At 63.7% G+C, this 50366-nt stretch carries 44 protein-coding genes and 3 pseudogenes; 25 read left to right on the forward strand and 22 right to left on the reverse strand.

Annotation, left to right across the window (positions count from 1 at the left end; genetic code table 11):
* Positions 1 to 196: pseudogene (locus HMPREF2698_RS00625) on the reverse strand (HNH endonuclease); the annotation flags it as partial.
* Positions 197 to 529: 333 nt separating this feature from the next.
* On the opposite strand from HMPREF2698_RS00625, the gene HMPREF2698_RS00630 reads away from it, so the two are divergent.
* A complete protein-coding gene (locus HMPREF2698_RS00630) occupies positions 530 to 1897 on the forward strand; it encodes a M20 metallopeptidase family protein (protein WP_070561433.1) in 1368 nt (455 codons plus the stop codon).
* Here HMPREF2698_RS00630 and HMPREF2698_RS00635 read toward each other — a convergent pair.
* Genes HMPREF2698_RS00635 through HMPREF2698_RS00645 form a run of 3 tightly spaced genes read right to left on the reverse strand, consistent with a single transcriptional unit; the run spans position 1833 to position 3807 of the window.
* Entirely contained in the window at positions 1833 to 2603 is a 771-nt protein-coding gene (locus HMPREF2698_RS00635) for a PrsW family glutamic-type intramembrane protease (protein WP_070561435.1), read from the reverse strand. The two genes, HMPREF2698_RS00630 and HMPREF2698_RS00635, sit on opposite strands and share 65 nt — an antisense overlap.
* The gene (locus HMPREF2698_RS00640; protein ID WP_070561437.1) at positions 2600 to 3022 is read right to left on the reverse strand and encodes a hypothetical protein; all 423 of its coding nucleotides are present in this window, start codon (positions 3020 to 3022) and stop codon (positions 2600 to 2602) included. The genes HMPREF2698_RS00635 and HMPREF2698_RS00640 overlap by 4 nt, the downstream gene beginning before the upstream one ends.
* Positions 3019 to 3807, reverse strand: coding sequence for a PrsW family glutamic-type intramembrane protease (locus HMPREF2698_RS00645; protein WP_083303753.1), 789 nt, complete (start codon positions 3805 to 3807; stop codon positions 3019 to 3021). Before HMPREF2698_RS00645 ends, HMPREF2698_RS00640 begins: the two co-directional genes overlap by 4 nt.
* A gap of 87 nt (positions 3808 to 3894) precedes the next feature.
* Between HMPREF2698_RS00645 and HMPREF2698_RS00650 the strand changes: the two genes are divergently transcribed.
* Complete coding sequence (locus tag HMPREF2698_RS00650; protein WP_227486269.1) at positions 3895 to 5064, forward strand: sensor histidine kinase; 1170 nt, start codon at positions 3895 to 3897, stop codon at positions 5062 to 5064.
* Complete coding sequence (locus HMPREF2698_RS00655; protein ID WP_246819408.1) at positions 5064 to 5978, forward strand: response regulator; 915 nt, start codon at positions 5064 to 5066, stop codon at positions 5976 to 5978. The genes HMPREF2698_RS00650 and HMPREF2698_RS00655 overlap by 1 nt, the downstream gene beginning before the upstream one ends.
* Positions 5979 to 6089: 111 nt before the next feature.
* Here HMPREF2698_RS00655 and HMPREF2698_RS00665 read toward each other — a convergent pair.
* The 11 genes and pseudogenes from HMPREF2698_RS00665 to HMPREF2698_RS00715 form a co-directional block, all read right to left on the reverse strand.
* A pseudogene (locus HMPREF2698_RS00665) lies at positions 6090 to 7870 on the reverse strand (BCCT family transporter).
* A gap of 240 nt (positions 7871 to 8110) precedes the next feature.
* Positions 8111 to 9748, reverse strand: coding sequence for an FUSC family protein (locus HMPREF2698_RS00670; protein ID WP_070561443.1), 1638 nt, complete (start codon positions 9746 to 9748; stop codon positions 8111 to 8113).
* A complete protein-coding gene (locus HMPREF2698_RS00675) occupies positions 9720 to 10940 on the reverse strand; it encodes an ABC transporter ATP-binding protein (RefSeq protein ID WP_070561444.1) in 1221 nt (406 codons plus the stop codon). Before HMPREF2698_RS00675 ends, HMPREF2698_RS00670 begins: the two co-directional genes overlap by 29 nt.
* Entirely contained in the window at positions 10924 to 11682 is a 759-nt protein-coding gene (locus HMPREF2698_RS00680; protein ID WP_070561448.1) for an ABC transporter permease, read from the reverse strand. The genes HMPREF2698_RS00675 and HMPREF2698_RS00680 overlap by 17 nt, the downstream gene beginning before the upstream one ends.
* Positions 11679 to 12584 carry an ABC transporter permease gene (locus HMPREF2698_RS00685; protein ID WP_070561450.1) on the reverse strand — a complete coding sequence of 302 codons (906 nt, stop codon included), beginning with the start codon at positions 12582 to 12584 and terminating at the stop codon, positions 11679 to 11681. Before HMPREF2698_RS00685 ends, HMPREF2698_RS00680 begins: the two co-directional genes overlap by 4 nt.
* On the reverse strand, positions 12581 to 13999 hold the full coding sequence (locus HMPREF2698_RS00690) for an ABC transporter substrate-binding protein (RefSeq protein ID WP_070561452.1): 1419 nt from the start codon (positions 13997 to 13999) through the stop codon (positions 12581 to 12583). The genes HMPREF2698_RS00685 and HMPREF2698_RS00690 overlap by 4 nt, the downstream gene beginning before the upstream one ends.
* Complete coding sequence (locus tag HMPREF2698_RS00695; RefSeq protein WP_070561454.1) at positions 13996 to 14751, reverse strand: GntR family transcriptional regulator; 756 nt, start codon at positions 14749 to 14751, stop codon at positions 13996 to 13998. The genes HMPREF2698_RS00690 and HMPREF2698_RS00695 overlap by 4 nt, the downstream gene beginning before the upstream one ends.
* 77 nt (positions 14752 to 14828) lie before the next feature.
* The gene (locus tag HMPREF2698_RS00700; RefSeq protein ID WP_070561456.1) at positions 14829 to 15809 is read right to left on the reverse strand and encodes an LLM class flavin-dependent oxidoreductase; all 981 of its coding nucleotides are present in this window, start codon (positions 15807 to 15809) and stop codon (positions 14829 to 14831) included.
* A 3-nt stretch (positions 15810 to 15812) separates the two neighbouring features.
* On the reverse strand, positions 15813 to 17153 hold the full coding sequence (brnQ, locus tag HMPREF2698_RS00705; protein WP_070561458.1) for a branched-chain amino acid transport system II carrier protein: 1341 nt from the start codon (positions 17151 to 17153) through the stop codon (positions 15813 to 15815).
* Positions 17154 to 17191: 38 nt separating this feature from the next.
* A complete protein-coding gene (locus HMPREF2698_RS00710; protein ID WP_070561460.1) occupies positions 17192 to 18289 on the reverse strand; it encodes a MalY/PatB family protein in 1098 nt (365 codons plus the stop codon).
* 10 nt (positions 18290 to 18299) lie between these two features.
* Positions 18300 to 20132: an ABC transporter ATP-binding protein gene (locus HMPREF2698_RS00715; protein WP_070561462.1), complete on the reverse strand. Its 1833-nt coding sequence runs from the start codon at positions 20130 to 20132 to the stop codon at positions 18300 to 18302.
* Positions 20133 to 20222: 90 nt separating this feature from the next.
* On the opposite strand from HMPREF2698_RS00715, the gene HMPREF2698_RS00720 reads away from it, so the two are divergent.
* Both HMPREF2698_RS00720 and idi read left to right on the forward strand, forming a co-directional pair.
* Positions 20223 to 20759: a hypothetical protein gene (locus tag HMPREF2698_RS00720; protein WP_070519571.1), complete on the forward strand. Its 537-nt coding sequence runs from the start codon at positions 20223 to 20225 to the stop codon at positions 20757 to 20759.
* The gene (gene idi / locus HMPREF2698_RS00725; RefSeq protein ID WP_070519572.1) at positions 20756 to 21280 is read left to right on the forward strand and encodes an isopentenyl-diphosphate Delta-isomerase; all 525 of its coding nucleotides are present in this window, start codon (positions 20756 to 20758) and stop codon (positions 21278 to 21280) included. Before HMPREF2698_RS00720 ends, idi begins: the two co-directional genes overlap by 4 nt.
* On the opposite strand, the gene HMPREF2698_RS00730 is transcribed toward idi, so the two are convergent.
* Entirely contained in the window at positions 21277 to 22548 is a 1272-nt protein-coding gene (locus tag HMPREF2698_RS00730; protein ID WP_070561464.1) for a carboxylesterase family protein, read from the reverse strand. The two genes, idi and HMPREF2698_RS00730, sit on opposite strands and share 4 nt — an antisense overlap.
* 23 nt (positions 22549 to 22571) lie before the next feature.
* Here HMPREF2698_RS00730 and HMPREF2698_RS13355 point away from each other — a divergent pair, with 23 nt between their 5' ends.
* Both HMPREF2698_RS13355 and HMPREF2698_RS13360 read left to right on the forward strand, forming a co-directional pair.
* Entirely contained in the window at positions 22572 to 22730 is a 159-nt protein-coding gene (locus tag HMPREF2698_RS13355) for a hypothetical protein (RefSeq protein WP_168164014.1), read from the forward strand.
* Entirely contained in the window at positions 22723 to 22878 is a 156-nt protein-coding gene (locus HMPREF2698_RS13360; RefSeq protein ID WP_167595632.1) for a hypothetical protein, read from the forward strand. The genes HMPREF2698_RS13355 and HMPREF2698_RS13360 overlap by 8 nt, the downstream gene beginning before the upstream one ends.
* A 63-nt stretch (positions 22879 to 22941) precedes the next feature.
* Here the strand turns inward: HMPREF2698_RS13360 and malQ are convergent.
* Positions 22942 to 25040: pseudogene (gene malQ / locus HMPREF2698_RS00735) on the reverse strand (4-alpha-glucanotransferase).
* Positions 25041 to 25133: 93 nt separating this feature from the next.
* Between malQ and HMPREF2698_RS00740 the strand changes: the two are divergent.
* Together HMPREF2698_RS00740 and HMPREF2698_RS00745 are read left to right on the forward strand one after the other, a co-directional pair.
* Positions 25134 to 26975, forward strand: coding sequence for an AMP-dependent synthetase/ligase (locus tag HMPREF2698_RS00740; RefSeq protein ID WP_070530199.1), 1842 nt, complete (start codon positions 25134 to 25136; stop codon positions 26973 to 26975).
* A 125-nt stretch (positions 26976 to 27100) separates the two neighbouring features.
* Positions 27101 to 27781, forward strand: coding sequence for a hypothetical protein (locus HMPREF2698_RS00745; RefSeq protein WP_070519581.1), 681 nt, complete (start codon positions 27101 to 27103; stop codon positions 27779 to 27781).
* Between the two features lie 181 nt (positions 27782 to 27962).
* Here HMPREF2698_RS00745 and HMPREF2698_RS00750 read toward each other — a convergent pair whose 3' ends face one another.
* Complete coding sequence (locus HMPREF2698_RS00750) at positions 27963 to 29030, reverse strand: CNNM domain-containing protein (protein ID WP_070561466.1); 1068 nt, start codon at positions 29028 to 29030, stop codon at positions 27963 to 27965.
* Positions 29030 to 30403 (reverse strand): hemolysin family protein, encoded by a 1374-nt coding sequence (locus HMPREF2698_RS00755; RefSeq protein WP_070561468.1) that lies wholly within the window; start codon positions 30401 to 30403, stop codon positions 29030 to 29032. Before HMPREF2698_RS00755 ends, HMPREF2698_RS00750 begins: the two co-directional genes overlap by 1 nt.
* Positions 30404 to 30546: 143 nt before the next feature.
* Between HMPREF2698_RS00755 and hemW the strand changes: the two genes are divergently transcribed.
* The 11 genes from hemW to HMPREF2698_RS00810 all read left to right on the forward strand — a co-directional run bounded on the left by hemW (position 30547) and on the right by HMPREF2698_RS00810 (position 41941).
* Complete coding sequence (gene hemW / locus HMPREF2698_RS00760; RefSeq protein ID WP_070561470.1) at positions 30547 to 31695, forward strand: radical SAM family heme chaperone HemW; 1149 nt, start codon at positions 30547 to 30549, stop codon at positions 31693 to 31695.
* A 424-nt stretch (positions 31696 to 32119) separates the two neighbouring features.
* Entirely contained in the window at positions 32120 to 33292 is a 1173-nt protein-coding gene (locus HMPREF2698_RS00765; RefSeq protein ID WP_070561500.1) for an ATP-binding protein, read from the forward strand.
* A gap of 10 nt (positions 33293 to 33302) precedes the next feature.
* The gene (gene hrcA / locus HMPREF2698_RS00770; RefSeq protein ID WP_070561472.1) at positions 33303 to 34337 is read left to right on the forward strand and encodes a heat-inducible transcriptional repressor HrcA; all 1035 of its coding nucleotides are present in this window, start codon (positions 33303 to 33305) and stop codon (positions 34335 to 34337) included.
* A gap of 54 nt (positions 34338 to 34391) precedes the next feature.
* Complete coding sequence (gene dnaJ, locus HMPREF2698_RS00775; protein WP_070561474.1) at positions 34392 to 35534, forward strand: molecular chaperone DnaJ; 1143 nt, start codon at positions 34392 to 34394, stop codon at positions 35532 to 35534.
* Positions 35534 to 36274, forward strand: a complete 741-nt coding sequence (locus tag HMPREF2698_RS00780; protein ID WP_070561476.1) for a 16S rRNA (uracil(1498)-N(3))-methyltransferase — start codon at positions 35534 to 35536, stop codon at positions 36272 to 36274. The genes dnaJ and HMPREF2698_RS00780 overlap by 1 nt, the downstream gene beginning before the upstream one ends.
* A gap of 10 nt (positions 36275 to 36284) precedes the next feature.
* Positions 36285 to 37250: a PhoH family protein gene (locus HMPREF2698_RS00785; protein ID WP_070561478.1), complete on the forward strand. Its 966-nt coding sequence runs from the start codon at positions 36285 to 36287 to the stop codon at positions 37248 to 37250.
* Complete coding sequence (gene ybeY, locus HMPREF2698_RS00790) at positions 37247 to 37822, forward strand: rRNA maturation RNase YbeY (protein WP_070530222.1); 576 nt, start codon at positions 37247 to 37249, stop codon at positions 37820 to 37822. Before HMPREF2698_RS00785 ends, ybeY begins: the two co-directional genes overlap by 4 nt.
* Positions 37823 to 37872: 50 nt before the next feature.
* Positions 37873 to 38721, forward strand: coding sequence for a pyridoxal kinase PdxY (gene pdxY / locus HMPREF2698_RS00795; RefSeq protein ID WP_070561480.1), 849 nt, complete (start codon positions 37873 to 37875; stop codon positions 38719 to 38721).
* 743 nt (positions 38722 to 39464) lie between these two features.
* Positions 39465 to 40460 carry a GTPase Era gene (gene era, locus HMPREF2698_RS00800; RefSeq protein WP_070561482.1) on the forward strand — a complete coding sequence of 332 codons (996 nt, stop codon included), beginning with the start codon at positions 39465 to 39467 and terminating at the stop codon, positions 40458 to 40460.
* 1 nt (position 40461) lies between these two features.
* Entirely contained in the window at positions 40462 to 41178 is a 717-nt protein-coding gene (gene recO, locus HMPREF2698_RS00805) for a DNA repair protein RecO (protein ID WP_070561484.1), read from the forward strand.
* A gap of 10 nt (positions 41179 to 41188) precedes the next feature.
* Positions 41189 to 41941 carry an isoprenyl transferase gene (locus HMPREF2698_RS00810; RefSeq protein WP_070561486.1) on the forward strand — a complete coding sequence of 251 codons (753 nt, stop codon included), beginning with the start codon at positions 41189 to 41191 and terminating at the stop codon, positions 41939 to 41941.
* Between the two features lie 8 nt (positions 41942 to 41949).
* Here HMPREF2698_RS00810 and HMPREF2698_RS00815 read toward each other — a convergent pair whose 3' ends face one another.
* Together HMPREF2698_RS00815 and HMPREF2698_RS00820 are read right to left on the reverse strand one after the other, a co-directional pair.
* Positions 41950 to 42369: a Fur family transcriptional regulator gene (locus tag HMPREF2698_RS00815; RefSeq protein ID WP_070530236.1), complete on the reverse strand. Its 420-nt coding sequence runs from the start codon at positions 42367 to 42369 to the stop codon at positions 41950 to 41952.
* A gap of 28 nt (positions 42370 to 42397) precedes the next feature.
* Complete coding sequence (locus HMPREF2698_RS00820; protein WP_070561488.1) at positions 42398 to 42697, reverse strand: ArsR/SmtB family transcription factor; 300 nt, start codon at positions 42695 to 42697, stop codon at positions 42398 to 42400.
* Positions 42698 to 42887: 190 nt separating this feature from the next.
* On the opposite strand from HMPREF2698_RS00820, the gene HMPREF2698_RS00825 reads away from it, so the two are divergent.
* From HMPREF2698_RS00825 to HMPREF2698_RS00835, 3 genes are read left to right on the forward strand one after another with little or no spacing between them, the layout of a single operon-like run.
* Positions 42888 to 44267 carry a glycine--tRNA ligase gene (locus tag HMPREF2698_RS00825; RefSeq protein WP_070530241.1) on the forward strand — a complete coding sequence of 460 codons (1380 nt, stop codon included), beginning with the start codon at positions 42888 to 42890 and terminating at the stop codon, positions 44265 to 44267.
* A complete protein-coding gene (locus HMPREF2698_RS00830; RefSeq protein ID WP_070561490.1) occupies positions 44267 to 44785 on the forward strand; it encodes a hypothetical protein in 519 nt (172 codons plus the stop codon). The genes HMPREF2698_RS00825 and HMPREF2698_RS00830 overlap by 1 nt, the downstream gene beginning before the upstream one ends.
* Positions 44785 to 45204, forward strand: a complete 420-nt coding sequence (locus HMPREF2698_RS00835; protein ID WP_070561492.1) for a hypothetical protein — start codon at positions 44785 to 44787, stop codon at positions 45202 to 45204. The genes HMPREF2698_RS00830 and HMPREF2698_RS00835 overlap by 1 nt, the downstream gene beginning before the upstream one ends.
* Before the next feature lie 985 nt (positions 45205 to 46189).
* On the opposite strand, the gene HMPREF2698_RS00840 is transcribed toward HMPREF2698_RS00835, so the two are convergent.
* Complete coding sequence (locus HMPREF2698_RS00840; RefSeq protein WP_070561494.1) at positions 46190 to 48238, reverse strand: TPM domain-containing protein; 2049 nt, start codon at positions 48236 to 48238, stop codon at positions 46190 to 46192.
* 44 nt (positions 48239 to 48282) lie between these two features.
* Here HMPREF2698_RS00840 and HMPREF2698_RS00845 point away from each other — a divergent pair, with 44 nt between their 5' ends.
* Together HMPREF2698_RS00845 and HMPREF2698_RS00850 are read left to right on the forward strand one after the other, a co-directional pair.
* Positions 48283 to 48867 (forward strand): YdcF family protein, encoded by a 585-nt coding sequence (locus HMPREF2698_RS00845; protein ID WP_070561496.1) that lies wholly within the window; start codon positions 48283 to 48285, stop codon positions 48865 to 48867.
* A gap of 11 nt (positions 48868 to 48878) precedes the next feature.
* Complete coding sequence (locus HMPREF2698_RS00850) at positions 48879 to 50153, forward strand: deoxyguanosinetriphosphate triphosphohydrolase (protein WP_070561498.1); 1275 nt, start codon at positions 48879 to 48881, stop codon at positions 50151 to 50153.
* Positions 50154 to 50366 lie beyond the last annotated feature (213 nt).

Here is a 50366-nt window from a genome sequence, read left to right on the forward strand (position 1 = left end):
GGGCTGCGGTCCGGGCTTTGCGTTGTTTGCCGCTGAAGCGGGTGGGTCCGAAGTACACCTGGTTAAGGCGTGCTAGTTCGGCAGCATCGGAAGCAGAAGCGCCGAGCGCGCGGAGCTCATCGGGTGCGCCAGGAATGTTTTCCACCAGTGCAATCCCCGAATTGCGAAGGTGGATGTAGGTTTCAATATCCCCCATGAGCACAGAGACTAAAACAGCACTGTGGGCCCCGCAACCGGAAGAAGAAACTACCTGGTTGGAGGGGTAATGGGGCTGGTACGAGAAAAGCCCCTAGATTGAGTTGGCTGGTTCGCATACCGATTGAACTCGCCATATGCTGCTGCCCAACCTTTCTCCTCTCGGTAAAGCCGGTCGAAACGAGATCCTCCTGAGACCATTTCGCACAGCCTCGCAGTAGGTTCGCTATCGGGGATAGCGGGCATGGGTAGCCCATCAGCTTGAGCCCAAACCGACCTGACAGCACAGCAGTTTCCGGTATGCTCGGCGCACATGCTCGGAAAGGATGACACCATGAAGATGGCCCCGCGCCACCGTCAGCAATTGCCACCGCTTCCGATGGTCTCGGCCAAGCTCGGAAAGCGGTTGGCCAGCCACGTGTTCGTGGAGGAAGGCCGGGAGCTGCTTCCGGAGTTGCAGGCCTTCCGCCGCGATATGCACCAGAACCCGGAGGTGGGGCTGCATCTGCCGCGCACCCAGGAGAAGGTGCTCGAAGCCCTTAAAGGCCTACCGCTGGAGATTCATCTGGGCCGTGACCTCAGCTCGGTCGTCGCGGTGCTGCGCGGCGGCAAGCGCGGCGAGCGCCCCGTGTCGGTGCTGCTTCGCGCGGATATGGACGCCCTTCCGGTGCGTGAGCAAACGGGCAGCCCGTTTGCCTCGACGAATAGCAACATGCATGCCTGTGGCCACGATCTGCACACGGCGGGGCTTATCGGTGCGGTGAAGATGCTGTGCCGCCACCGCGAGGAGCTGTTGGGCGATGTCATCTTCATGTTCCAGCCAGGCGAGGAAGGCCCGGGCGGCGCGCAGCCGATGATCGATGAGGGCGTGCTCGACGCCGCCGGCCGCCGCCCCATTGCCGCCTACGGTTTGCACGTCGGCCCGCAGGATCGGGGCACTTTCCACCACATCGCGGGCCCGATGATGGCTTCTTCTTCTAACTTGGGCATCACCGTCTACGGCAAGGGTGGGCATGGCTCGCGCCCGCACGATGCTATCGATCCCGTTGCGGCCCTCGCGGAGATCCAGATGGCGCTGCAAGTGGCGCTGACCCGGCGCTTCGATGCGAACTCGCCGATTGTCATCACGGTGACCAACCTGCGCGCGGGCGACGGCGCGGTCAACGTCATCCCGGACAAGGCGGAGCTGGGCGCGACGGTGCGCGTGCTTCGCGACGAACACATCGACGCAGTCCGCCAAATGATCATCGAGGTCTCAAGCTCCGTGGCGGCCTCCCATCGTTGTACCGCGAAGGTGGACTTCGAGGTCCTGTACTCGGCCACCAAGACCTCACCGCGCGAGGACCAGTTCGCTGCGTCGTTGTGGGCGGGTATGTTCGGCGCGGAAAACGTGCTGACCATGGACACCCCGATGATGGCCTCGGAAGACTTCGGTGCGGTGTTATCCCAGGTTCCGGGCACCTTCATGTGGTTCGGTACGGGCGATCCGCACACCCCGGAGCACATGCGCGAGTGGAACCACTCGCCGCAGGTGCGCTTCGATGATTCCGTTCTGGGAGACCAAGCCGCAGCCCTGGCGGCGGTGGCCTTTGAGCGCCTCGCCGCCGAGGACGCCCACCCCTCGCCGGCCACGAAGGCTATGCGTGCGCCGGTGCAGGGGACAGGGGCGGATGCGCAGCCGCCTTCTTCCGCAGCGCAATAGTGCCCCAGATGGTGGCTACCCATTCGGCGAGCACGATGACCATGCCGGCGAGGAGGGGCCAGATGGCGTCGTCGAGCGCAGTGCTTAACGACGGGAAGAGATTCTTCGTGGCGTGCACCGCGATGGCGATAATGAGCCAGCGCACCGGCTGCTTCTGGGATAGGCCATAGGCGCTAAGCCCAGCGAACAGCGAGTGGGAGAGCGGGTTGGACCCCAAGCGGATGACCACCGCCCCGATTGCGCCAGCGGTATCCGAATCGAGGTTGTCCGCCGTCATGCGCGCGAAGGCGGTGGCGTCCTCACCTACAGTGAAGCCGATCCCCACGGCCACGCCCACGAAGACGTAGTCGAGCCAACTGCGGGGCCGGATGACGAAGGTACAGATAAGCAGCACGCCGAGGAACTTCAGTACCTCCTCGATGAGCGGCGCATACCCCGCAGCGCCCAGCCAGTCCAGGCCCGCGCGGGCGAGGAGGTGGGACATGTTCGTGTTGAGTTCCACCGCGAGCCCGGAAACCGCGAACCCCCACACCACGCCGTGCGCAATTCCTGGGCGGCGGCGCAGGAAGAACAGCGCGAGGGGGACGAGTACGGCGGCGAAGACCACGGCGGCCAGAGCACTTGCGGGCAGGAAGGGCTCGCCCGCGTAGTGGAAGGCGGTGACGGCCAGCGCGCCGAAGGTCAGCAGGTAGTACAGGTACTTCAAGCTTCCTCCGGCTGCACGCGGTCGGCGAAGTCACTTGCCTTCGGTCCGTAGATGTGGAGGAAGGAGATGGTGTTGTTGTGCCGCTGAGACAGCGTGATGCCGTCGCCGTCCTCGACGCGGTAGAGCTCGGCAGCCTGGGTGGTGATGGGGGCGTCGGTCAGCGCGCTGGTCCCGTTGAAGGAGCGGTGCTGGCGCGGCAGGTACGTCTCGACCTCGCGGGAGGAGCTGCCTTCCTCAGAAATGATGGTCGCGCTCCCGCAGTTCCAGGTCTGCGAGGAGGCGTACGGATCCTCCGGGCACTCCAGTCCCGGGATGCCGCGCACGGGGGTGGTGTCGGGAGTGGGGTCGGGGAGGAGGGCGTCGGCAAGCGGTACTGCGGCGAGGACGCCGATGCAGGAATAAATCAGTGTGTTTCTCATGCTTTCGACCCTAAGAGCTGCGGTTTTGCGCCGGTATCCTCCGCAGGGAGGATTTTGCGGAGTTTGACAATGCTGACAATCATGGCCACCCACAGGCCGATGAGGATGAGGAAAGTGGGGAAGATGGGCCATAGGGCGTCGTCAAACGCGGTAGAGATAGACGGGCCGAAATTAGCCGTGAAGTGCACCGCCATGGCGATGAGCAACCAGCGCACCGGTTGCCGGCGGGAGAGCCCGTAAGCCGCGATTGAGGTGAAGAAGGAATGCATGAGCGGGTTCGCGATGAATCGGGCAAGGATCCCCAGAAGCGTTCCCTTGAGATCAGAATCGAGGTTCTCCAGTGTCATGTTGGCGTAGTAGATGGCGTTCTCGGTCACGCTAAAGCCCATGCCCACGGCCACGCCGACGAAGACGTAGTCCGCCCAGTGGCGGGGCCGGATGACGCAGGTGCAGATGAAGACGACGCCGAGGAATTTAAGGACTTCCTCGTTAAGCGGGGCGATTCCAGCGATGACCAGCCAGTCCGGGACCGTACGGATGAGGAGGTGGTTCATGTGCTCGTTGAGCTGGCCGGCGACAGTGGAGACCGCAATACCCCACACCACCCCGTGCGCAATGCCGGGGTGCTTGCGCAGAATCAGCAGCGTGAGACCAATGGCCACGGCCGCGTACAACACCGCGGCGAGCGCGCTGGTGGTGACGAAAGCGCCGTGGGAGAAATCATAAGCGACGTACACCAGCCCGGCGGCGGTGAGCAGTTCGTACAAAGTCTGTGTTCTTCTCATGAGGTTTAGGCTATGAACTGCGCCGGGGTGCCGGTATCCTCCGCAGGGAGGATTTTCCGGAACGCAGGGAGAACTATCGTGGCAACCATGACGAGAAAGACGCGACCACTGTGGATCACGGTGCTGCTCATTCTGCTCTGCGTGGTGGCGGATTTGGCGGCATGGATCCCCCATATCGAAAACTTCGAGGGGACGGATCAGGAAGCCCTTGTTTTGGGCTTGATGGGTCTATTTAGCTTCGCCACGTGGATTCTGCTGCCCTTCGCCCTGCACCACTCACGGCGGGAGCGCAACATCCACGAGGAGTACCCCGGCCACCCGGTGGTGCTGATTGCGGCTCTGCTCGTCCTGGTACTAGGCGGGTTTCGCCCACTGTCGCTGTCAGTGCTGGTGGTGTTGATTTCAATCATCTCGCGCGGCCGATTGCGGTGGTCCCTGGCGGGGACGGCGGTGTTCGTGGCCTCGTGTGTGACCATTATCTCTGTGCCTTACATTCGGATGAACATCTTCGATCCCTTTGGTTACGTGTTCTATGGAAGCCTCTTTCTCATCGTTGCTTGGATTACGGGCTCGGTGCGCGCGCAGCGCCGCCAGCGCGAGGTCACGCTGGTGAGCCTGGCGGAGCTCAACGAGGATCAGCTGCGCTCGCGCGAGGAGCGCGCCCGCCTGGAGGAACGCAACCGCATTGCCCGCGATATCCACGATTCCCTCTCGCACCGCCTCAGCCTCATCTCCGTGTACGCGGGTGGCCTGAGCTACCGCAAGGACGCCGACCCGGAGCGGGTCGCCGAGGCGGCAGACACCATCCAATCGGAGGCCAAGGCCGCCGTGGAGGACCTGCGTGGGGTTATCAAGGCGCTGCGCGTGGATGACCGGGTGGATCCGCGCGCGAGCATCGAGGAGCACATCGGGCGCGCTCGCGCGGCGGGGACGAAGGTGCGGTATAAGAAGGGGGACGTCGATAAGCTGAGCACACTAGCCGCCCACACACTGGGCCGCGCCGTGCAGGAGGGGCTGACCAACGCGCGCAAGTACGCGCCGGGGAAGAAGGTGACGCTCACCGTGGAGAACGAGGAGGATAAGGTGCGGGTGACCATGCAGAACAAGAAAGTGGCTGCGCAGCCAGAGTCCGGTGGCGGCAACGGTCTGCTGGGGCTGGAGGAACGCGCCCGGCTGGCGGGAGGCACCTTCACAGTGCTTGACGACGCCTCCACCTTCACCTGGGTCCTCGAACTACCGGAGGAGGCACGCGCGTAATGATTTCAGTGGTATTAGTCGATGATGAGCAGGCGCTGCGCCGCGGCATTCGGTTCATCCTGGAGGGCGCCGCAGACATCGAGGTGGTGGCCGAGGCCAGCAATGGGCGCGATGGCGTGGCCCGCGTGCTGGACCTGCAACCGGACGTCGTCCTCATGGACATCCGCATGCCCGTCATGGATGGCATCGAGGCGGCCGGGAAACTGCGCGCGAGCGCGCCGGATATCCCGGTGGTCATGCTCACCGCCTTCGATACGGATGAGTTCATCGTGGATGCGCTGCACGCCGGCGCGATGGGCTTCCTGCTCAAGACCATCGAGCCGGAGGGCCTGGTCTCGGCCGTGCGCGCTGCGGCCACGGGGCAGCAGCTGCTGAGCCCGAAGGCCCTGAAGAACCTGCTGGCGCTCAAGCACCCCGAGCCCGCGCCGACAGAACCAGAGGCGCCTGGACCCCGCCCGCTGGAGGGCTTAAGTCAGCGGGAAAACGAGGTGGCGGAGTTAGTGGCCCTGGGCCTGGACAACCAGGAAATCGCGGGGCAGCTCTACGTGTCAGTTACGACGGTGAAAACCTACATCAAGCACATCCTGGACAAGCTGGGGCGGCACCAACCGGGTGCACATCGCGATTGCGGTGTTGGAAGCGCGCTAGCGCCGGCGGATAAACGCGGAGGCGAGGCCGAGCAGCGCGATGACGATCACGATGATGGACGCCGCCGGCCAGTACTGGGGGTAGTACTTCAGCGCGTAGCCGAAGACCTGGCTGTCGTTGAACTGGCGGGCAAGTGCAATGGGCATCCACCACAACTTTGTGAGAGTGAGGACCGCGCCGAGCAGGCCAGCGATGATGCGGCGACTGCCGCGCAGAAAGAAGCTGGCTGCCACGAGGAGCATGCCGGCGATGGTGAGAGCGAATAGCAGGGGAGTTACCGCAGCGAATGGGGAGCCGTTGATGAGGAACTCGTGGTCAATTTCGTGCTGCTCGATGAGGGTATAGCCCTCAAGGACGACGTCGTCCGGGATCCCCATTTACTTCTCCTTCTGCTCAGTGTTCGGGTCGTAGCCATCGGCCCAGGTATCGGTGTCGAAGTCGTAGTCTACATTCTCGCCCTTTTCATCGGTGCGCTGGTACCAGTCCGTGTAGCGGTGCGCTGAGGAGTCGAAGTCGGAGCCGGCACCCCGGCCTTCGTCGGCGTGCTCGACGGTGAGCTCGAAGTCATCGCCGTGCTCCTCGATTCCGCGCACGACGGCGTTTTCTACCGCGGCGCGCGCGTAGGCGCGGCGGATGAACATCGGGTCGGAGCGCAGATCTTTGATGAAGGCCACCATCATGACGAGCAGCACGATGCAGAAAGGCAGCGCTGAGAGGATGGTGAGGTTCTGCAAGCCGGTGAGTACGTCCTCGCCGCCGGTCAGCAGCATGACGATGGCGATGCCCATCATGCACAGTCCCCAGAAGATGACGATGAACTTGTTGGGGGCGGGGTCGCCCTTGGAGGACATGGTGCCCATGATGACCGACGCTGAATCGGCCGAGGTGATGAAGAAGACCGCTAGGACCACGATCAGGATGAAGGGCGTGATGCTGCTCAGCGGCAGATTATCGAACATGGCGAAGAGCACCTGCTCGCCGGAGGCGGAGCCGTCAAAGTTGGGCAGGTCCTCGCGCTGGAAAGTGATGGCCGTGCCGCCGAAGATGGTGAAGGCCAAAATGAGGATGAGGGAGGGCGCGAAGACGGTGACGGCGGTGAATTCGCGCAGCGTGCGGCCACGGGAAATGCGGGCGACGAACATGCCGACGAAGGGCGTCCACGCGATTCACCATGCCCAGTAGAAGGCGGTCCAGTAGGACTGGAATTCAATCGTTTCATCACCCCAGGACAGGCCCTTGGCCATCATGGGCAAAAGCTGGTCGATGTAGGTGACGATGCCGGAGGGCACGAGGTTGAGCAAAAGCAAGGTCGGGCCGGTGAAGAAAACAAAGATGACCAGGCCGAGCGTGAGTGTGATGTTGAAGTTGGACAGGTAGCGCACGCCGCGGGAAACACCAGAGACCGCAGAGATGATGAACCCGCACCCCAGTACGGCGATGATCGCGATGAGCACAGCATTGGTCAACGGACCTGCGCCGCGGATGATGGACACTCCTTGGCCAATCTGGATGGCGGAAAGCCCCAGCGTGGCGGCGGTGCCGAAGAGTGTGGCGACGAGTGCGAGGATGTCGATAAGCTTGCCCAGCGGCCCATCGGTATCGCGGGAGCCAAACAGGGGCTTGAAAATCGAGGACACCAGCGGAACGCGGCCGCGGCGGTAGGAAGAGTAGGCGATCGCGCCGCCGACGAGGGCATAGGCCGCCCAGGGCGAGACACCCCAGTGGTAGTGCGCCTGGGCCATTGCTTGGTGGAGGGCTTCGACGCTGTTGCCGTCGACAGTGTGGGGAGGCGGGGTGATGTAGTGCGACAGCGGCTCCGAAGGACCGTAGAAGAAGATGCCAACGCCGATGCCGGCACCGAACATCATGGCCACCCAGCTGAACCAGCCGAACTCGGGTTCCTCGTCATCCGTGCCGAGCTTGATGCGGCCCAGGAAAAGGCCGCGGAGGAGGCGGCGGAGACGGACTCCGGTGAGGTGATGCCCCAGATGATGAAGGCTACGACGAACGTAGCCGTGCTGAAGAAGGTGACCTTGTCCAGCGTGAAAGCGTTGCGTTGGTCTTCTACACCGATTCCGGGAACCAAGCCCGGGTGCATGTTGTGGGGGTAGAGGCCAACGGGTGGACCGGTAGATTTTCGAGTGTTCACGTCAACCATTATCGCAGGTGCGCGAAATGACAGCGGTGTGAGCTAGGATGAAGGCACTTATTTCTGCGTCGATTGGAATGCCATGTCGCTGCCTAATTTTGATGAGAATGTCCGTGAACTGGAGGAAGCCTTTGCTCTCTTCGAGCTCGTGGAGGAACACGTCCTCGATCCGAACCTGTTGTTCACGGTGAAATAATCCGCCTCTTCTGTGCGCACGCGAGTACTCCGCGGCGGGTGCGCACTATGAGGTCATTGACGCATTTCCGCCTCCGTGATCTTCTCAATGAGCGTGTCCAGCTCCGCGCGGCTGGGCTGTGAGAGCGGGTTGACCACGCAGAAGTCGAGGAGGAAGTAACCGGCGGTTTGCAGAGCCGTGTGGCGCTGCCAGAACTGGCTGATATCGGAGTGGTTGGTGGCAAGTGATTGGATGCTTCGCCGCTCCGAGAGCAGCTCGTAGTGCAGGTCGCGGCGCTGCGCCAGCGCCTCCTCCGGGGTCTTGATAAGCAGGGAGCCGAGCAAGGCTGCCATCGCCTCGAAGCAGCGCGTTTGCAGGCGGTAGTGGTTCGTCATCTGGGCCCGCGGTTTCCACAGCCACAGGAAGAGCATCGCCACGACCACGGAGAGCCCAATCTCCGCCATGCGCGAGCCGATGGTGTGGGCCAAATGCTCCGAGGAATTGCCCATCAGTAGCGCCAGTGGGGTGGAGAAGATAACGCATAGCGCGTAGTTCTTCACCACCAGAATCTCCGCGCAGAACTGGCAGAAGGCCAACGCGAGCACCAGCCCCCAGCCGTGCGGGCTCAAGGACGCAATGAGAGCGAAGAGGCACACGCCCAAGACCGATCCCAGCATGCGCTGCACGCCGCGAATCGTCCCCGGCACCCGGTCGGGCCCCCACTGCAAGACCAGGAGCACCGACACCGCGCCCCAGTCCGGGCGGTTAAGCCCCAGCGCCAAGCCAATGAACGCGGTGACCAGGCCGCCGAGCGCGATTTTCTCCGCCGTCACCACCGCGTGGGAATTGCCCACCGCAGCGCGGTAGAAGCGGTAGCGCATCGTCGGCTTGGTGTGCGGGATGGCGGTGCGGTCAGGGTCGACGTAGGTGGGGGAATCAGAGAGCTGATCCGAGTTGCCGCCCACCTGTTTGTGGTGCGCCACGATGCGCTGTTGCGCGGCCAGCGCGCGGTGAACCAGCTCCGCCTGGGCGGGGCGGCGGATGCGGCGGCCGCGGATGATGCCGGCGTCGGCAAGCGCTTGCCAGGCGGTGGAGATAGCGGATTGCGCCTGGTGGTGGCGGGCCAAGAAATCGGTGTCCGAGTGAAGGAAGGCATCGGCGGCCTTCTCTAGCGCGGCCACCGCGCGCGTTTCCGGGCCGTGCGGATCCCTAAAGCGCGGCACCATGCCCAGCACGTAGCCTGCCGCCACGCCGGCCAGGCTCCACGCGGCCACCTCCCACGGGGAGACCCCGCGCAGCATGGTGGAACCACCGGCCACCATCACGATGAAGAAGGACCCCGGCGGTGGCAGCCGCAGCGCATTCTGCACGAACGCGCCGATGGTTGCCAGAGTCACTGTAAACACCGCAGACAGCGCCAGGCCGTGCACGCCGACGAGGGAACCGGCCGTAGCCGCCAGCGTGAGCAGTCCGCCAGCGGTGAGGATCACGCGGCGCCGCGTGCGGTAGGGGTGCCCCTCGCCGTAGATGACGGAGAAGGCACCGGCAGAAATGAGCAGCACCGCATCCGGGTGGCCCGTTAAAACAGCAATCCCGCCCGGGATGATGATCGCCAATGCCGCGCGCAGGGCACCGGGCCAACGGCGCGCGGAGGTGTTGAAGGCGGTAAAGAGCTGAAGGGCGTTAGGACGTTGCGGCAGAGGGTGTTCCATATCGGGAGAACACCTTACTCGCTTCGCCGCGCTCGACCAGCCGGCCGTCCTGCAGGACCGCCACCGTGGGGCACAAGTGGCGCACGACGTCGATGTCGTGGGAGACAAAAACCAGCGTCATGTCCTTCGTCACGCGCTGCAGCAGCTCCAGGACCTGGGCCCGAGAGGTGGCGTCCAGCGCCGAGACGGCCTCGTCCGCCAGCAGAATATCCGGCTTGCCTACCACGGCGCGCGCCAGCGAGATGCGCTGGCGCTGCCCGCCGGAGAAGTCCCGCGGATAGCGCTCGAAGCCTTCGATGCCGACCTCCCGCAGCACGGCCTCGGCCTCCTCGCGGGTCCCGCCGCCCTCGGCCACGATCTTCCAAATAGGCATGCGCGGGTTGAGCGAGCCCTTGGGGTCTTGGAAGACCATGTGCACGCGCTTGGCGACGTCCACCGTTCCCGAGGTCGGCTCCGCCAAACCGGTGAGCAGCTTGAGCAGCGTGGATTTGCCGGAGCCGGAGCCACCGACGATGCCGAGGCGTTCGCCCTCGCGGACGGTGAGGGAGACATCATCCAGTGCGGTTACCCCGCGGTAGGCCTTGGTCACGTTCTTGAGCGTGATGACGGGCTCGCCCAAGGTAGGTACGGGTGGTGGGGTGAGATCGGGCGTGGTGAGCTCACCGATGCGCACGACGCGGTCGCACACGCGCTTGACGACGTCCTGGTCATGGCTAATAAACAGCAGCGCTGTGTCCTCGTTATCCGCGGCATCCACGATGGTGGAGAGGATTTCCTCCTGGGTGAAGGGATCCAGGGCTGTGGTCGGCTCATCGCAGATGAGGAGCTTGGGGTGGCGGGCCATGGCAATCTCGATGAGCGCGCGCTGGCGCTGCCCGCCGGAGAGCTGGTGCGGGAAGCGGTTGAAGCCGGGCACCTTCATCAGCGGGTCGAGTGCGGTCATGGGTTCTTGGAAGACCATGGCCAGCGGCAGCTTGCGCAGGTTGCGGTCGCGCATGCCCAGCAGCTCCTGGCCGTTGAACTGAATGGAGCCGGTGGCCTGCAGGTGATCAGGCAAAAGCCCCATGATGGCCAGGGCGGTCAGGGACTTGCCGCTGCCGGAATCCCCGACGAGGCCGACGCGCTCGCCGGGTGCGATGGAAAAGGAGAGGGGGCCAACGGGGCCCACGCGCAGATCAGTGACGGTCAGCATGGCTTCCTAGAAGGTTGAATCCGAGGACGGTGCCGGCGATGGCCAGCCCGGGCCACAGGGCCTGGAGGGGGTGGGTGGCCAGGAGGGGCTGGGCGTCGTGAAGCATGCGGCCCCACGAGGCGGTCGGCGGGGCAGTGCCCAGGCCGAGGTAGGACAGGCCGGCTTCAGCGAGGACGGCCAGCGCAAAGTAGACGGAAGCCTGGATGGCCACGATGCCGCCGAGGTTGGGCAGTACGTGGCGCCACGCGATGAGCGCCGGCGGCACGTGCGAGATGCGGGCGGCCGCGATATAGTCCTGCGTCATGATCTGCAGCGTGCCGGAGCGCGTGACTCGGATGAAGGAGGGGATGCCGGCGATGCCGATGGCGATGGTCGCCGTGAGCGTCGAGGAGCCCCACACCGCGCCGGCGACGATGGCCAGCAAGAGCGCCGGGAAGGCGAGCAGCAGGTCGGTGGCCGCCATGATGACGCTGCCGCCGCGCATCCCGGCGATAATGCCCAGCGGTACGCCGATGAGTGCGGCGATGGCCACCGCCACGACGCCCACCAGCACGGTGACTTGAGCGCCGGCGAGGATGCGGGAGAAGGTATCGCGCCCGAAGCGGTCGGTGCCCATGAGGTGCTCCAGGCTGGGGCCGGCCAGGCGGTCGGGGGAGATGAGGTTCGGGTCATAGGGTGTCCACACCAGGGAGACCAGCGCAAGCAGGATGGTCAGGCCCACCAGGAAATAGCCGGGTTTCATCGCGCCTCCTTCAGCCGCGGGTCGATGACCCGGTAGGCCAGGTCCGTGAGCAGGTTGACGGTCAGGGTGAAGGTCACGAAGACCATGATGAGGGTCTGGACGGTGGTGAGGTCGCGGGTGGAGACGGCGTCGAGAAGCAGCGAGCCCAAGCCGGGGATGACGAAGACATTCTCGATGACCACCGCGCCCACCACCAGGGTGCTCAGCTGCACGCCGGTGACGGTGAGCACGGGCAGGGCGGCGTTGCGCAGGCCGTGGCGGATGAGCGCCCCGGTGCGGGATTCACCCAGGGAGCGGGCGGTGCGGATGTAGTCCTTGTCCATCTCCTCACGGAGGGTGGCGCGCACGTAACGGGTGAGCATCGCGCCCTGCACCAGTGCCAGCGAGATAGCCGGCAGGACCAGGTGGCTGAGGCCCTCGCGCGGCAGCTGCCAGCCATTCGCCGGCAGCCATCCCAGGTGCACGGAGAACACGGCGACGAGCAAAATACCGACGAGGAAGCTCGGCACCGCAATACCCAGCTGCGTGGCCGCGTTGAGCACGGGGAGCCTAAAGCGGGCCAGCAGGATGCCCATGGGGATAGCCCCGGCTAGTGCGAGGGCGATGGCCAGCCCGATGAGCAACAGCGTGACCTGCGCGCGGTCAACCACGAGCGGGGTGATGTCCTGCTGCGAGGACAGCGAGACGCCGAAGTTGCCGGTCAACAGCCCTTTCATCCACTCCAGGTATTGCACGAGAAGCGGGCGGTCCAGGCCCATGGCGTGGGTCAGCTCCGCCACGGATTCATCGGTGGCGTTGACGCCCAAGGCCACGCGCGCCGGGTTGCCGGGCACGGCCCGCATGAGCAGGAAGATGATGATGGAGGCGGCCCACATGGTGCCGAGGAAGCGCAGGATTCTCATTGCACACCTTTAAGCTCGATGGCATCGGTGATCTGGTTAGGCTGTAGGCCGGTCAGGCCCTCGCGGTAGAGCACGATATTGGGCATGTTCATTAAGGTCAGGGCGGGCATATCTTCCATGATCTGGTCGACCGCCCCTTTCATGTCATCCTGCTTCAACAACGTGCGGGTCTGCGGCGAATCATAGCCGATGTAATAGTCCGGGTTGCCAAAGATGGTGGGGATATCGCGCGGTTCGACGTGCGCGACGAGCGACATCTGATAATCCTTGGCCCCCATCACCTGGCTCAGCCAGACGGCTGGGAACTCGGCGGTTTCCAGCGTGACCTCGAATCCCATCTCCGTCAGCTGCGAGTAGAGGAACTCGGAGAGCGTTTGCGTATAGGGCAGGCTTGGCACGGTGAGCGTGAGCGGCGTGCCCACGGCCCCGGCCTCCTCCATCAGCGCGCGGGCGCGCGCGGGGTCGTAAGGGTAGTAGTCCTTGGCGCTAAACCACGGGTCGGTCGGCGGCACCGGAGCGCCGCCGGTGTCTTTCGCGCGGCCCTCCCAGAGGATGTCGTTGGCGGCCTGGCGGTCGATTCCATAAGCCACGGCGCGGCGCACGCGGGGATCGTCGAAAGGCGCTGCCTGGTTATTCATGGACAGCAGCACCTCGCCGTTCGTGGTGCCCACGGCGGTTTCGATGGAGTCATCGAGGGTGTCGAGCAGCTCGGGGTTCTGCACGCCCCACACGGCGTCGACTCCGCCGGAGCGCAGGGCGTTGACCGCAGTGAGGGAATCCGGGAAGTAGCGGATGGTGATGTCTTCCTTCGCCGGGGTTCCCCAGTAGTCCGGGCGGGCGCGCAGCGCGATGTACTCGTTGGGGGAGAAGCCGGCGACAGCGAAGGGGCCGGTGCCCACAGCTTCAGTGGGCGTGCGCATGGCGCCGATGACGGTACCCATGGACCACAACCAGCCGGCGGAGGGGCGGGATAGCTCGACGACGAGCGTGTGATCATCCACCGCCGTGGCGGATTCCACCACGTCCATCTGCTTCTTGAGCCCGTTGGTCCACTCCGTTTTCACCGCGTTGATGGACCACGCGGCGGTGTGCGCGGTGAAGGCCTCGCCGTTGGAGAAGGAGGCCTCGCGCAGGTGGAAGGTGTAGCGCGTGGAGTCCACCTCCCAGGACTCGGCCAGTCCCGGTTCGATGTCGCCTTGCGCGGAGATACGCACGAGGGTTTCGTAAACGTTGCTCATGAGCGCGGCCGGGATGGCGGCGCCGCCGACGGTGGTGAAATCCAGGGACGTCGCGGGCGTCGTCGTGGCCAGCGTCAGCGCGGAGGAATCAGAATCAACAAGCGCCGTGGAACCGGCGGAGCAGGCGCTGAGCGACGCCCCCAGCACCACCCCCAGCGCACCTAACCAGGCCTTCATCCTTCGGACAACTTGACCTCGAGCGGGGAGGTGGTGCCGCGCACACTCGTCATGCCAAGTGTGAGGCGGTCCCCGAGGTACAGGATTTCGGTGCACTCGACGGGATGCCCGGAGTGATCCGAGATGTCCAAGTGCAGGCGCCACAGCGGGGTGGCGGGCTCGACGTTGAGGGAGCGCGCATCCTCCTCACTGGCGGAAGCCAGCGAGAGCTCGCGGTTGACGTTGTCGAATTCCACGCCTTGCTTGCGCAGGTGATCGTGGATGGACTCATTATCGGCATCGAAGTTGAGGATGTGGCTGCCCACGTCGACTGGGAAGAACATGCGCTCGATGGCGATCGGCATGCCATTGGCGCTGCGCACGCGGTGCACAAAGATAACCGGGGAGCCGGGCTCTACCCGCAGGAACTCGGCCTCCCTTTCGGTAGCGGGGCAGCGGCCCAGCCACAGGGTGGAGGCGCCGGGCTCGAATCCGCGCTCGCGCAGCCAGTGTGTTACGGAGTAGATGGAGTCGAAGGACTCCGAGGTGAAACGGCCGAGAACGACAGAGCGGCGGCCGCGGCCGGAGGAAATGAGGCCTTCCGAGCGCAGCGCCGCGACGGCCTGGCGCACGGGACCGCGGGATGAGGAGAATTGCTCGCACAGCTCGGCCTCGCTGGGCAGAAAATCACCGGGAGAAAGCTTCTTGCTGCGGATGAGATTGCGCAGATAGTCAGCGATAATACTGTGCTGCTGTGTACCGCGAAGGGCCACGGTGATGCTCCTCTATGTAGAAAACGCTGTGATGGGTAGTGATGTGTTGAAGCGCGGATGCGCGAGGGCGCGTCCGCCTACAGCTGCCACGCTTGAGCCAGGTTAACCATGTTACCCAAGGCGGCCTCGTGGCTTGTGGATTGCAGGGAGATCATGAGTTCATCCGCCTGGGCCAGATTTTGGAATTCCGTGAGGTAGTCGCGCACGTGCTCGATACTGCCCACGGCGGAGTACTTCAGCATGCCGATGATTTGCTGGCCCTGCGGGGAATCGATGATGCGGGCAACGTCGGCGTCGCTGAGCTGCTTGCCACGACCTGCAAAGGCCTTGACGCGGCGGAAGCAGACCTTTTCAAATTCCTCGTCGGCGTCATCACCCGCGGTGACGTTGACACCCGCGATGACATAGGGCTCCGGGTGGGCTTCGGAAGGCTGGTAATTCTCGCGATAGTAGGCCGTGGCGGCCTCGAGGTGTTGCGGGGCAAAGTGCGAGGCGAAGGCATAGGGAAGCCCGTACTTGGCGGCGAGCGAGGCGCCGAACAGCGAGGATCCCAGGATGTAGATGGGGACGTTGGTGCCATGGCCGGGGATGGCCTTCACTCCGGGGATGAGGGACTTTCCGGAGAGGTAGCCCTGTAGCTCCTTGACGTCCTCGGGGAAGCGTTCGGCGGCGTGGCCATCGCGGCGCAGGGCGCGGCCTAAGGTCTGCATGTCGGTGCCGGGGGCGCGGCCCAGGCCAAGGTCGACGCGGCCGGGGTAGAGCTCGGCGAGGGTGCCGAATTGTTCGGCGATGACATAGGGCGCGTGGTTCGGCAGCATGACGCCGCCGGAGCCCAAGCGGATGCGCTCGGTCTTCGCGCCGATGTGTGCGATGAGTACTGCCGGGGAGGAGGAAGAAATGGAGGGCATGTTGTGGTGCTCGGTGTACCACATGCGCTTAAACCCCAATGCCTCCGCGCGTTGCGCCAGCTCGACCGACCTGGCCATGGACTGGGAGGGAGATTCCCCCGGGTAGATGGTGCAGAAATCGAGGACGGACAAAGCGGCGCGGGACGTCATGAGCTACTCACTTTTCTTCGACGAGCCTGTAGATACAACGTCGATGATAACGCCGATGGCAAATGCGAGGAGCGTGGGAACCACCCAGCCCAAACCAACGTCTTGGCCAGGGGCGAAATCAAGCGGCACACCGAAGGAGGTGGCGGCGGACCACAGCACGGAAACCCACAGCGCCAAGCGGAATCCCCAGTAGAAGGTGACCCACTTCTTGACCACCGGCTGCAGGAGGGTCAGCGCAATCAGCGAGATAGCCGGCGGGTACAAGAACACGATGAAGGGCACCGCGATGGCAAGCACCGTGTCAAGGCCCTGGAAAGCGAAGGCGATGGACAGCGCGGTAAACAGGCAGGCCCACAGGTGGTAGGTGGTCTTCGGCACAAGGAGGGCGAAGAACTCCGAGGTGGCGGAAATCAGGCCCACGGCGGTGGTCATGCACGCCAGGATGACGATGGCGGAGAAGACGGCCTGGCCGATGTTGCCCATGGTGAGATTGGAGGCGTCGGCAAGCAAGGCGGCGCCGGACTCATAGGAGGCACCGTTCGGCATGGTTTGGCCGATCCACGCCAGCCCCAGGTAGATGGCGGCGAGCAGGGCGCCGGCGATGACCGCGGAGAGAATGGTTCCGCGCAGCAGCTCACTGTTCTTGGAAAAACCCTTGGAGCGCAGGGAGGTCACGATGACGATGGAGAAAGCCAGGCCCGCGATGGCGTCCATGGTGTTATAGCCCTCAAAGAGGCCGGTAACGAAGGGTGCGGAGGCATACTCTTCAGTTGGGGTGCCGGGCATGCGGGGATTCGCCACGGTAGCGAGGGTGATGAGGACCGCGAGCAGGATGACCAGCGCCGGGGTGAGGAACTTGCCCAAGGTGTCGATGATGTCATTCGGGCGCCAGGCCAAAGCCAACGCGATAAGGAAGAAGACGACGTTGAAGGCGCCGTTGGCGAAGGTCCCCTCCCAGCCCAGCAGCGGGGTGATGGCGGTTTCCATGGACACCGCGCCGGTACGCGGCAGGGCGTAGAAGGCACCGATGGCCAGGTACGCAATGACGGAGAAGGCCACGCCGAAGATCTTGCCGCCGTGGTTTCCGATATCCCGCACGGACTGGCCGGAAATGGCCACCGCGACCACAGCCAAGACCGGCAGCGCCACGCCGGCGGCGAGGAAGCCCAAAGTGGCGGGCCAGAAGTTGGTGCCGGAGGAGACACCGACTTCCGGTGGGAAGATCAGGTTGCCCGCTCCAAAGAACATGGAGAAGAGCATGAGTGAGGCAACGATGATGATGCCGATGGGAGAACCCGTCTTCGAGGCGGACTGAGAGGGAGCCTGAGCGTCATTAATGGACATTTTTCTAAGAATAATGCCCATGACATGAGATGTAAACTCTAGCTGAAGGCCTTCTCTAGCCGATCCAGCGCTTCTTCGAGCAGTTCGCGGGAGGTGGCGAAGTTCAAACGCGCGTGGTGCTCGCCGCCCGTACCGAAGGTCACGCCCTCGTTGAGAGCTACCTTGGCGTGCTCGCGAACCCACGCTGCGGGCTTCGGGTCATCACCAATAGCGGTCCCGGAAAAGTCCAACCACAGCAGGTAGGTGGCCTGCGGGTGGGAAGTCTTTAGGCCCGGCACGCGCTTGGGCAGCTCCTCCACCAGCCAGTCGCGGGTCTTCTTTAAGTACGCAATCTCCTCGTCGAGGAACTCCCCGCCGTCGCGGTAGGCGGCCTCCGCCGCCAGAACGCCCAGCGTGCCGGTGCCGTCCTTGGCCACACCGGTCAGCGAATTCCAGCGCTCCACGTCCGCGGAGTTGGAGAAGATCACCTGTGCGCACTTGAGACCCGCGGTATTCCACGCCTTGGACGTGGCGGTGACGGTGATGACGCGGTCGGACAAAGCACCCAACGGGATGTGGCGGCCCTCGTAGACCAGCGGGGCATGGATCTCATCGGAGAGGATACGGGCATCATACTTATCCGCCAGTTCCACGAGCCCCCGCAGCCAGTCCTCGTCGAAGACGATGCCCAGCGGGTTATAAGGGTGGGAGAGCAGGATAGAGCCGGCGCCAGCCTTAAAGGCACGCTCGATATCGTCTAGCTCCAGCGAGGTCTCTATCTTCTCGCGCCCCGCGGTCTCCGGCAGCTCCAACAGCGGCGGGTAAGACGGAACCGGTACGGCCACCGCGCCCTCAGTAAAGTACTGCACCCCGAGCAGCAGCCCGCGCACGACGTCCCCAATCCAGAAGACGTGCTGTGGGCGCCAGCCGTAGCGCGATTCATAGAAATCCGCCAGGGCCGCGTTGAGCTCGGAGGCCTTGGGGGCTGGGGTGTAGCCGAAGGATTCGGCGTCGACAGCCTCCTGTATTGCTTCCTTCACCGCGGGGGCGGTGAGGAAGTCCGATTCAGCGATCCACAGGGGAATGATGTCCTCGTCATAGACGGTCCACTTGCGGGTGCCGCGGGCACTAAGTTCTTTCAGGCTAGGGAAATGCATGCGCCCCACCTTACTCGTCGGTGGGCTGCACAAATCCGTATTTTTTCAGCCGCTGGCGGTCGGCGGCGGAGGCGGATTGGGTCAAACGCAGCAGCTCGGCGTAGATGCCGCCGGACTGTGCCAGCTCGGCCGGAGAACCAATCTCGGAGATGCGGCCGTGGTCGAGGGTGATGATGGTGTCCACGTCCGCGATGGTGGACAGGCGGTGCGCGATGATGAGCGTGGTGCGGTCCTTCATGAGCTCGTCCAGACCGGCCTGGACGGCGCGCTCGGCCTTGGTGTCCAGCGCCGAGGTGGCCTCGTCGAGCACGAGGATGGGGGCGTCCTTCAGCATGGCGCGCGCCACGGCCACGCGCTGCTTCTGCCCGCCGGAGAGCTTGAGGCCGCGCTCACCGATGACGGTGTCATAACCATCGGGGAATTCCTCGATGAAGTCGTGCGCATTGGCGCGCTTGGCGACGTTCACGATCTCCTCCATCGTCGCCCCCGGCTTGCCATATGCGATGTTTTCCTTGATGGTGCCGGAAAAGAGATAGGACTCCTGGAAGACCACGCCGACTGAGGCGCGCAGGCGCTCGGCGGTAAGCTCCGCGGCGTCGTGTCCGAGCACCGTCAGCTTTCCCTCCGTGGGCTGGTACAGGCCCAGCAGCAGGTTGACCAAGGTGGACTTGCCGCCGCCGGATTCGCCGACAAGCGCGACCTTATGGCCCTCTTGGGCGGCGAAGGAAATATCGGCGACGACCGGCTTTTCCGACTCATAGGAGAAGGACACGTCCTCGAAGGCAAAGACCGGGCCTTGCGTTGGGCGCAGCGGCTCGGCCGGGGTGAGGTCCAGCTCGGGAACGTCGGAGGCGTCAGCGGCGGCGACCAGCTGCGGGTTTACCGTCGGCTCCGGGGTCTCCTCCATGACCTTGAAATAGTCCTTGGAGCCGGCAATGGCGCGCTGGCTGACATCCACGATCCAGCTCATCATGAACACCGGCTGCTTGGCCATGTTCACCAGCTGCAGGAGCATGACCATGTCACCGATGGAGAAGTGGCCCTCCAAGGTGCGCCAGAAGATCAGGCCATAGATCCCTAAGAAGATCAGCGCCATGGCCGCGCCACGCGCGGTATCCATGGAATGCCACCAGTGCGATTGCGGCTTCGTCGTATCCACCACCGTGCGGTAGCGCGAACCGAAGGAGGCCAACTCGCGGGCCTCAGCGACGAAGGACTTGGTCACCTTCACCTGGCCGATGACCTCCGCGAAGCGCCCATTGGCCACGTCGATGTTTTCGTTCTTGATCCCCTCATACTTCTGCCAGCGCTCCGAGGTCAGCGCGGTAAGCCACATATAGATGGGGAAGAGCGCTGCCAGCAAGATGGCCAGCGGCCAGTAGTACACCGCGGTGATGACCAACACCGCCGCGGCCTGGATCAGCATGACGAAAAAGTTATTGGAGAAGGATTGCAGGAACTGCGTGATATTCGCAATCGAGCGGTCCAAACGCGCAATGATGGTGCCGGTGACCTGGTTGTCGTAATAGCCCTGCGGCACGGAGAGCAGCTTGGCAAAGTAGCGCGTGGACAGAATCTGGCGCAGGCGTGCCACCATGACGTCGCCGATATAGCCGCCGATGTTTTTCACCACGTTGCCCAGCGCATCCGCCACAAAGAGTGCGACGACCCACCAGAGGATGGTGCGCAGCGGGCCTCCTGCGACGACGGTGTCGGTGGCCTCGCGGAGGATGAAGGGAGTCAGCAGCGAGAGAATCGCGGTGACTGACGCGGTGATTAGGACGCCGAGATAGAACGGCCACAGCGCAGATGCGCTGCGGACGATGCGGAGAATAGAGTTCATCGTCGGCCGATGTTACGCCCTTAATAGGAATATCCAACCCGTCGACTAAGGTAAGGGAGAAACCGAAGTCGTGATGGAAAAGGATTCGCGGTGAAGAAGTACCTCCCCCTAGCGTGTGCCCCGCTGTGCCTGGTTGCCCTCTCAGGCTGCAGCATCCTCCAGCCGCCGGACACGGGCCCGCAGGACAACATCGTGGTGTCCAGCTCGGAGCCGCCGACCTTTGAGGCTAAAGACGTGGACGCCGAAGAGGTGACCTCTAACCTGGCGGCACCTGTCAAGGACAAGGGACTCAACGTGGAGTATGAGCTGCAGGGCCTGTACTCCGGCGGCGGTGGAACGGTGCTCACGGTGAAGATCCACAACCTCAACGAGGTGCCCATGCCTGCCGACGCCCTCCCGGAACCCACCCTCGAGCGCGCCGATGGCAACGGCGGCTGGGCCACCGTGGATCCGATTGCTTATGACCCGGCCGTCAACACGGACTTGCCCGCGCCGGGCTTGGACCACCCGCTGGGGGCAGGCGCGTCCACCAACCTCCAGTATGTCTATGACGTTGCCCCCGGCAACCTGTGGAACGCGCGCTTTAACATCGGCAACGTGCGCTTTGTAGGAGACCTCAATCTATGACGGAACTCGTCGTTCTAGCCTCGCCCGAGGGCAAGCCCGCAGGCGTAGCTGAGAAGGCCGCCGTCCACACCGCGGATACTCCGCTGCACTTTGCTTTCTCCGCCTGGGTGGTGCGCGGAGGCGAGCTGTTGCTGACCCGCCGCGCACTGTCCAAGCTGACCTGGCCTGGTGTGTGGACCAATTCCTTCTGCGGACACCCCGGGCCGGATGAGCCGACTGCCGACGCCGTCGTGCGCCGCGCCCAGTTCGAACTTGGCCTCAGCGGCACCCCTCACTTAGTGCTGCCGAACTTTTCCTACCGCGCCGTGGATTCCTCCGGCGTGGTGGAAAACGAAATCTGCCCGGTCTATCTCTTTGAGACCACCGACGAACCCACGCCTAACCCGGATGAGGTGGACTCCTTCGCGTGGGTCCCGGTGCGCGATGTCCTCGCTGCCGCCGATGCCACGCCATTCGCCTTTAGCCCGTGGATGGTTGAGGAGCTGGCCCACGAGCCGTTGCGCGAGGCCCTGTTGGCCTAAAGCAGGCTGCCATCCTGGGCGAAGGCCGCCGAGATATAATCCAGGCTGGAATAGGCCACGCGGTTTTCGCCGTTATCCAGGTTGTATTCCCAGATGGCGTGCTCGGGGCGGTAGGCCTCGAAACCGGGCTCGCCGGTGCGCACGAAGTCCCGCAGCCACTGTGCTAGCTCCGTGTCCCCAAAGAGCGGGCGCAGCTCCTCGCAGTGCAAGGCCGGGCCCGAGGAGCGGGTGAACTCCACCATCCAGGTCTTACCTGGTGCCTTCTCCGCCACCTCTGCCGCCCAGCGGCGGATGATGGCATCACCCACCAACCGGCCCATAGGGCGGTCCTTATCCATGTGCTGTGCCACCTGATACCACGGCTTGAAACCATTGCGGGGAAATCCAAAGCGCGGGGCCACATAGCGCAGGATGAGGCTGCGGAAAGGGGAGCGATCGATCTTCTGCGTGGCCGGGATGTTGTAGAACTCGTCGCGGGTGCTGGCGAGGATGAGGGGGACGTCGGCAAGCTGCCCACACTCCAGTGGGGTAGGGCCCAGCGCCATATCGAGGCTGTACTTCTTGCGGAACTTGGCGTAGCCGGCCGCGAGCTCCTCTTGGCTCATCGCCGCGAGGGAGGAGCGCGTGATGGGCTTCTTCATCACCTGGCGCAGCGTGGCCTTGCGCTCCTCGAAGCTCTCCCGAGGGAAGCCCGGGGAGAGCGCCACGGCGCGGCGAAAAGCCCCGCGGTAGTGGTCGCGCCGACACAGCCAGAGAACGGCATTGGCGCCGGCGGACTGGCCCACGACGGTGACGTTGGTGGGATCGCCGCCGAAGGACTCGATGTTGCGCTGAATCCATTCCAAGCCCAGCTGTAGGTCCTCGATGGCGCGGTAGTGGTTGGGCTCATCATCGCGGAAACGGGCCAGGCCCGGCAGCCCCACGCGGTAGTCCAGCTGCACGTGGACGATGCCCGCCTCCGCGGTCGGCGTACCCTCCGCCCGGGGGTCCTCGTGGGAGCCGTGCTCGTAGCGGCCGCCGTGGATGTAGACCAGCGTGGGGGCTAGGGCGGCGGTGCGTTTGCCGGGCGCGGGGGCGGTGATGGTCAGCGCGACCTTCTCCGGATGCGGTTCGCGCGCGTCCTGGTCACGCGGCGGGGCGGGCTCGGGGTTATCGAAATCTCCCGGGATGTGGGAGTACTCGATGGAGTGGAAATGGGCCACGTCCCCATCGAGGTAGCCGGTGATGGTGCCCGCGGGGCAGGTGACGTCGAAAGGTGCACTGCTCATGGACAACAGGCTACCCTGAGGGCATGGAATGGCTCGTGCAGGCGCCAGTGTGGGCGCAGATGGCGGTGCTCGCCGTGACCGCAGTGCCGGCCGCGACCGTCATGGGGTGGGTGCTGATGTGGGTTATCGACCGTGTGAATTCGTGGCTAGCACCCGCGACTAGGATGAAGAAACATGACTGACGATGATCACCGCGAAGGCCTGTGGGACCCCGAGCGCCCGCAGCCTCCCCACCGCAAACGCGCACTGCCCAAGTCCCGAGTGAGCGTGACCCTCTGGCTGATGATCGCGCTCATCGTCGTGGTGGCCATCGTCGGCGTTGTCTTTTAAGGGGGTCTTCCCGAAGGGAAGACGCCGCTAGGGGCGCCGCGCTTGCCGACGCCCCTCCTAGCCCTAGCGCCCGGCACCCGGCCTCGTGGCGGCCTGGGCGAGGCGCTGGTAGAGCTCCTGTTTTGGCAGATCCTCCAACAACACCGGCTTGCCGGCGGTATCGCACAGCGGGATGCACCAGTTGGGGTACTGGTCCTTCGTCGTGCCCGGCTGGTTTTGGGCGCGCACGTCACCGACCATGTCCACCAGGTTGGTCACCGTCAGCGCCGACGGGGTTCCCGCGATGTAGCGGTGCAGGGCAACGAGCATGTCCTCTTCGCTCTCGCGGTTGTCCAACATGCCATAGGCCTGCAGGTTGTCCTTGACCTTTTCCTGCCACGCGCGGTCCTCGGCTTCTTCTTCCGCCACTGGGCGGGTCAGCAGGCCCAAGCGGGCGCGCAGCGCGATGTGGTCGCCACGCAGGAAGGCGAGCGTCGGCGGCAGATCGTGCGTGCCCACCGAGGACATCGCCATCTGGCGGTATTGATCCTGCGGGCGCGGGGTGGGGCCGTCCTCGGCGTGCTCAAACCAGATGATCGTGGTACCCAGCACACCCATATCGCGCAGAGCGTTTTGGACCCACGGCTCCAGGGTGCCCAGGTCCTCGCCCACGAGCACTGCGCCGGCGCGCTCAGCCTCGAGCGCGAGGATGCCGAGCATAGCCTCCCAGTCATAGGACACGTAGGTGCCGTTGAGCGGGGTGGAGTGGCGCGGGATCCAGTACAGGCGGAACAGGCCGAGCACGTGGTCAACGCGCAGGCCGCCGGCGTTGCCCAGCATCGTACGCAGCAAGTCACGCCACGGCTGGTAGCCGGATTCCGCCAGGCGGACCGGGTGCCACGGCGGCTGAGACCAGTCCTGGCCCTGCTGGTTGTAATCATCCGGCGGGGCGCCCACCGAACACTGCGGGGCGAGGTATTCCGCCAGATTGACGGCGTCGGCACCGGCGGGGTGGATGCCCACGGCCATGTCGGTGATAAGCCCGATGCTCATGCCGGCGTCGAGCGCGCGGCGCTGGGCGGCATCCAGCTGCTCATCGCAGAGGAACTGCAGCCAGGAATAGAACTCGGCCAACTCGCTGACGTCGAGGCTCAGCGCGTGGCGACGGCCGCTGTGTCGCTCGAGCTCGGTCTCGGCGCACCACAGCGCGAAGTTACGCAGGCCACGGCCCTCGCGGCGCTTGTACTCGCTAAAGGCGGTGCGGCGCTCCGGGGTCATCCCCTTGTTGAAGAGCTCCTGGAGGACCTGCAGCTTGGCCTCGAAGATGGAATCACGATCAATCTCTTCTGCAGACAGGTTGCGCTCGCGGACTCGGCGGCCAGCTCGGCCACGTCATCCTGGAGTTCCGGGCTGAGTAGTTTCAGCTCCGGGACGTCCTCGATGCGGATATAGATCGGATTGATGAATCGCCGCGTGGTGGGCAGGTAGGGCGAGTCTTCCACCGGCGGAATCGGCTCGCCAGCATGCAGCGGATTAATAAGGAGGAAGTCGTAGTCCGGCGCCAGCAGTTCCGCCAGCTCTGCCAAGTCACCGAAATCACCCATGCCCCAGGACTTCTCGGAACGCACTGAGTACAGCTGCGCCATCGCACCCGCCGCGGGGCGCTCAAGGTAGCGATCCGCCGTGCTCAGGTGGTTCGGCACGACGATGAGCGGGCACTCGTGCTCTCCGATGCCGGGAGAGGACAGGAGCAGCTTATGGAATCCGAGAGGCAGGTCGCCGGGGACGTGGAAGCTTGCCTCGCCCCACATGGTTCCGGAGACGTCGGCAGCCGGGGCATCGTTGGGGTCCTGGTAAGTCGGGCGGGTCTCGCCGCTTTCCAATTCGATCGTGACGGAGACCGGATCCCCGTCGTGGACGTGGACTGCGAAGGACTTTTCGGCGCCTTCGCGGGCCACCACGCAGGGCGGCAGTGGGCGGGAAGCCCGAGCGAGGTAGTCCTCGAAGAGGGCTTGGGTTAGCTCCTCATCGTCCGGACGGTCGGAGATAGAGACGCCGAGTGCGCGCAGCGTGTAGGTGATTGTCTCCTCGCTGACGTACACAGGCTGTCCGTTCTGGGCGGTGTACTCGCAGGCCACACCGTGGCGTTGGGCAAGTTCTTGAAGCAGATCACGGGTAGTCACATCCCCCAATTGTGCCACGCCCTCCCCACGCGCGTAATAAATCAGGTTGGTAGAGTGGGCTGGAATTTAGTTTTTGTGGGAAAGGACACAACTGTGACTTTGAATGAAGCGCACACCAAAGCGGAATTCGAGATCAAGGACGGCGAAACGTGCCTTACCGCCATGATGGCTACGGCGCACGCCCGCCCACATGGCGTGCTGTTTACCCGCCCGGCGAATTACGAGTGGGTCAACGTCACCGCCAAGGAATTCGTCGAGGAAGTCTACGCGGTGGCCAAGGGGCTCATCGCCTTCGGCGTGGAGCAGGGTGACCGCGTGGCGCTCATTTCCACCACCCGCTATGAGTGGTCCTTGCTGGACTACGCCATCTGGGCCGCCGGTGCGGTTTCCGTTCCGGTGTACCCCTCGTCGTCGATGTCCCAGGTTCAGTGGATCATCGAGGACTCCGGCGCAATCCTCGCCATCACGGAAACCCGCGAGCACTCCGAGCTGGTCAAGCATCTGAAGCTGCAGGAGGACGGCACCCCGCAGCTGCACGGTTCCCCCTCCCAGCTGCGCCGTGTCTTAGAAATCAACTCTTCGGCCATCGATACGCTGAAGTTTGAGGGACGCGACATCAGCGACGACACCGTCAACCAGCGCATCGAAGCTACGCACACTGACGACGTCGCCTCCCTGGTGTACACCTCCGGCACTACCGGGCGCCCCAAGGGTTGCATGCTGACCCACCGCAACTGGCTGGCGGAAGCCCGCGGGTTGCTGACCAACCCCATTGGTGCCATCGCCGTGCCGGGCGCACACGTCCTGACCTTCCTGCCGCTGGCACACGTCTTCAGCCGTGCGGTGTCGCTGGCGGTCACCATCGGTGGTGCGTCCCAGAACCACTGGGCGGACTTCAGCACCATCACCGTTGAGTTCGCTCGTTCCCGCCCGAACCTGATTCTTGGCGTGCCGCGCGTGTTTGAAAAGGTACGCAACGGTGCGTCCGCCAAGGCGCATGGTTCCTCCGCGTTCAAGGGCGCGATCTTCGACAGCGCGGAGAAAGTCGCCATCGAATACTCCAAGGCGCTGGATACCCCGGAGGGCCCCAACCGAGTTCTCAAGGCCAAGCACAAGGCCTTTGACAAGCTGGTCTATTCCGCCATCCGCCAGGCAATGGGCGGCGAGGTCAAGTACTGCATCTCCGGTGGCTCGGCCATCTCGCAGGATCTGCTGCACTGGTACCGCGGCATCGGCGTGACCATCTACGAGGGCTATGGACTTACGGAGACCGCAGCGGCTGCCGCCGTGGACTTCGTGGATCAGTCCATCGGCACCGTCGGCCCGCCGCTGGGCGGAACGACGATGCGCATTAACGAGGACGGCGAGATCCTGATTAAGGGAGATATCGTCTTCAAGGGCTACTGGCAGAACCCGGAAGCCACCGAGAATGCGCTGCAGGACGGCTGGTACAACACCGGCGACCTCGGTGAGATCAACGAAGAAGGCAAGCTCGTTATCACCGGCCGCAAGAAGGACCTCATCGTCACCGCGGGCGGCAAGAATGTCTCGCCTGGCCCGATGGAAGATATCCTGCGTTCCCACCCGCTGATCTCCCAGGCCATGGTGGTTGGCGACGGCAAGCCCTTCGTCGGCGTGCTGCTCACCCTGGATGAGGACGCGCTCAAGCGCTGGAAGGCGGACCACAACATCGCCGCGACCAAGGGCATGCGCGAGGTAGCTGCGGATCCGGCGCTGCGCGCGGATATTCAGGACGCCATCAACCAGGTCAACGCCACCGTCTCCCACGCGGAGGGTATTAAGAAGTTCGTCATCCTGGATCAGGACCTCACCGAGGAAAGCAACGAGCTCACCCCAACCCTGAAGGTCAAGCGTTACGTGGTGGCCCAGCGCTATGCGGCTGACATTGAGCGCCTCTACGCCGGCAAGAAATAAGGCTGGACGGAGTCTGTGAATTCCTTCGGAGTGTCGCGCAGCCGAATGCGAGGATCTCTAATAGAGTCAGCGGGGTCAGAAAAACTCTAAACCTCAACTAGAGGTTCTCACGGGAAGGGCGGCCTATGCACAAGATCGCAGCCGAGCTGCGCCACCGTGAGCTGACCCAAGAAATCTATAACATCGGCGATGAAGTCGTCGACTACATCGAGCACCTCATCGAGGCCATCGAGGACTGGGACGATGAACTCTCCCTCGACTGCTTGGCCGAGCTGGGGGATATCGTCGAAGACGCCCGCGTGGATTCCGGGCGCTGCGTCGGCGAGCTCATCGGCCTGCGCCAGGCGCTGGTCTCCGGCCTGAAGTCCGGCACCATCTCGGCTGCCTCCTCCGGCGACAATGACGTCGAGGAACCGAAGCAGCTCACCGCCCGCGCACTCGCTGAGGGCCTGCCTATCTCCGGCCCGCCCGTCGTGGTCTCCGAGCTGGCAGAAACCTTGCGCGGCCGTACCGCCGCGGTGGCTGCCTACCTGCGCGAGCTGGTCGAGTACGTGCTGGCGCAAACCGACGCCGTGGCCCGCAACCTCGACGTGGTTTCCCTGCCGAACTTGTACAAGCGCGCGGGAGAATCCTCCCTTATTGCCGTGCAAGCCTGGCGTCACACCGTCGTCGAGGCACACCCCGCCTTCGTGCGCACCATGCGCGGGCACAATCCGCCGCCCTTCCTAGAGGAGCGCGCGCGTATCGACGCCGTCGTCGCCCGCGTCCGGGCTAAGCGCCAGAAGCAGGCCGCCACGACCGCTTAAGGAGCCGCATCACAGACTTCCTTGTTGCCAACACACAAGGATTACCTAAAGAAGAGCGCCGCCGAGAATCCCTCTCTCGGCGGCGCTTTTCGTAGTTAGCGTGGCACGAATAACTTTGCGTGCCACCGTCTAGCTTCGTGCACCACGCTTAGCTTCGTGTGCCCCGTCTAGCGCGCAAGCGCTAGACCCCCGGGTTCTTGGCGGCCGGCGCGGCCTGGTCTAGCTGCTCCGTAATCTGCGGCCATAGCTGGCCCATGATGTCATCCCAGGTCAGGATCCACACCGTCTTGTCCTTGGTGGGCTTGCCCACCATGACGAGCTGCTCGTTGCGGGCGCGCATCTGATCCAGAGTCTTCTGCACGGTGGAGGAGGAACTCACCGCCAACGCGGGGCGGGAGAACTCCAGCACCGGGGTTTCCGGATCCGCCAGCAGGGTATCGCGGACGTGGACGATGCGCGGAATGCGCGAGGCGCGCGGGTAGACCAGCACGCGCATGATGGACTTGTGCACGACGAGGTCGTGCAGCTCAGCCACCGTGGCATCGGAAGACAGAGGCAAGATTTCCGAGCCGTGCTCGCGGGCCAACTGTGCGGCGGTGGACGCTTCCAGCTCGATGACGCCGGTGATCTGGTTCGCGGAGTCGTCGTCAAGCGTGCCCGTCTGCCGCGAGTGCTCGACGAGGTGGCGCAGGGTCTCCGCGTCATAGCCAGCCGCACCGGCGCGGTCGACGGGTTCCTCGCCGGTCATGAGCACCAGCTTGTTCGCCATCTTGTTGATCCAGATCAGCAGCGGGCGGAAGAGCCAGATGAAACCGCGGGCAGGAACCGCAATGAGCTGCAGGGCCGTCTCCGGGTGGGCGATGGCCCAGGACTTCGGCGCCATCTCACCGATGACCAGGTGCAGGAAGGTCACGACGAAAAGCGCAAGGAGGAAGGAGACGACGTCAGCAACGCCCAGCGGCAAGCCGAGGGCCTCCAGCGGGCTCATGAGCAGGTGATGGACCCACGGCTTGGTCACGGCACCGAGGACGAAGGTTGCGGCGGTAATGCCCAGCTGGGCGCCGGCCAACATGATGGTCAGCTCGTTGAGCGAGCGAAGGCCCGCGCGCGAGGCAGCGGAGGATTCCGCGGTTTCCTCCAGACGGTTGCGGCGCGCACCCATGAGGGAGAACTCGATGACCACGAAGAAGCCGGAAGCAGCAATGATGAGAATGGTGATGAGGAGGTTGAACCACCAGGTATCAGTCATTAGTCATCCTCTCCTTCCGGGAATTCCTCCACCAGCTCTAGGGCTAGAACGGAGGGCACGTGGCGGTCGATTTCCTCGACGCGCACGTTGAGCGTGCGGGTGGGGGCTTCATCGCCGTCGACCCAGTCTTCAGGCTCTGCCTCCAGCTCGATGGCGAGCTCTTCACCTTCCTCCGGCAACGTGCCGGAGTGCGCGATGAGCAGGCCGGCGACGGTTTCGAAATCACCCTCCGGCAGGTCGTGGCCGATGGCGCGCTCGACCTCGTCGATGGGTGTGTCACCGTCGACGATCCAGTGCGTCTCGTCCTGCTCGGTGATCTCCTCGGTCTCTTCGAGGTCGTGCTCATCGGTGACATCGCCGAGGATCTCCTCGGCCAAGTCCTCCATGGTCACGATGCCCACGAAGCCGCCGTATTCGTCGATGACGCAGGCGAGCTTCTCGTCGGCGTCGCGAAGCTCCGTGACGACGTCGGGAAGCGGCATGAGCTCCGGAACCACCACGGGTTCCTTCATGATTTCGCGGGCCGGGGTGGCTGCGGGCAACTCGGTGCCCAGCACGTCATAGAGGTGCACCACGCCGATGGGATTATGTTCATCGTCGATGATGGGGTAGCGCGTGTGGTTCTCCGACATCATCTCGCGGACCTCACCGATGGTGGTCTCCGGCTCGATGACATCCACGCGCGAGCGCGGAATCATGGCGTGTCCCACGTCGTGTTCGGGGAAGTCGAGGAGGCGGTCGAGCACCAGGTAGGTGTCCTCATCCAAGTCGCCGGCCTCGTGGGAGGCATCCACGATGGATTCCAGGTCATCGGTGGTGGCAGAAGAATCGACATCCTCCACCGGTTCGATGCCGAAGACCTTGAGGATGGCGTTGGAGGAATACTCGAAGAAGTGGATCAACCAGCCGAAGATCTTGAGGTACCACATCGTGGACGCGGACAGCCACAGCGCTGTCTTCATGGGAGCGGCGATGGTGTAGTTCTTGGGGAAGAGCTCGGCGAAGAGCATCGTGAGAACCGTCGACACGGCCAGCGCGGTCACCGTACCCACGGCGACGGACACGCCCGTGGGCACGCCCACGCCACCGAGCAGCTGGCCCAGGCCTTGGCCCACGAGTGGCTCGGCCACATAACCGATGAGCAGGCCCGTAATCGTGATGCCCAGCTGTGCGCCGGAAAGCATGAAGGAGGTTTTCTGCGTGATCTTGAGCGCGCGCTCCGCTGGTTTATCCCCCGCAGCGGCGCGCTGGCGCAGCTGCGTGCGGTCCACGGACATGAAGGCGAATTCTTGCGCGACGAAGTACGCGTTGGCCACGATAATGAGAGCGATGACGGCGAAACCCGCCACAATCATCAGGATGGCAGATAACACGGCTTACCCCACCGCCTTAAGGAGGCGGCGGGGACATCGACTCGGAGGTTCCACGAAAAAGGGGGCCTTTCTTAACTTTCGGGGATTGCAAATATGCACTATAGACTACCGCTTCAACGGTTTAGTCGGTTATTTTGTTCCCCATGGATCCCTTCGGTCTTTATATTCACGTTCCCTTCTGTGCCTCGCGCTGCGGCTACTGCGATTTCAACACCTATACGCCCGGTGAGCTGGGAGGGGACTTGACCAGCGATTATCTGGATGCTCTGGAGAAAGAGCTGGAGATGGCGGCGGCGCAGGTGGGCCGTGAAGCCGAGACGGTTTTTATTGGCGGCGGCACGCCGAGCTTGTTGGGTGCCGAGGGCCTGGGCCGTGTGTTGAATCGGGTGCGCGACACCTTTGGCTTGGCCCCGGGCGCAGAGGTCACCACGGAATCCAACCCGGAGTCAACCTCGCCGGAGTACTTCGCCGGGCTTCTCGACGCCGGCTTCACCCGCCTCTCCCTTGGCATGCAGTCCGCCTCACCGGGCGTGCTCGCCGTGCTCGAGCGTGCCCACACCCCGGGCCGCGCCTTCGATGCGGCACGCGAAGCCATCGCCGCGGGCTTCGAGCACGTCAACCTGGACATGATTTATGGCACGCCGACTGAAGAAGACGCCGACGTTGCCCTGACCTTGGAGCGTGCCCTGGAGACCGGGGTGGACCACATCAGTGCGTATTCGCTCATTGTGGAGGACGGCACGCGTATGGCCCGCAAGGTATCGAAGGGCCTGCTTCCGGCCCCGGACGAGGACGTGCTGGCCCGGCGCTACGAGATGATCTCCTCCGCCCTCGAGGCCGAAGGCTTTGAGTGGTACGAGGTCTCCAACTGGGCCAAGCCGGGCGGGGAGTGCCAGCACAATCGCATCTACTGGGTGGACGGCAATTGGTGGGGCGCGGGCCCGGGCGCGCATTCGCACTTAGGCAACGAGCGCTTCTTCAATGTGAAGAACCCGCGGACCTACATCAAGGCCGTGGGCGAGGGGGATCTGCCCATCAAGGAGCGGGAGGAGCTCAGCGCCGCCGACCGCCACACCGAGCGCATCATGCTGGGCCTGCGTCTGCGCGAGGGCATCCCCGCGTCCTGGCTCGCGCCGGCCGCCGAGCCCGTCGCCGCGCGCTTCATCGAGCGCGGCCTGCTCGAGCGCGCCGGCGACCACCTCCGCGTGACCAAGGCAGGCCGCCTGCTCGCCGACGGCATCATCACCGACCTCCTTGTCGCTGAAGATACCGCCGAAGGCACCGCTCGCTAGGGGCTTGCCCCGCCTGCGGGCCGACCTCCGGATCCGCATCAGCTGGCTCATTAGCGGCCGTACCCTGCTCGTGGCCTGTCCTCAGCCTTCCGCACATGGTTCCAGTGGAAAGGTTCTAGTCATAAGGTTTGTTTGGGGGCAAACAAACCTTCCTTAGGCTGCTAGAAGGTTCGTTTGGGGGGCAAGTAAACCGTATGACCTGAACCATCTGAGTAGAACCAGCTGTGTGATGCAACCGCGAAGCTGCGAAGAAGTGGCTAGGCCTTGGCCTTTCGACGTCGAGGAGACATGGGGACTTAAAGTTAGCTCCGCCGGGAATTTGTTAGTTTTGCTCCTGTCGTCGGGAAGTTTGATAGCGGTGTTAGTTTCTCTCTCCACGTCGAGAAACCTGTTAGTCGCTCTCGATATTGCTAGTATTAGTGGCATGGATGACGCCTTAAACCCCTATACTCCTGGCTCGGGCATCGCGCCGACAGTTCTTACTGGGCGCGAGAGAGACCTTCATGCGTTTGACAATCTTGTCAAACGCGTCCAGAACGGATTGCTTGGCCGTCCAATGCTGCTCGTTGGCTTGCGTGGAGTGGGTAAGACCGTGCTGCTCAACCAATTAAAAAGGAAGGCTGACCAAGCCGACTGGCTAACGATTAAGTTTGAGGCTTCGCAGGGGGCACGTGGACGAGAAGGAGCCCGCCGTGCTCTAGCGCAAGGTTTAGCCAAAGCCTCTTTGCGCTATCGGACGAAAGCCAAGGTATCTGAGGGTTTTCACTTTATTGCTGCGGCCGTAAAGTCTTTTTCGCTCTCGGTAGGACAAAGCATTATTGACCTTGGGGTTGAAGTAGGAGACATTCCTCCGGCAACAGGAAACCTCGAGCTTGATCTGCACGATGTGATCGAGGCCATCACTACGACGCTCCTCAAGGAGGATAAAGCTTTAGGAATCTTCATCGACGAAATGCAAGACCTTGATGAAGAGCTGCTCGAAGCACTCATTTCTGCACAACATGAAGCAGGGCAGCTGGGCTTGCCTTTTTACATTATTGGCGCTGGGCTCCCGAGTCTGCCAGGGATTCTGGCGGAGTCCCGCTCTTATGCAGAGCGAATGTTCGAGGTGCACCAAATTGGCAGGCTCGAAATGTATGCCGCAGTTGCCGCCTTCCGTGAACCTGCGCGGACACAGAATGTGGAATTTGACGATGAAGCAGTTGAATATCTAGCTAATGTATCGGGGCAGTATCCGTATTTCATCCAGGAATTTGGTGCACAAATGTGGCGTACTGCGCGAACTTCACCTATGGATTCCGATGCAGCTCGACGCGCCGCGCGGCTTGGAATTGAGCAGTTGGACCGCGGGTTTTTCCAAGCCAGGTGGGATCGCGCTACTCCAGCCGAGCGGGACTACTTGACCGCGATGGCAAAGGTTGGCGGAGAGGAAATCTCGAGCAAGGACATCGCGGACATCTTAGGTAAAGACACGAAGAAACTGGGTCCTGTGCGAGCCAAGCTCATTAGTAAAGGATTGATCTATGCTCCAGAACACGGCAGGGTGAGCTACACTGTGCCAAATTTTGACGACTTCATCGCCCGCCAGAACGGATAGCCTTAAAGACATGTCCAGCTCCACCGATGCCCGCCGCCAAGAGGTCCTGCGCGCCATCGTCGCGGACTACATCGCCTCGCAATCGCCCGTCGGCTCCAAGGCCCTGCTCGAGCGCTACCAGCTGGGCGTGTCCTCGGCGACGATTCGCAATGACATGGCCGTGCTCGAAGCCGAAGGGCTTATCGCCCAAGAACACGCCAGCTCCGGGCGCGTGCCCACGCAGAAGGGCTACCGCCAGTTCGTCGATACGCTGCACGACGTCAAGCCGCTCTCCAAAGCGGAGCGCCGCGCCATGCTCACCTTCCTCGAAGGCGGGGTGGATTTGGAAGACGTGCTGCGCCGGTCTGTCCAGCTGCTGGCCCAGGTGACGAAGCAGGCAGCCGTCGTGCAGATGCCCAACCTCAAGGTCTCCCGCGTCAAACACTGCGAGGTCGTGGCACTCTCACCGGTGCGCCTGCTCTTGGTGCTCATCACGGATAATGGGCGCGTCGATCAGCGCAATGTGGAGCTCGATGACGTGATCGACCCCGAGCAGACCCACCGCCTGCGCGACATCCTCAACACCGCCCTCGAGGGCAAGACGCTCACCGATGCCTCGGTGGAGCTGGCCGCGCTTGTCGACGACTCCCCAGCCGACATCCGCCCCCACCTCCTCAAGGCCGCGACGACGCTGATTGAGACCCTCGTGGAGCAGCCCTCCGACCGCCTGATCATGGCGGGTACCTCCAACCTCACCCGCGTGGCCCTGACCGAGGGCCTGCCCTCTATCATCGAGGCCCTCGAGGAGCAGGTCGTCGTGCTCAAGCTGCTGGCGCGCGTGCCGGATTTGGGCAATGTTTCTGTATCCATCGGCGAGGAGAACGAAGCCGACGAGCTGCGCCAAACCTCTGTCGTGGCCACGCGCTATGGTTTTGGCACCGGCGAGCATGCGGCGGCACTCGGCGGGCTGGGTGTCGCGGGGCCGACGTATATGGACTATTCGGGAACAATTTCCAAGGTCTCTGCCGTTGCACGCTATGTGAGTGAAATCCTGGCGGGCGAGTAAGCTAGCCCGTCGGATTAGATTTAGTATCAACGAGAAATAGAAGGATGACAGTACGTGGCTCGTGACTACTACGGCATTCTTGGTGTAGAAAAGTCGGCGTCCGACGCCGAGATTAAGAAGGCCTACCGCAAGCTGGCGCGCAAGTACCACCCGGACGTCAACCCGGGCGATGACGAGGCCGCGGAGAAGTTCCGCGAGGCTTCCCTTGCACAGGAGGTTCTGCTTGATCCGCAGAAGCGCCGGATTGTGGACATGGGTGGTGACCCCATGGAGGAGCGCGCGGCCCAGGGCGGCGGCTTTGGCGGTTTCGGCGGCGGCGGACTCGGGGATATCTTCGCCGAGTTCTTCGGTGGGGGAGCGGCCTCCCGCGGCCCGCGTTCCCGCGTGCAGCCGGGCGATGATGCGCTCCTGCGCACCACCATTACCCTCGAGGAGGCCTATAGCGGCGTCAAGCAGCAGGTCAAGGTGGACACCGCCGTGATCTGTGACCGCTGTGAGGGAACCGGTTCCGAGTCCAAGGCCAAGCCGGTGACCTGTGGCCATTGCGGCGGCATGGGCCAGGTTCAGGAAGTCCAGCGCAGCATGCTGGGCAACATGATGACTACCCGCGATTGCCCGAAGTGCTATGGCTTCGGCGAAGTGGTCACCGATCCCTGTGGCCACTGTGGCGGCGATGGCCGCGTGCGCAAGCGTCGTGATATTACGGTGAGCATCCCCGCCGGCATTGGTGATGGCATGCGCATCCGCATGGCCTCCCAGGGCGAGGTCGGCCACGGCGGCGGCCCCGCCGGTGACCTGTACGTGGAGGTGCACACCGAGCCGCACCCCGTCTTCGAGCGTAATGCCGATGACCTGCACCTGACCGTTCGCGTGCCCATGGTGGATGCTGCCCTCGGCTCTTCCTGCACCGTCGAGCAGCTCGACGGCGAAGAGCTCACCATCGATATCGCGCCGGGCACCCAGCCGGGCGAGTCCATCACACTCCAGGGCAAGGGCATGCCGCGCCTGCGCACCGACGGCTTTGGCAACCTCCACGCTCACGTGGATGTGGTGATCCCGACGGACCTGGATAAGAAGACCCGCGAGGCCCTCGAAAAGGTCCGCGCCGCCGGCCACAGCGGCACCGAGGTTCACCGCGCCGGTGACAATCAGGGCGAATCCCTCTTTACCCGCCTCCGAGGCAAGTTCCGTCGCTAATGTCTCTGCCCGTCTTCCTCCACCCGGACCTGTCCCTCGCCGAGGTCGGCCAGCCCGTGGGTCTCGATGGCGCGGAGGGCCGCCACGCGGTCACTGTCAAGCGCATGGGACCAGGGGAGCACCTGGTCCTGATTGATGGATCCGGGCGCCGCGCCACCGCCACCATCACCGATACGCAGGGCAAGGACACGCTGGCCGCGCTTGTCGACGACCTCGCGATCCTCCCCGAGCCCTCCCCACGGGTGGTCGTGGTCCAGGCCATCCCGAAATCGGAGCGCGCCGAGTTGGCCGTCGACCTGGCCACCCAGGCCGGGGCGGATGAGATCATCGCCTGGCAGGCGGATCGCTGCGTGTCCAAGTGGGATGCGAAGAAGGCCCCGAAGGCGCTAGCAAAGTGGGAATCCGCGGCCGTGGCGGCTGCCAAGCAATCGCGCCGCGCGCGCGTGCCCGCGGTGCGTGGTCCTTTGACCACCCGCCAGTTGTGCCAGGAGATTGCGGGCGCACGAGCCTTGGTCCTCCACGAGGAAGCCGAGGTCCGGCTCAAGGACCTGAGTGGTTTGGACTCCGCCGGGACCATCTACCTTCTGGTGGGCCCCGAGGGCGGCATCGGCGCGGAGGAACTAGCCCGCTTGCAGGACGCCGGTGCGACGGCGATCAAGTTGGGGCCGGAGGTGTTGAGGACGGCGTCGGCAAGCATGGTGGCGTTGGCCAGCATCGGCACCCTGACCTCGCGCTGGTAGCCTTTTGGGCGTGCCTATTATCACCACCAAGTTTGATCTCGATTCCGCCTACCTGGCCACGGTGCTCGGCCCGGCGGACGATAACCTGCGCGTTTTGGGAAACCTTCTGGGCGTGGACCTCTTTGCTCGCGGCACCACCATTACTGCCGCCGGCCCCGATTATGAGGTGGCCCGCGCGCACAAGGTCTTAGAGGAGCTCGAGGCCATCGCGCGCCGCGGCCATCCGGTGAGCACGGATACCGTGAAGCACACCCTGGACCTGGTCACGGTGGATGCCCCAGCCTCTGTGTCTGAGACGCTCGCGGCGGATATCGTTTCGCGCCGCGGTAAGGCCGTGCGCCCGAAGACGGTGGGCCAATCACGCTATGTGCAGGCCATCGATGAGAACACGATTGTCTTCGGCATCGGCCCCGCCGGTACCGGTAAGACCTACCTGGCGGTGGCCAAGGCGGTGCAGGCCCTGCGCGCCAAGCAGGTCAGCCGCATTATCTTGACCCGCCCGGCGGTTGAGGCGGGGGAGAAGCTGGGCTTTCTGCCCGGCACACTCAACGACAAGATTGACCCCTACCTGCGCCCGCTGTACGACGCTTTGCGGGACATGATCGATCCGGAGATGATTCCGAAGCTCATGGAGGCCGGCATCATTGAGGTCGCCCCCTTGGCTTATATGCGTGGCCGCACGCTCAACGATGCCTTCGTCATCCTCGACGAGGCCCAGAACACCACGCCGGCGCAGATGAAGATGTTCCTGACGCGCTTGGGTTTTGGCTCCACCATCGTGGTGACCGGCGATATTTCCCAGGTGGACTTGCCGGGCGGGCAAGTTTCCGGCCTGCGTCTGGTGCGCCGCATTCTCAAGGGCGTGCCCGATATTCACTTCGCGGAGCTGGGCGCGGCCGACGTGGTGCGCCACCAGCTGGTCGGGCGCATCGTGGAGGCTTACGATAACTTTGCTGAGCAGGAGGAGAAGAAATGAGCATCGAATTTATTAACGAGTCCGGTTATGACGGCGTGAACGAGGAGATGCTGATCGACGTCTGCTCCTACGCCCTCGGCCGCCTCGACGTTAACCCGGATGCCGAGTGCACGATTACCGCCGTGGATCTGGATACCATCGCGGACCTGCACGTGCGCTGGATGGACCTGGAAGGCCCGACTGATGTGATGAGCTTCCCCATGGATGAGCTCACCCCGGGTGCTACCGGCGGGCGCCCCGACGCCGCCGAGGCCGGACCGGCCATGCTGGGCGATATCGTGCTCTGCCCGGAATTCGCGCAGCGCCAAGCCACCGCGGCCGGCCACTCTTTGGGCCACGAGCTGGCCCTGCTGACAGTGCATGGTTGCCTGCACCTGCTGGGCTATGATCACACCACTGCGGCGGAGGAGAAAGAAATGTTCGGCCTGCAGAACGAGCTGCTGGCGGACTGGTACGAGGACCTGGCGGCGCGTGGCGTGAGCTACCAGCCCAAGCCCTCGGGCCCGAAGGCCTTCCCGGATGCCGCCGAGCGCGCGAAGCTCGATGAGGAAGTTCCCGGCGGCGGAATCTAAAACGGCCCAAACGTTGAGGTGCTACGTGGGGCGTAGCACAATGGAGGACTATGAACATCCTCTCCATTCAGTCCCACGTCACCTTTGGTCACGTGGGCAACTCCGCAGCAGTCTTTCCACTTCAGCGCGCTGGCCATGAGGTATGGCCGATTCACACGGTGAATTTCTCCAACCACACCGGTTATGGCGACTGGGGCGGGCCGATGATCCCGGCGGAGGAGGTCACGGCGATTGTGGATGGCATCGAGAAGCGCGGCGCCTTCCCTCGCATCGACGCCATCTTGTCTGGCTACCAGGGCGGTCCGGATATTGCGGGCGCCATCGTGGATGCAGTGAACCGCATCAAGGCGGTCAACCCGAATGCGCTGTATGCCTGCGACCCGGTGATGGGTAACGCTAAGTCCGGCTGCTTCGTCTCCGATGAAATCCCGCCGCTGCTGCGCGATAAGGTGGTGCCCGTTGCGGACATCATCACCCCGAACCAGTTTGAGCTGGGCTACCTGACGGACTGCGAGGTGGGCTCCTTGGAGCAGACCCTCGCTGCGGTGAAGCGCGCGCAGGAGATCGGCCCGAAGACCGTGTTGGTGACCTCGGTGCAGCGCCCGGAGACCAGCGAGGACGAGATTGAGATGCTCGCCGTTGATGGCGAGCGCGCTTTCCTAGTCGCTACCCCCAAGCTGCCGTTCAAGCGCAATGGCTCGGGCGATGTCACGGCTTCGCTGTTTACGGGCCACTACGTGGAGACCAACGACGCCAAGCTGGCCCTCAAGCGAACCGCGTCCTCCGTCTTCGACCTGCTCCAGAACACCTACGAGGCGGATTCTCAGGAGCTGCTGCTCATCGAGTCGCAGGATGTCTTTGCTAACCCGCAGTTGCAGTTCCGGGTGGAGGAGCTCTAGCCGTCAATCCGTGACCGCCCTGCGCGCGCGTTCGCGGCCTGGCGTGGATGCCTTGACCCGGCGTCGTGTCCTGGCCCGGCATTTGGTGTCCAGCAAACGGCATCTCGCAGAAGGCATCTGTCAAAAGGCGTTTTCACGTCTAAAAACGCCTTTTGCTGCGTCCAGATGGCGTTTTTGCGGTCAAAGACGCCTTTCGGAAGACGCCGTTTGCAAGACACCATGTGCAAGATGCCGTTTGGCGCAAGCTTTTTCGCAGTCACCATGCGGCGGATAACCTCGCGCCATCAGCTTTCACCCTCACCTCACCGCTGCTTTCGCGGCCCACCTTCAACGATGTCGTTTCCACCCACAAGGTTCTACTCAGATGGTTCGGGTCAGAAGGTTCTCTTGGGGGCAAACAAACCTTCTGGAGGTCGCTAGATGGTTCGTTTGGGGGCAAAGAAACCTTGTGACCTGAACCGCCTGACTAGAACCGCCTGACTCGAACCATCTGCAGGCCAGATAAACCCCGTGAAAGCACAAATGGTCCCTCTAGTCTGGTCCCTTCGCACACTAAAGGGACCATTTAATAGGCGAAAACCGTCACCAGATGGTCCCTTTTGCACAGAGAAGGGACCAGAGTAGAAGGACCAAACTACAAGGCCCCTCGGCAGGAAGCTCTCGGGGCCGCACGTCGAGAGCCAGAGCAGAGCGATACAACAAGAACGGGACTCGGCAGCTCGTGCGTTATGATATGAGGCGATATGAGCACTGATTTCGATGCCGCCTTCGCGGACCTGCCGGCTGAGGGCGAAGCCAACGCCGCTGACTATTCGCAATACACCGACACGCCCGAGGGCTTCCGCTCCGGCTTCGTGTCCTTCGTCGGCCGCCCCAACACCGGCAAGTCCACCCTGACCAACGCCCTGGTGGGGCAGAAGATCGCCATCACCGCCGACCAGCCGGAAACCACCCGCCACCCCATCCGCGGCCTCGTACACCGCGAGGATGCGCAAATCGTCCTCGTCGACACACCCGGCCTGCACCGCCCGCGCACCTTGCTCGGCGAGCGCCTCAACGAGGTAGTTAAGGACACCTACGCAGACGTCGACGTCATCGGCCTGACCATCCCTGCCGATGAGAAGATCGGCCCCGGCGATCGCTGGATTCTGGAGAACGTCAGCAAGGTCGCCCCGAAGACCCCCATCATCGGCATCGTCACCAAGCTGGATAAGGCCTCCAAGGACCAAGTCGGCGCCCAGCTTGTAGCTCTCCACGAGCTCCTCTCCGAGGAGAACCCAGACGCCGTGGTCATCCCCGTCTCCGCCACCGAGCGCGTGCAGCTGGATGAGCTGACCCAGGTCATCGTGGACCACCTCCCCGAGGGGCCTAAATTCTATCCGGATGACCACATCACCGACGAGGATCAGGCCAAGCGCATCGCTGAGCTTATCCGCGAGTCTGCGCTGTCCGGCCTGAAGTACGAGCTCCCGCACTCCGTCGCCGTCGAGGTCGATGAGATCCTGCCCAGCCAGGAACGCCCCGACGTCCTCAACGTCCACGCCATCCTCTACCTGGAGCGTCCCGGCCAGAAGCGCATCATCGAGGGCAAGGACGGCCGCCGCTTCCGCCGCATCGTGGGCACCGCCCGCAAGGAAATCATCCAGCTGCTCGGCCAAAACGTCTACCTTGACCTGCGCATTAAGGTGCTCAAGAACTGGCAATCGGACCCGAAGGCACTGGGCCGCCTGGGCTTCTAAAGTGCGCGAAAATTTCCGCGACCGCGCCCTCGTCATCCGTTCCTATGATTTTGGCGAGGCGGATCGCATCATCGTGCTCTTGACTCGCCACCACGGCCTCGTGCGCGGGGTGGCCAAGGGCGTTCGCCGCGCCAAATCGCGCTTCGGCTCGCGCCTGCAGCTCTTCGTCAACCTCGACGTGCAGCTCTACCCAGGCCGAAACCTCTACACCATTTCCCAGGCCGATACCGTGGACTACTTCGGTGCGCGCATCATCGAGGATTATGAGCGCTACACCGCCGCCTGCGCCGCCCTCGAATCCGCCGAGCGCCTCGCCGCCGCCGATGCCCCCGGGGACCCCTACCTCTACGATGCCTGCGTCGACGTCCTCAACCAACTCCAGCACGGCGATCCGCTCATGCTTCTCGACGCCTTCCTCCTCCAAGCCATGTCCCACGCCGGCTGGGCACCCAGCCTTTTCGATTGCGCCCAGTGCCAAAGGCCCGGCCCCCACCACGCCTTCCACCCAGCCGTGGGTGGGGCCGCCTGCCACCAATGCCGCCCGCCCGGGGCCGCGGAGGTGGACCCGGAAACCCTGCACCACATGTGGCTTATCGCCCACGGCCACCCCAGCCAGCCGACGAACACCCAAGCCCAGGAGGCCCACCGGCTGACCCGTGCCCACCTGCAATGGCACCTCGAGCGCTCCGTTGGCGCGCTGGGGATCATGGAACAGTAGACTGTAATGCGTGATTACGCCTGACCCGAACCGAGTTCTTCATCCGCCCGCTATCCCGCAGGAGTTCCTGCCGCGCCACATCGCGCTGGTCATGGACGGCAACGGCCGCTGGGCAGAGGAGCGCGGCATGAAACGCACCGAAGGCCACCGCCGCGGGGAAGCAGTGCTTCTCGACGTCGTCGATGCCTGCCTCGCCCTCGGCGTTCCTTACCTTTCCGCCTACGCCTTCTCCACCGAGAACTGGCGCCGCAGCGCGGAGGAGGTGCGCTTCCTCATGGGCTTTAACCGCGACGTCCTGCGCCGCCAGCGCCATTGGCTCAACGATAGGGGAGTGCGCGTCGTGTGGGCCGGCCGCCGCCCGCGCCTGTGGCGCTCCGTTATCAAGGAGCTTGAGGCTGCCGAGGAGCTGACCAAGGACAACACCAAGATGACCTTGGTGATGTGCGTAAATTACGGTGGGCGCGCCGAGCTTGTCGACGGCATCCGGTCTCTCGCCGAGCAAGTCTCCCGCGGCGAGCTCGATCCGCGTTCCATCAATGAGAAGACGGTGAGCTCGGTGATGTATGACCCCGATATGCCGGACGTGGACCTATTCCTGCGCCCCTCCGGTGAGAAGCGCACCTCGAACTTCCTGCTCTGGCAATCGGCCTACGCAGAGATGATTTACCAGGACAAGCTCTTCCCGGATTTCACACCGGAAGACCTGTTTGCCGCGGTGGAGGAGTACGCGCGGCGCGACCGCCGCTTCGGCGGCGTCAAGTAGCCCGCAATCTAAGACGCCGCGGAGCAGTTGGCACAGATGCCGAAGATTTCGGCATCGTGCCCGGTGAGCTCGAAATCGTGTTCCTTGGCTACGGAGGAGGCCCACTCTTCGATGGGGCCGCCGTCGATTTCCTCGGTGCGGCCGCACTTGGTGCATACCAAGTGGTGGTGGTGCGCATTGCTTTCGCAGTGCCGGTAGAGGGTCTCGCCGGAGGGCATGTGGAGTGCGTCGACGGCTTCAATCTCCGAAAGTGATTGAAGCGTGCGATAGACGGTGGTGAGGCCGACTTTCTGGTTGCCGTCGATAAGCGCCTGGTGTATGTCCTTGGCAGAGGCGAATTTGTCGAGACTACGCAGGACTTCGACGACGGCGGTGCGCTGGCGGGTATTGCGAGCGCCGAGCTTGGGAATACTGTCGTGGATGGCCATGGGTCTAAAGTTTATCAATACACTTCCATTAAGAGGTGGCCAGTGAGGCGTCGCGAAGCAGCGGCAGCACCTTCTGAGCTGCCAAAAAGTAGCGGACTTCGCGGCCGAGGCGTTCGCTGTCGACGATGTGTGCGCGCTTCAAAACCCGCAGGTGTTGGCTAATAAGCGGTTGGGATTTGCCGGTGGCGGCCACGAGCTCGTGGACGTAGTGATCGCGCTCAGCTAGGCGCCGGATGATGTCGATGCGCAACGGTGAATCCAAAGCGCTAATGACGGTGGCGGCTGCCGCGGGATCGAACGAGAGAGCTTCTTTCTGGGTGTTGGTCACACCATTCACCTTCAACCATATCTATTGGGGGAGAGTTAAAAAGAGAGATATAGGTACTATAGCTGAAGAATGCGAAAAAGTGTATAAAATGCACCACAGTTTCGGGGTGAGGGCACGCGGTGTCAGGGGGCGCGCTAAACTAGGTCGCACTGTATAAAGACTGTCCCCTACCAGAGGAGTCCCATTAGCTATGGCATCCGTCATTGATACCGTCGTCAGCCTGTGTAAGCGCCGCGGCTTGGTCTACCAGGCAGGTGAAATTTATGGCGGTTCCCGCTCTGCGTGGGACTACGGCCCGCTCGGTGTCGAGCTCAAGGAGAACATTAAGCGCCAGTGGTGGCGTCACATGGTGCAGTCCCGCGACGATGTCGTGGGCGTCGATACGTCCGTGATCCAGCCGCGCCAGGTGTGGGTGTCTTCCGGCCACGTCGAGGTCTTCACCGACCCGCTGGTGGAATCCAAGCACACCGGCAAGCGCTACCGCGCGGATCACCTCATCGAGGCCTACGAGGAAAAGCACGGCCACGAGCCGGCCAACGGCCTCGCTGACATCAACGATCCGGAGACCGGCCAGCCGGGTGACTGGACTGAGCCGAAGGCCTTCTCCGGTCTGCTCAAGACCTTCCTCGGACCGGTCGATGATGAGCAGGGCTTGCACTACCTGCGTCCGGAGACCGCGCAGGGCATCTTCGTGAACTTCAAGAACGTGATGACCTCGGCCCGCATGAAGCCGCCGTTCGGCATTGCGAACATTGGTAAGTCCTTCCGTAACGAGATCACCCCGGGTAACTTCATCTTCCGCACCCGTGAGTTCGAGCAGATGGAGATGGAGTTCTTCGTCAAGCCGGGCGAGGACGAAGAGTGGCACCAGTACTGGATCGATGACCGCTACAACTGGTACGTCGATCTGGGCATCAAGGAAGAGAACCTGCGCCTCTACGAGCACCCGAAGGAGAAGCTCTCCCACTACTCCAAGCGCACCGTGGACGTCGAGTATGCCTTCGGCTTCAAGGGCTCCAAGTGGGGCGAGCTGGAGGGTGTGGCTAACCGCACGGACTACGACCTTTCCGTCCACACCAAGGGCTCGGGCGAGGACCTGTCCTACTTTGACCAGGAGTCCGGCGAGCGCTGGACCCCGTACGTCATCGAGCCGGCTGCCGGCCTGGGCCGCTCCATGATGGCCTTCCTTGTTGACGCTTATGACGAAGAGGAGGCCCCCAACGCCAAGGGCGGCACCGACAAGCGCGTCGTGCTGCGCCTGGATCGCCGCCTGGCACCGGTGAAGGTGGCCGTGCTGCCGCTGTCGAAGAAGGAAGCGCTGTCCACCCCTGCTCGCGAGCTGGCGAACAAGCTGCGCGCGAACTGGAACGTGGAGTTCGATACCTCCGGCGCCATCGGCCGCCGCTACCGCCGCCAGGATGAAATCGGCACGCCGTTCTGCGTGACCTATGACTTCGACACGTTGGAGGACAACGCGGTCACCGTGCGTGAGCGTGACTCCATGGAGCAGGAGCGCGTCAAGCTCGATGAGCTTGAGGCTTACCTGGCCGCTCGACTGATCGGCTGCTAATGCATTACACCAGCTGGGACCGCAGCGACCGCAAGAACCCGGTGCTCCTCGTGGGGGAGGGGCCGGCGTCGCTGGGCATGTTCCAGGAGCGCTCGGCGGACGTGGAAGGTTCGCACTGGCGCCTGGGGCTCGATGATTTGGGCGCGTCGGTGACGCTGGAGGATGACCGCGTCTACCGCCTGGCGGGCAACCCCAAGCGCGATAAGCGCTTGGAGGCGTCCCTGGATGGGCGCACGTTTGCCTTCATCAACGAGGCCGGCGGCGACTGGATTGTTGAGGACCACGACGGGCTGAAAATCGCGCAGTTCTCCTCGAAGAACTCGGGTGTGCGTAAGGCCATCCTGGAGTTTGAGGGCGAGAAGAGCGATGATTCCGATGACCTCAACCATTCGGAGATTGCGGCGCTGAGCTGGTTTACGCGTGTGATTCTGGAGGCGCGGACGCAGAGCACCGCTATCCCGATCATCGCGACGTTGGTGCTGCTGACCATCGTCGCGGTCGTTGTGGTGCTGCTCTGATGCAGCGCTGGGTGTGGCGCGACGGGGCGTTGGCGAATGGCGCGGGTGAGGTCATCGCCCGCGTGAGACCGATGGGCCTGCTGCTGCCTGGAACGGGTGCCACCATCGCCTTCGAACACATCCCGGGCGCGCGCAGCTTTACTGTGCGCGGGCCCGACTTTTCGGCGGAGCAGACCAGCTTCACGGTGAAAAAGCTGCGTGCGGTCTGTCAGGGCCGCGAGTACTTGCTCGAGCGCACGAACCCATTCCGCCGCGAGCGCCGCATCCTCGCTCTCGCAGACGCCAACGAGGTCGCCCGCACCGCCCCGCGGGGCCGCGACCTCGAGGTTGCGGTGGGCGAGCTCCCTCTCGCAGACGCCGCCTTCACCAGCTACTGTTGCCTGCTTCTCGACGGCTCCACCCGCCCCCTTCGCACCTAACCTACCCTTTACACCTAACCCACCCTTCCGGGGTGCCGACCGTTTGCGCGCCTAACCCATTCGCGAGCTTAGCTGTCTGCCCACCTAAGCCCACCTCGCCTTCTTGCTGGCTGCCTGACCGGCCCTGCTTTCCGCTCTCCCACAGATGGTCCTTCTGGTTTGGTCCCTCTACTTTGGCCCCTTATGTGTGCAAAGGGACCATGTGGCGCAGCTTTTCGCCTGATAGATGGTCCCTTAACTGGGCAAAGGGACCAGAATAAAGGCACCAAACTAAAGGGACCTTCCGCGATATAGCCAGAACTGGCGTGGAAACTTGGGCGATTCATTGAAGGGAGGGGAGCTCTTCTAGCTTCCTTGCTCGGCTTGGTATGCCAGTAGAGGGTTCTAGTTAGATGGTTGCAGTCATAAGGTTTGTTTGCCCCCAAACGAACCATCTAGCTCGGTGCAGAAGGTTTACTTTCCCCCAAGTAAACCGTTTGACTGCAACCTTGTGAGAGAAGCCTTTTGACGAGAACCATGTGCATGACCGTGTTCCACCTACCGTGTATGTGCACCACCCCGTATCCGAGGAACTGATTGGCTGGCTACCGGGCCGGGGTCCAGTCGCCCGATGTGTGCACAGGAAATGTGGCAGACGGTATCCCACAAATGGCATCCGACAGAAGGCATCTGACAAATGGTGTCTGACAAATGGCGTCTGACAAAAGGCGCCTTTGGGGCTGAAAACGCCATGTGGAGGGCTCAAAAGGCGTTTTTAGCTGTGAAAACGCCTTCTGGAAGATGCCTTGTGCAAGGCGCCTTTTGCGAAATGCGGCGCTTGCCTTTCGTGAGATGCCATGCGGGACCGCCCCGGTTATGAGATGCCGGGTGTGGGCCGCGGGCTTCGAGGCCTAGGCGCCGGGCAGGGGAGAAGTATGAAGGCGGCTGGGGGAGCCGCCGGCGGAAAAGGGGAGAAGGCGAGGAATCGGAGCAGAGGAGAGGGCGGCTAGAAGGAGCCGCCGCGGAAACCGCCACCGCCTCCGCCGCCCGAGAAGCCACCGCCGCCGAAGCCTCCACCACCGGAGAAGCCGCCGCCGAAACCGCCACCACGGGAGCTGCCGCCGCCGAGGATTTGGCCAATGACCATGCCGGTGAGGATGTTGCCCGCGGCATCGGTGGCCTGGCGGCGCTGCTCGCGGCGGCGATAAGCCTCTAGGTCTTCCTTCGCGCGGTTGAGCGAGGTCTGCGCAGCAGAAGCGGCATCGCGGGAGAAGTTGAGCGCCGCGCGCAGATCCTTGGAGGCGGAGTTCTGGGCTTGGGCGAAGAGGCGGGAGGCGTCGGCAAGCGCGACGCGCGCATCCGGGCCCACCACGCGGCCACGCGAGGAGAGCAAGTCTTCCGCCGCCTGGATGGCGGACTCGGCCGCGGCAATCTGCTGGCGGTAGAGCGCAATCTGGCGCTCGCGGGTGGCGTTGGTTTCGCGGACGGTATCGAGCTGCTCATCCAGCTTGCTATCGAGCGCCGTCAGCGCGGTGTACTGACCCAGCGGGTCGGCCTTGCCCTGCTGGCGAGCCGCACTGAGCGCCTCCCGCGCCTGAACGAGCAGCGACTCCAGCGCGGACCAATCGGCAGGGGAGCCCTGCGCCTTTCCTTGCTGCTCGAGTTGCTGTGCTTCGGCGATTTCTTCCTCGACCTCATCGATGAGCGCCGGCAGGTTATCCTGCGCCGCGGTGATCGAGTTCTCGGCATTCTCCACGGCGCTGAGCAGACGGTCGGAGACCTCGAGCGCATGCTCGGCATCGCGGATATAGCCCACCAACGGACCCTGCTGCCCAGCCGGCTGGGACTGCAGCTCGCGGCCGCGCGACAGCAGCTTCTCGGCCTCGTCGAGCGAGACCTCCGCCATCTCCGGGTTATCCGCAATCGAGGACAACGCCTCCTCGGAATGAGAAGCACTGAGGGAGGACAATGCCGTGCGCGCCTGCGGCAGACGCCCGCGCAGATCGACGGTGCGCTGGGTCAGCTCATCCAGCTTGGAGCCGGCGTTGATGAGCAAGTCCCGCATCTTGGCAAAGTCCGCCGCCTGCTCATCCAGGGCATCGTCGGCCTGCCCGCAGGAGGAGATAATCTCCACCAGCATTTGGCGGCGCTCCGAAGTCGATTCCGGCAGGTTATCTTGCAGCTTTTGCTGCAGCTGGAACGCCTTCTGCAGGGTGAGCGTGGAGTGGTTCATCGCGCGCGTAAACGGGCGGGTGCGCTCGGGACCGAACTCGGCCACCGCGATGTCGAGCTCCTCCTTGCCGCGGCGGATCGACTCATCGGTGGAGACCAGCTCCTCCTGCGCCAGTTTCTCCAACGTATCCATATCCAAGCGGTCGAGCTGCGCGGTATTGCCCGGCTCAATCTGGCGCGCGGATTCCAGAGTGGCCTCCGAGTCCTTCTTTGTCTTGCGCCTGTTGGCCACCGCGATTCCGCCACCCGCCAAAGCCAGCGCGCCCGCGCCGCCAGCCAGCCACAGTCCTCCGGAGCCATCGGAATCAGAAGAGCTGGATGAACCAGCTGAGCCAGAAGAAGACCCCGCAGAACCGGAAGCGGCAGCGTCGACAAGCGCGAGTGCGGAAGCGCCGAACTGGCGGCCGTCGGCAAGCTTGGCGTAGGCCGCGTCATACATCGCATCCAGGCGCCCACGCGGCCAGTCTTTACCCGTCTGCACGCCCACGGTGGAATCATCCACGCCCACCACATAGGCCGCGGAATTCGGGCCCTTGGACTGCACAATCTCACCCGCATAGCTTTCCGCGCCCTCCGGCAGCGAGGAGGCAAAGACCACGAAAATCACCACGTGGTTCTCCTGCTGCAGCGCGGCAATCTTGTCCTCCAACTCGGACTTCTCCGAGCTCGAGAGCACCCCCGCCTCATCCGTCACCTTGTCCTTAATGGAGGCCGCCTCGGGTGCGGCGAGAACATAGTCCGCCGCCACGGCGGGGCTAGCAGTGGCCAACCCCAACACCACAGCGGCAAGGGCGGCGCGACCAAAACGAGCAGCAGTAGTCATGCGCACCACGATACCTTCCCGCACAGCGCTAAAGTGGTCAGGCAGTGAAGTACGTTATTGTCCTCGGCGCCGCACAGTACGATGGGCGCCCCTCCCGCATCCTTCGCGGCCGCGTGCGCTTCGCTGCCGAGTACGCCGCCGCGCACGACCTGCCCATCATCACCGTCGGCGGGAAGCTGCCCGGCGATAGGTTCACCGAAGCTGGGGTGGCTAAGCGCATGCTTGACGACGCACCCCTCACCGTCACCGCCCTCGAAGAAGGCCTCGACACCCGCAGCGAGCTGGCCGCCGCGCGCGAGAAGCTTGACGTAAGCGAAGCCGTCATCATCACCGACCCGCTCCACCGCCTGCGCACCTTCCTTATCGCCCGCCAAGAGGGGATTGCAGCCACGGTGCTGGGCACGCCCTATTATCCTTCCCCGCGCTTCTCCATCCCCTGGTGGCGCTACCTTGCCCACGAGACCGGCGGCTTGGCCTACCTGGGCCTGCGCACCCTGCTGGGGGAGGAGCGCACCGAAGGCGTGCGCGCGGCCTTCTACCGCATCGAGCGCATTATCCGCCCCAACCAGGCCCTGCGCCACCGCGTCATTGGCGCGAGGCAGACCCAGGAAGACCAGGACTCCGCCTAAACTTAAAACCCGTGAGCTATTCCTATCGCGCAGAAGACGTCGCCCGCCTCGCCTCCGAGTCCCCCAAAGGCTCGGCCCTGCTCAAATCAGAGGAACACCGCGGCGCCTTCTCCCGGGACCGCGCCCGCGTTCTGCACTCCGCGGCGCTGCGCCGCCTAGCGGATAAGACCCAGGTGGTGGGCCCGCGCGATGGCGATACCCCGCGCACCCGGCTCACGCACTCCCTGGAGGTCAGCCAGATCGCCCGCAGCATCGGTGCCGGCTTAGGGCTGGACCCGGACCTGTGCGACATGGCAGGTCTGACGCACGACATCGGCCACCCGCCCTACGGCCACAACGGCGAGAATGCGCTCAACGAGGTGGCCCTCGGCGGCTTCGAGGGCAACGCCCAAACCCTGCGCATCCTGGCCAAGTTAGAGCCCAAGGTGGTCCTGGATACCCCGGCGGGCCCGCGCAGCTATGGCTTGAACCTCACCCGCGCCTCGCTGGATGCGGCTTGCAAATACCCCTGGACCAAGACCAACCCGGATGGCACCACCAACCGCAAATACGGCGCCTATGACGAGGACGTGGACATTCTGGAGTGGCTGCGCCAGGGGCATAGCGATAAGCGCAAATCCATGGAGGCGCAGGTCATGGACTGGTCGGATGACATCGCCTATTCCGTCCACGACGTCGAAGACGGCATCATCTCCCGCCGCATCTCTTTGAACGTGCTGTGGGACCTGGTGGAGCTGGCCAACCTCGCGGACAAGGGCGCCAAAGCCTTCGGCGGCACTGCCGAAGAGCTCCTGGAGGCCGCCGACCGCCTGCGCCAGCTGGATGTCATCAATGCCATCGGCAACTTCGACTACTCCCTGCGCTCTTATGCCAACTTGAAGAAGATGACCTCGGAGCTCGTCGGCCGCTATGTGGGCGCTACCGTCTCCGCCACGCTCGCGGCTAACGACGAACCGCTTGGCCGCATGAACGGTGACCTCGCCGTCCCGCCGGGCGCGGTGGCGGAGGTAACCCTGCTCAAGACCATCGCCGTGCTCTACGTCATGGATGAGCCCGCCCACCTGGCCCGCCAGGACCGCCAGCGCGAGCGCATCTACCGCGTCTACGACTACCTGGTGGCCGGCGCGCCGGGCTCGCTCGATGCCACCTTCGCCCTGTGGTGGAAGCAGGCCGATACCGACCTGGAGCGTGACCGCGCCATCATCGACCAGATCGCCTCCATGACGGAATCGCGCCTCGAGCGCCTGGCGCAGCGCAGCGCCGAGCTCTTCGGCTTCTTGAGCTAAGGCTGAGCTAGCGCACCAGCGCACCCTGCCCACGGGCAGAAGGTGGGGCAGGGCCGTGCTGTGCGCAACGGCCGGGCGAAGCGGGAGATATCCGTCACTCGATAGTTGAACACCGTTTACTTTGACGTCATGCACCTGACAACTCGTTGTTAAACGAGCGGCCTAGCCTCGGGCGGGCCGTAAACTGTGCGGCTCCTGTGGAGCCCTCAGAAG

It is taken from the genome of Corynebacterium sp. HMSC072A02 (assembly GCF_001810085.1).
Lineage (GTDB): Bacteria > Actinomycetota > Actinomycetes > Mycobacteriales > Mycobacteriaceae > Corynebacterium > Corynebacterium hesseae.

Bases quoted from the DNA above. Each gene is read 5' to 3' on its own strand.
- HMPREF2698_RS00825 (WP_070530241.1), top strand. From the start codon at position 42,888: ATGGCATCCGTCATTGATACCGTCGTCAGCCTGTGTAAGCGCCGCGGC.
- HMPREF2698_RS00710 (WP_070561460.1), bottom strand. From the start codon at position 18,289: ATGCATTTCCCTAGCCTGAAAGAACTTAGTGCCCGCGGCACCCGCAAG.
- HMPREF2698_RS00840 (WP_070561494.1), bottom strand. From the start codon at position 48,238: ATGACTACTGCTGCTCGTTTTGGTCGCGCCGCCCTTGCCGCTGTGGTG.
- pdxY (WP_070561480.1), top strand. From the start codon at position 37,873: ATGAACATCCTCTCCATTCAGTCCCACGTCACCTTTGGTCACGTGGGC.
- idi (WP_070519572.1), top strand. From the start codon at position 20,756: ATGACGGAACTCGTCGTTCTAGCCTCGCCCGAGGGCAAGCCCGCAGGC.
- HMPREF2698_RS13355 (WP_168164014.1), top strand. From the start codon at position 22,572: ATGGAATGGCTCGTGCAGGCGCCAGTGTGGGCGCAGATGGCGGTGCTC.
- hemW (WP_070561470.1), top strand. From the start codon at position 30,547: ATGGATCCCTTCGGTCTTTATATTCACGTTCCCTTCTGTGCCTCGCGC.
- HMPREF2698_RS00680 (WP_070561448.1), bottom strand. From the start codon at position 11,682: ATGAAACCCGGCTATTTCCTGGTGGGCCTGACCATCCTGCTTGCGCTG.
- HMPREF2698_RS00670 (WP_070561443.1), bottom strand. From the start codon at position 9,748: ATGGAACACCCTCTGCCGCAACGTCCTAACGCCCTTCAGCTCTTTACC.
- HMPREF2698_RS00765 (WP_070561500.1), top strand. From the start codon at position 32,120: ATGGATGACGCCTTAAACCCCTATACTCCTGGCTCGGGCATCGCGCCG.
- HMPREF2698_RS00830 (WP_070561490.1), top strand. From the start codon at position 44,267: ATGCATTACACCAGCTGGGACCGCAGCGACCGCAAGAACCCGGTGCTC.
- HMPREF2698_RS13360 (WP_167595632.1), top strand. From the start codon at position 22,723: ATGACTGACGATGATCACCGCGAAGGCCTGTGGGACCCCGAGCGCCCG.
- HMPREF2698_RS00815 (WP_070530236.1), bottom strand. From the start codon at position 42,369: ATGGCCATCCACGACAGTATTCCCAAGCTCGGCGCTCGCAATACCCGC.
- ybeY (WP_070530222.1), top strand. From the start codon at position 37,247: ATGAGCATCGAATTTATTAACGAGTCCGGTTATGACGGCGTGAACGAG.
- HMPREF2698_RS00650 (WP_227486269.1), top strand. From the start codon at position 3,895: ATGACGAGAAAGACGCGACCACTGTGGATCACGGTGCTGCTCATTCTG.
- HMPREF2698_RS00745 (WP_070519581.1), top strand. From the start codon at position 27,101: ATGCACAAGATCGCAGCCGAGCTGCGCCACCGTGAGCTGACCCAAGAA.
- HMPREF2698_RS00730 (WP_070561464.1), bottom strand. From the start codon at position 22,548: ATGAGCAGTGCACCTTTCGACGTCACCTGCCCCGCGGGCACCATCACC.
- brnQ (WP_070561458.1), bottom strand. From the start codon at position 17,153: ATGTCCATTAATGACGCTCAGGCTCCCTCTCAGTCCGCCTCGAAGACG.
- HMPREF2698_RS00630 (WP_070561433.1), top strand. From the start codon at position 530: ATGAAGATGGCCCCGCGCCACCGTCAGCAATTGCCACCGCTTCCGATG.
- hrcA (WP_070561472.1), top strand. From the start codon at position 33,303: ATGTCCAGCTCCACCGATGCCCGCCGCCAAGAGGTCCTGCGCGCCATC.
- HMPREF2698_RS00780 (WP_070561476.1), top strand. From the start codon at position 35,534: ATGTCTCTGCCCGTCTTCCTCCACCCGGACCTGTCCCTCGCCGAGGTC.
- HMPREF2698_RS00700 (WP_070561456.1), bottom strand. From the start codon at position 15,809: ATGACGTCCCGCGCCGCTTTGTCCGTCCTCGATTTCTGCACCATCTAC.
- HMPREF2698_RS00690 (WP_070561452.1), bottom strand. From the start codon at position 13,999: ATGAAGGCCTGGTTAGGTGCGCTGGGGGTGGTGCTGGGGGCGTCGCTC.
- HMPREF2698_RS00645 (WP_083303753.1), bottom strand. From the start codon at position 3,807: ATGAGAAGAACACAGACTTTGTACGAACTGCTCACCGCCGCCGGGCTG.
- HMPREF2698_RS00675 (WP_070561444.1), bottom strand. From the start codon at position 10,940: ATGCTGACCGTCACTGATCTGCGCGTGGGCCCCGTTGGCCCCCTCTCC.
- HMPREF2698_RS00750 (WP_070561466.1), bottom strand. From the start codon at position 29,030: ATGACTGATACCTGGTGGTTCAACCTCCTCATCACCATTCTCATCATT.
- HMPREF2698_RS00655 (WP_246819408.1), top strand. From the start codon at position 5,064: ATGATTTCAGTGGTATTAGTCGATGATGAGCAGGCGCTGCGCCGCGGC.
- HMPREF2698_RS00640 (WP_070561437.1), bottom strand. From the start codon at position 3,022: ATGAGAAACACACTGATTTATTCCTGCATCGGCGTCCTCGCCGCAGTA.
- HMPREF2698_RS00685 (WP_070561450.1), bottom strand. From the start codon at position 12,584: ATGAGAATCCTGCGCTTCCTCGGCACCATGTGGGCCGCCTCCATCATC.
- HMPREF2698_RS00835 (WP_070561492.1), top strand. From the start codon at position 44,785: ATGCAGCGCTGGGTGTGGCGCGACGGGGCGTTGGCGAATGGCGCGGGT.
- HMPREF2698_RS00715 (WP_070561462.1), bottom strand. From the start codon at position 20,132: ATGAACTCTATTCTCCGCATCGTCCGCAGCGCATCTGCGCTGTGGCCG.
- era (WP_070561482.1), top strand. From the start codon at position 39,465: ATGAGCACTGATTTCGATGCCGCCTTCGCGGACCTGCCGGCTGAGGGC.